The organism is Pseudomonas sp. B1(2018), assembly GCF_003097365.1.
Taxonomy (GTDB): Bacteria; Pseudomonadota; Gammaproteobacteria; order Pseudomonadales; family Pseudomonadaceae; genus Aquipseudomonas; species Aquipseudomonas laurylsulfatiphila.
In genome coordinates this window covers 1-46,871 of record NZ_PYUK01000031.1, presented here as the reverse complement: position 1 = coordinate 46,871, position 46,871 = coordinate 1, and the positions used below count along the sequence as shown (strand labels likewise).

The following is a 46,871-nucleotide window of genomic DNA, read 5'->3' as shown; positions in this document are numbered from 1 at the left end:
GGCTGGGGCTGGAGCAGGCGCAGGCGCAGGGGTTGGAGCAGAACCGCGTGGATTGAACAGATTTTTTGCCGAGGTAGGCATATTGGTGAACTCCTGCATGCGTTTTGAAGTGAGTTGGGCGGCCGCCTTGAACGGATCAAGCACGTTGTCAGCGAAACCGGCCGCCACCGCTTCGTTGCCATCCATCCAGGTTTCAGCCTTGAGCAGCGCCTGAATGTCCTCGATCGCTTTGCCCGACTTGCGCATGTACGCCTGAATCAGCGTGCTCTCGACCTTGTCGAGTAAATCGGCGTACTCGCGCATGGCATCGGCATCACCCACCTGCCCACCCCACGGTTTGTGAATCATCATCATGGCGTTGGCAGGCATGTTGATTTCATCCCCCGCCATCGCCACCACGCTGGCCATCGAAGCGGCGAGACCGTCGATGTACACCACCACCCGCGCCGAATGGCCGCGCAACAGGTTGTACATGGTGGTCCCTTCAAACACGTCGCCACCCGGCGAGTGGATGTGCAGGTTGATGTGTGACACGTCACCCAGGGCGGCCAGATCACGGGCGAACTGCTTGGCGGTAATACCCCAGGCGCCGATTTCGTCGTACAGCATCACCTCGACCACCCCGCGCTGCTGCGCAGCACGGAGCGAGTACCAGCTTTCGCCGGGCTTATTCGTCGGGGTTATCGAGGCCCTCGGCCTCATCATCGGCAGGCTTAGCTTTGTTTTGCTGTTCATTGTTTTGCGTTTTTCCATAGGTCTCGTGATAGAAGTCCGAGCTGAAGACCAGTCCCTGTTCCCGGTTGGTTTTGATTTCCGAAGCCCGGGAACGCTTGAGCTCCTGCGGATTGCGCTGCCGCGCCCGCGCCACTTCCGATTCATCGGAAAAGCCGGCCTCGACCAGAATTTTCCAGGCATTGGCCTCGTGGATTGGGTTGATCCAAGGCATCACCGGCCCTTGGTAAATCGCGCCAAACACGGTGTCCGGATCGACGTCGACCGGCACCTGGATTACCCCGCTGGCAATCGCCATGTGCAGCCATTCGCGATAGACCGGGCGACTCCAGTAGTCGATAAATTCGTGTTGCAACAGGTCATAGCCCGCTTGCCCCTCGACCAGCTCTTGGCGCTGTGCGGAATAGGTCCCGTCATAACTGCGCGCCACGCTGGAGTAAGTGCCCCGGGTACCGGCGGCCACAGCCTTGAGCTGGCCGTTGCGGAAGCCTTCGAGAAAAGGGTTGGGCCGATTGCTTTCGATCATGCCGACGTCTTCGCCGGGCAGCAGGCCGTCGAACACCATGCCCGGGCCGATGGGAATGCTGCGAGCAGCGGCAGCCTGACCATTCACCGCCGATGGTGTGGTGTAGTCGTCCGGTGTGCCTTTTTTGATGTACATGGCCAGTGCCGCGCTGATACGTGCGGCAACCCGTTCGCTTTCCTCGTAATCCTTGATGTCTGCCAAGCGAATCAGCACGGCATGCAGCAGAGGTTGGCCGCGGTTTTGACCGATGCGCTTGCGGTGCGCGATATGAATCATCTGTTCGACCGGCACGCGCTTGGTGGTCAAAGTCAGCTGAAAACCGGCGGCATGCCCAGGGTGGTGCTTGACCAGGTGATAGGCCCGGACCCGCCGCCACTGATTGCGCTCGATACCCTGCACAATGCCCTTGGCTTCATCGTTGTATTCCCACGGCAGGTAATCCGGCTCCAGCAACTCCAAAGCGAAGGGCACCACGCTCAGATGCTCATAGCTGGGCACACGCCCCTTGAGTTTCTGTGCCAAGGCTTCGCCATCGCGCAGCCAAGTTCGGCACACCTGCCGCTCCATCTGCGGTCGGGACAGCTCGCCAGACGTTTCCGGGCGCAACGACCACTCGGCCCAGCGGGCCTTGATTTGCGCCGCAAACTCCAGATGCACTTCCCCGGCGTAACTCAAGGGAAACGGCTCGACCGCGATGCCCATGCCGCCCACCACTCGCTCCTCCAGACGATCGAATAAGCCTGTGACGATGTCGTGGTCTTCGTCCAACTTGCGGCACTGCTCGCGCAAAGAGCGCGCCGAACGCTGCAGCGAGCGGTCCGCGCTGGCCGATTGTTTTTTGGCTTGGTGGGTTCGGGTCGCCTGCGCCGCTTCAAAGGCCATGATGGTGCTACGGGCACGCAGACGGTCAGCCACCAGCCCGGGAAACACCGGGGCCAGCACGCGATCCAGCAGGTTCATCGGAATGTCGCCAAAGCGTATGGCGGTTGCCCCGCCGCCGCTGCCTGTTGTGCTCGCAGCCGGCGCTCCCATTCCAATCGGCCGGCGCGGATTTCCTCCAGGTCATCCATGATCAACTTGCGACCATTGAAGAGGATTTCCTTGCCCTGCAGGATGGCCAGTTCGGCCTCCAGATAACGGTCCACCATGTCTTGAGCGGTTATAGCCATGCGCCTTGTCCTGTATTAAGCCAGCCACCCGACTCGGCGGGCTGGTCGGATGATTGTTCAGGCTCTACCTCAGGCACCGACACCGTAGTCGGTGTCAGAGCGGCAACGGTGGCCCGTTTGCTTTCCTGCTCGTGACTCATCGGCACAGCCCAGGTACCTGACGGCAACTGCTGTGCGAGTAGATCGAGATTCATGCCAAAGCGCTGCTGCGTTATGCGTAACGCCGCCAAGGCGTACACCAGGCAATCGAGCGCTTCGTTTCGTCGCCCGCCGGCGTCCCAGCGCTGGACACGTTGGTGTTTGACAATCACCCACTTGCGGCGCTCGGCAGTCAGTTGCCGCAACTCGTCTTCGCCGCAAATCATCTCGTTTGCAGGCAGGTGGATACAGCCAGGCACAGGCGCACCCGAACCGTCCGGCTGCATCTTGAGGCGGCCATAGATCAGCTCTTTGGCATTGTCGGTCCCCACTTCGACCAGATACGCACGTCCGCCTTTGACCTTGGTTTTCTTACGCGGCCAGGTCGCTATTGGCTTACCGTAGGTCGAGGCACCGAACACAGGGATTACCCACTGGGTGCCGTGCTTGATGCATTCCTCACGCACTTCATCGCAGTAGTGACCACCTTGGTCCCAACACCAACGCTCGACGCCCATCACCGTGCCATCCGCCCGGGTGTAGGTCTTGTGGATCTCGATGCCGACCTTGGCCCGTAACTCGATGCTGCCCGGGTCACCTTGCAGCACGAACTTATGGACCAGCCATGCTTCCTCACCTGCGCCAAACGCCCAGACCCGGCCTTCGTAGCGGTCATCTTGGGTATCAATACCGCCGAACAGGGCAACCGCTTTAGCCGGCACTTGCGGGTAAATCTCCCGACGCGCATGCAACTGCTGCCATTCCAGCTGCTCGCCTTGGTCCTCTTCCCACGCTTCGCCCAAGGTGGTGTTGACGAAGGTCTTGAGCTTGCCCCGATCCTTCTTGATCTTGAGCCATTCCGTGACGACTTCGGCCCAGGTCACGAACTCCGAATACGCCGTCCAGATATGGAAAGTCACTGAACGCGGCGACGGCATTGAAGTGTCCAGATCGTTGAACCAGTCCATGCCGTCACGCGTCCAGATACCGGTCCGCTCGCAGATGTAGCGACCGTAGACGGATGCCGCGACCATTTCATGGTATTCGAAGGTACAGCCATGGCCGGACTCGCACAGATACCAGGCCTTCACCACTTGCCCCAGTTCGTCCACGGCCCACTTGATACCGAACGGCGTAGCCGGGTCGCCCCACTTCAGATACTGCTCAGTCCCGCAGCACGGGCACTTGATGTTGAAACGAAGAAAGTGCGGGGAATCATTGGCCGCCCGCGTGATCTGGCAGCCCTCCCCCGATGTTTCCTCATTGTCGTCAGCGACCACCACTGTCGTCGGGGTCGATCCGCGTATGGACTTTTTGAACGTGGCACCTTCCAAGCGTTTGTCGCCAAGAATGGTGGGGGCACCCTCGCCTTCAATGTCCGCGTTGAACTTCGAAAGCTCGTCATAGATCACTTCATCCGGGCTTTTCTCCCGGTAGTTTTTTGCCGCCGTGCCACCCAGGCACCACAGCATCTTGGCGTTATCGAACCGTTTTTCATCCAGTGTGTTATCGCGATGCTTCACCCCATACCAAGGCGCCAATGCGCGCACCACAGGACTGTCACGAATCATCGTTTCGATGTGCCGTTTCATCATGCCGTCAGCGTCGCCATCGGTTGGGCACCAGACGATGACGTTGCGTTTCTTGTGCTGGACCTTGTAGCCCATGTTGGCCACCAGCATTTTGGTGTAGCCAACCCGCGCCGATTTCAGCACGTTGACCTCACGGATCAGGTCGTTGCCCATTGCGTTGAGAATCGCGACCTGAAAAGGCGCTGTCGTCCAATCCCCTTCCTGATAGGACGACTCGGACGACAGATAGAAATGCTCATCGGCCCATTCAACCGCTGTGCGCGGCGGCTCTTTGTAGAGCCCGGCGAGTCCCTTGCGGACACCCTCAACCAGCGCCCTCATCCAAGGTGTCGACAAACTCATCAAGCAACTCCGGCAAAAGATCAGCCAAGCCGACCGCATCATTACGCGTCACGGCGACTTCGCGCTGGATCGCCTCAAGGTGACGCACCTCGATGTCGGGGCACTTGCGCTTAACCTTTAAGTGCACGGTGTCGAGGGTGGACCCGAGCTTTGCGCTCAGGCGAGACAACGCAAACAAGCAAAAATCAACCGGTACCAGCTTCTTGGCCTTGACCTTGTTGCGCATTTCCTGAGCGTCCGCTTGCTCAGTTGTCAGTCGTAATTTTTGCTGCGCCTGTTTGTATTCAATCAGCGGATCGATCGGATCACCGTTGTCGTCGACAGGTTGGTCTTTTGTCACCTGATGCTTGAGTCGGTTATCCAGCACCGACCGGACATCGTAGAAGACATCGCGGCCGATCTTGGCAACGGGCTGAACGCCCCATTTATCAAAGGCCTGAGTCGTGATGCCGAGGCTGGTAGCCATGCGCGATTTGTTCAGCCAATGAGGCTCGCGGGAGATGGTCGGATTGGCCATGGACTAAACAACAACCTCGATTCAAAAATGGGTCATATATAGCGAAGCAGCGGGGCCCGAATTACCCCCTACCCCCCACCCCCTCGGGAGGACCCGTTAAATTTTCGCCTGGGCAAACAAGTCGAGCATCACCCGCCAGAAACCGGCCTTTCTTGCTCGTTGTCAGGGCTTGGCAGTGGCCATTGCATCGGCAAATGCACCGCGGAACTCAGCGCTGTAGTTGGCCTTGCAGATGTTGTTGGCGATCTTGAAGAACGGGAAGATCGTGCGGTACACCGGCGCGCTGCGGCTGAACACAAACACCGGCCGGACCGCATCGCCGAACGCGGTTTCTTTACGCTCCCACACCCCGGCCGTGCCATCGACAACACCGGAAAAATAGCTGCGGGCATTGCCCTTGCGCTGACTGCGCTTGCTGCCGGTGGCATTAGCTTTGTAGCCGCGCCGGCTCTCTGCCGCACCGAGGCCTGATAAGATTTTGTTCATCAAGCCGCGCGACACGTTGCCGTGCCTATCGAGGACATTCGGACTGGGAATAGCGTATTGACCGGCCCTCATCAGGCCGTTCGAAATCAGCGATTTTTCGAAGCGCTTATGCGGACGTGGTCCACCCCGGACAGTCTGCTGAAGATAGGTATCAGCGGGTATACCCGAGGTCCAAGAGTCCTTGAAATAGACTTCGGCTGGCTTGCTCTTGGTGGCGATTTTGACGAACAGGCTGTTCATCGTGGTCCGGGTTGGCCGGTCCAAGCGCTGAGCCATGACGGTCAGTTCACCCTTCTTGACCCGCTGGGCCAATCGGGTCGCAGTCAGGGTAAGCACATGCGGAATGTGCTTTTTCTCCAGCTCCAGCAGCGCTTCGGACACGGGCAGCATGTCTGGCGTGATCTTGATCTTGACCATTTAGCAATCCGATTTAGGAAACCTGCTTTCAGCAATCCGATCGGCCCAGTGGGCAACCTTCTTCACCCCAAGAAACCCAACCCAGATACCAACCGGCTGGGCAAGCGACGACGACAAACCCATCAACTCGAAGCCCCAAATAATGCTGAGGGATAGCAAGACACACATGGGGCCTTCGATCAGCGCGTCTTTCCAAGTGCCGCCTGTGTAGAACACACGCAGCACGGTCATGCACAACGACAGAAATGCCGCCCAAATAGTTTGTGAATGCTGACTTAGCCACATAAATGCAATGGCCCAGGTATCGGGTTTGTCCGGCATGTTCAGGGGTCTCTGTTGCCTCCCGAGGCTCGGAAGAAGGATCACAAAAAAGCCCCGCACAATGGCGAGGCCTTAGAAATAGGAAAACTCACAAACACATCACAAATGCATTGATATATACCATTTATGGTATATACTGAATCCATCAGACAGACAGAGGAGAGCTGATGAAATGTAACGAGTTCAAGCGGTGGCTGTTAGCCCAAGGGGTAGAGATTTCGAATACGGCAAAAGGAAGCCACTTCAAACTCTACTACGGAAGCAAACAGACAACTCTTCCAGACCACGGCGCCAAGGAGATGGCCGAAGGGACAAGAAGGGCAATCATCAAACAACTGGGCCTCAAGGATTGAGGCTCCACCCATTGAACTCCGGGTCATCAGCTCCACAAGAGGTAACACCATGTACGACTATGCGATCAACGTGACAGAAGATGTGGGCTCATTCTGGTCATCGTGTGACGACATTCCAGAGGCACACAGCGCTGGCGATACGCTTGAGCAGTTGCTGCACAACGCTGCCGAAGGCCTTGAGGTGGCGTTGTCGATTTATGTTGACCAGTTACGGCACATTCCCCAGGCATCGCCTGCGAAGGAAGGTCAGCACGTCATACACTTGTCCGCGCTCGTCAACGCCAAGATCGCACTGTGGAACGCCATGCGCGATAAGGGCATGCGAAAAGCTGACTTGTGCCGCCTGTTGGGTGCTGTTCAATCGAAAGTAGATCGACTTGTCGACTTTGAACACAGCTCGAAAATCGAACAGGTCGAAAGCGCTTTGGCTGCCCTGGGCAAACGCCTGACGGTCTCAGTCGAGTCGGCCTAAACGCAAAAACCCCGCTCGAAGGCGGGGTTTTCTTTGATTTATGAGTAAGTTGCCGTAGGCAAAACTCTAACAGTGGCGAAATATTGCCGCCAGCCGTGCGGGAAGTCAAGCAGCCTCTTTCATCTTGTAAATCAGTCCCCCGATCGGGCTCAAAGCCTTCGCGTCGATGTCGTAGCAGGCGTCAAAGCAGAGCTGCACAAAAGGCTCCCAATCCCGACCCCAGGCTGCGGATGGAAGCCTGACCCCGTACTCGGCATTCATCCAGGACCTGAATTGTTCAGGCTTGATCAGCGGGTCATCATTAGCCGACTGGCCGCCCTGATGCATGTAGCGATAACGACGGAACACACCCTTGGCCACGTACTCGGCGCGTTCCCTCTTATCGGCTGTCATGCGTGCCGCCCGGGTGCATGCCAGATTGAACACGGCCTCTTCTGCCTCTTCCCGATCATCATCGGTAGGTTCAGCTGCGTACATGGCGTTACCGAATGCACGCAACGTGTTGTGAAGACGGGCGATTGCCGACTGAACCTGGCCAGCTAACGTCGCATGGATCGCATGATCAGCCGTAGGTCCGCGCTCGGTTTTCTGCACCACAACACCCAGCACGGCAGCATCAGAGGTCTGACCGGGGGCGGGGTTGTAGTTGCAGTCATGCCATGCCTGGCGGGCGGAATTGATCTTCATGCTACCGCCCTCTTCAGTTCGCTGATCAGCGTCCGATTAACCATCACTCAATCCCCCGTGAAATTCGTTCCGCCGGCACCGCGACGGTTGTTCTGTTGGTAGTACTCGGCTGGGCCAGATATCGACGAGCCCTGATGGAGCACTTCAATTTCGCGCTGAGCCTGCTGCAATTTGAAGCTCAATTGGGTTACTAACTCGTCCGAAGAAAGCACCAACCTGCTACCCCGAATAACCCAACCTGAACCGTTGCAAGCAGTACAAATCAACTCATAAAACAGCCCTTTCACTACCGCTTTGCCCTTGCAGGTCGGGCAAGGTTCCAGCTCGATCCTCTGCCTCTTAAAGCCAAGCCCCTGCCCTTTCTGCATGTTTTAAATCCTCTCCTGTGGTTGTTTCTTGAAGGGCATCGCAGGCCTTGTTCTGTAAGGCCTCCAGAGGTTTACCGGAATCTTCGGATCTAACACCGGTCAACCCGTGGATCAGGGAAAAACCCTTCTGGTCTAGATGGATGTGCCACTGCTCCAGTGCATCGAGCTTGCGACTCATGACGTCCGACTGGATGTACACCTTCACGTTGTGGCCCATGGCGTGGTTGATCAGTAGCTCGCCGATCAGGTGGTCAATGCCGATGTCTGCCCAACCGGTACGAGCCAATTTGCGCAGATCGTGGCTGGTCCATTCACCCTGCCCCAACCGGGTGAATGCAGCACTGGCCTGCCCTTCACTGAGAGCTTTGCCATGGCGCGCCGGAAACAGGAATTGGCCGTCATACCCTTTGGCTTGCTGAATGTCGCGATAACGGATCAGTAGCTCGCGCACCTGGTCCGTCAGCGGTAGGTGATGCCCGACACCAGTTTTGGTGTGCTCCGCCGGGATGAACCACTCGCGCTCCGCCAGACTGATATGCGACCAGCGAGCCTGCCGGGTTTCGCCGATACGCGTGCCATGACAGAGCATCATCAGCGCCAACATGGCGTCGCCCGGTGCCGTCAGCACGACCTGGGACAACTGCTCCAGTAGCTGCGGCAACTGAACACCGCGCAACCGGCCAGGCTTGGCTCCGATTTTCATCTTGCTGAAGTCGCTGAATTTGATTCCCGCCATCGGGTTAACGCGGATAAAACCGAGTTTGAACGCCTGGCGCATCGCCTGGACCAGCAGCTTAAACACCAGCTGCACATAGCCCGCTGAGTAGTTTTCCTGCAATGGCCAGATCAGCTCGCTGTCGAGCATGGCTTTGTTGATATCGCTGAGAGGCAGGTCACCCAGACACGGCATCAAGTGACGTTTGATGGCCGAAGCGGCAGTGCTCTTGCGCTTACTGGAAAGGCTGCGATCACGGGACATACGTTCGGCGTACCATCCCAACAGCTCGCTGATCGTGACCCACTTGGACAGCGCCGAACCTTCGTTGGCCGCCACGCGCAAACGTACTGCCGGCAGTGCCGTGACCACTTGCTTGGTGCTCAGATCAGGGAAGCCGCCGATACGGTGCCAAGTGCGTTTGCTGAGCAGGTACCAAGAGCCACGGGAACGGTTCTTCGCAAAGCGAAAGTGCAACGCCGGATGACTGGCATCACGCAGATCTCGAACATGCAGCTTCTTGGCATTGCGTTCGATCTCGGCATCCGACAGCTTTACCGTCAGGGTCTTAGCCAAGGGCGTCATTTTTGGGCTCCGAGAGGATTGTCTAGGTCAACGACCTGAAACGTGGTCGGCCACATCCAGGCGCCGTAGCGCTGGGCCATTGCGTGGTCAACGAACAGCGCCAAAGCGTGGTCGGGGGTGCTGCCCATATCCATCTTGAACGAGCAGCAGAACACGGCGAACCGATAGTTCGCCGGGTTCGGCACAGCCAGAAGGCGATCAGGCATATCCAAACCGATCACCAAGCGCTTGCCCATTAGCCCCCCTTCAGCAGAGATTGCAGCAGCTTGAATTTTTCGAGTGCGTCAGCGTTGACCTCGCGCTCCGCCTCGACGGAAAGCGCCACTTCCTCAATACGCACCGCCAGCTTTTTCATCCGCTGTCCGACCTCCTCGGCAAAGCTGATGACCTCGCCAGACAGCACCGCCAACGTATCCAGGGCACTGACATCGGCTTTTTTAATGGTCAAAACGGCTGACTGGGTTTCTTTTGGCATGCTCCGCTCTCTCGGGGATTTGATGGTGACGGCGGTACGCTGATAGTGACCGTTAACGGGTTCGCGAATGAGACCTGCCTCCTTCAACTCACCCAAGCCGCGACGGACAGCTGGGAACTGGGCCCCCGTGGCTTCGGAAACCATCAACGAATTGAAAATGTCGTGGGCACTCCAACGCTCCTGGATGGGTACGACCTGGAACACCTTGCGGGCAAGTGAGGATTGCCCGGCGAGCATGTTTTGTTGCTTGGCTGCATTCATCAGAAGCCACCTGTGCGGTTGAATGGATCAGGGAGGGAGTTCAAGCGGGTACGTGGAAGCGAGGCTTGTTGCTGCTCGCGCTTTCCCGGGCCACTGGCAAAGCGAGCCAGCAACTCGGCGCGAGCGACCTTGCCGTCAAGCGGGATCAACTGTTGTGACATGGTCATCAACAAGCGCGCCTCGCCGTACTCTTCCGCAAGTTGCGTTTCGGGTTTTTGCGAGTCGTGGCCGATGCCAATGGCGATGTCTTCGAGCGGCTGTCCGCTGACCAACATCCGGATGGTGATGTCATAGGCGCGATCAAAGACCTTGCTGGCCTTCTCGGACACCAGGCTGTTCAGGTTATGCATCTCGCATTGAAGCGCGGCATGACGTACCGCCGGGTGCGACCACTCGCGGGACATCGCTCGGCTCGGGTCCAAATTGACCAGCGCTTCACGAAAGGCTTTATCGTGCGATGGAATGCCCAGCATTTCAGGCGTTGGCTGACACCACTTCACAAACTTGCCGACGCTCGGCGCGAAATCGCCGCCGTGCTGTCGGCAGTTCTGCAAGCCGTACCGAATCTGCTCAAGGGTATTGATCCCGGCGGCGATGAATGCCTTGACCCAGCTGCGTTTCGCAGCCCGTAAGGCTTCATCATCGGGCCACGCCTGTTTCCAAGCCGGAAAGATCGCTTGCAGCTCCTTGAACAGCGCGTTGACGACGTCAGCGGTACCAGGCGGCAATTGTTTCGGTTGAACCAGAGTCACGGGTGGTAGGTTGCCCATCTTGCTCAGAAGTTGACTGGCGCTACGCGGCGCTTTCAGCTCCATCACAAATCCCCCAGATCATCAGCCCAGCTGGAGTCATCGAAATCAGGGGACACCGATGGACTGGAAGCAACTTTGACTTGCTCACGTTTGACCCAACGAATCAGGCGAAAACACCAGCCAGACGCGCTGTCGACGGTCGCGGGCTTAGCAACGAAGAAGCCCTTGAAGCCAGCGAGCAAGTCACTGGTGAGGGCGTCACAAGGCAGACCGGCAATCGTGAGCTGATCAGCCAGCGCCTTCTCGCTCGGCTCCCAAGTGGCGAACATGGCAAAGCGCTGACGATCATCCGGTGAAGCGATGGCCGCTTGGTCCTGCTCGGCCATGACATCGGAAATCTCGCGCTGCTGCTGCTGTTCGGTTACTTGATGGTTAAGTGACGTATTGGGTGCAGATACTGCACCCCGTTCTGTCTCAGGCTGCACCCCGTTCTGTTGTGATTTGCACCCCGTGGCGTCATTTGCACCCCGTTTTGCGCGGGGTGCAGGATTTGCACCCCGAGATAATTGAAGGTCATACACAACTGGACGGCGGTCATGGCGATCGATGTGTACGGCGGCGATGGCTTGATTGCCCTCCTGAATCAGCCCGGCCTCTTCCAGGTCGTTCAGTTTGTAGCGGACGGTACGCTCGGACAGACCGGTGTCCAGAGCCAGGGTGGCGGCCGATGGAAAAGCACCGGCGCCATTCGAGCCGGCATAGTTGGCTAGGCACAGCAGCACATGCCGTGCGCTTGAATCTTTCAGGGAATCGATGGGCAAAGAGAGTGCCCAGGACATTGCTTGAACACTCACAGCGAGGCTCCGACATTAAATTCAGCCAAACGGGCAAGGCCTTTGGGAGTGACCATTGGATCGAATGCCACGCGCTCGATGCCGCTCTCCGGATCGGGCGTCAAGGCCGTTACCTTGTGGATCATGTAGCCGGCGGTGATGCGCGGCTGATAAGCGACCCAGCGCTTTGAACCCTTGCGGCGGAAAATCCACCGATGCTGTTCAAGCCAGGCAAACAACCTCGCAGGCTGGATCTGTAACTGTTTGGCAGTGTCGGTGATGCAGATCGCTCCACCGGCCGCCGCCAGACGTTTGATCGCGGCAACTTTTGGTGCCTGATCGAGAATGACCAATCGCAGCGACTGGTTATCCCTTGCTTGGTCAGCGGCTGCCTGCAACGCTTCGGCGTAGGTCGCCGGGATCTGAAATTGACTGAACTGGGCTTCGAGTTCCTGCCAGCGATCAATAATTTTCGCGCGCAGTTCGACGCTGTAGCCCGAGACCACCACTAAGGTGTCACGTTGAGATAGCAAGAACTCGCGATAGATCTGCCCGTTTTGTGGGTGGACGTAGGGGGTGTCGTTTGACGAAACGACACCCTTGGCAACGAGCCCCCGGACTGTTTTCAGTACGTTGTCGTGCGTGCTGCCAGTCAGCTCGGCGATCTCGCGTGAAGACATGGTGTGACATGACACGTTTTGCGATTCACTGAAACGAGTCACGACATCGGAGGTATTGCTCAAGACAATGTGGCTGTGCATAATCGCTGCTCTCTAGTTTTGCGAATCAGCCGACCTTCTCCGTCGGCTTTTTTGTTCCTGTGATTTAGGCGACCTTCACTGCTGCCTCAATGGCGTCAACCTCGCGCCGGACATCCGCGATTTCTTTACAGATTCCCGCTTTCTCGATCTGTGTTACGCGGCCATCCACCAACGCGTTATGTACAGCGACCGTCAGATCCGCGAACTCCTTTCCAACAAGTGCCAGCGCGGCAGGAAGGGTTTTCACCTCAGTAACTTCCTTCGCCACCAGCGAGTACCCGAACTCATCGAGTAGCGCGTTGAGAACAATCGCCCGGGACTCGACAGAGAGATGGGTAAGCACTTGGCCGAACATCTCTAGATTCATCCGATGCGCCTCACGATTCGGATTGGCGCAGTCAAGCAACCTGGTCTCATTCACGCCCATACGTTTTGCCAGGGCGGTGCCGCCATCAGCCTTTACTTCCCGATGCAGTGTTCTTTCGAAATGTTCCATTGCGAAAACCTCAGTTCTTCTCGCGTAGCGCTACGCCATTACCGGTATCAAAATATTTCTCAGGGGGCTGGAGCGATTCGAATGTCAATTCAAGCCACCATTTCGGCCCATGGAAAAGCAGGGCAAAGGTCCTCTTTTTTGAAGTTCCCGTCGGTCAAGGCTTCTGCCCGTTTGGCAATAACAGGAGACATTCCGTGCTTACCCCGGACCCAGCCAGAAACTGTGCTTTGATCGACTTTGAGCTTTTCTGCTGTGGCCTCTTGCGTACCGAAGAAGGCAACAAGGTCTTTGAAAATGGTCTTCATACTACGCCCACTTATGTGAATACCCATATCGTAGATCATGGGCATACCACTTTGCAACGATATGGGTTCGCCAGTAATAATCGAACGATGGAATATAAAGAACGAATCAAGGCCGCTCGACGGCACGCCGGGTTTACCCAAGCTGAGCTAGCAAAGCTCGTGGGAATCGATCAGGCATCTATTTCTGATCTTGAACGGGGGAGATCACAACGCTCCTCCTATAACGCTTCCATTGCGAAGGCTTGTGGGGTTTCGGCCATTTGGATTGAGAGTGGGTCTGGCCCGATGGTTTCAGACACTACCGAACAGCCCAACGTAAAAGACGTGGTTCAACCACAGATGCTTTATCGATATCCAGTGATCAGCTGGGTTTCAGCCGGGTGTTGGGAGGAAGCTGTGCAGCCATACCCCGACGGCTTTTCAGACAGATATGAAGTATCTGACTACGACTCCAAAGGACCTGCCTTTTGGCTTGAGGTAAAAGGCGACTCTATGACCGCCCCCGCAGGTGTCAGCGTTCCTGAAGGAATGATGATCCTGGTAGACACCGAGGCTGATGTGAAACCTGGCAAGCTTGTTATTGCCAAATTGCCCGCGAGCAACGAGGCGACATTCAAGAAGCTGGTAGAAGATGGCGGCATTCGTTATCTGAAGCCGCTGAACCCAGCTTATAAAATGGTCGAGTGCGATGAAAACTGCCGCATCATTGGAGTAGCAGTGCGTATGACCGGGAAGCTCTAGTACGCCGCCTACCGCTATTCAGGTGATGAACCAGCCCGCACTCAGCGGGCTTTTTTTCGAGCTAAACCCGAAAGAGTACACACGTGCTCTTTCCGGATTGCTGCCTTACCTAGAACTAAATACTGTCTATCCATATAGAAAAACAAAGGAAGACAGGAATGAATCATGGCGCTACCGGCATTACCCAAAAGCTTAACAACTACGAACAAGTCGGCCGTCGTATTCAACGCCTAGTGTCCGATCCAAACGTGCAAAAGGTACGGACAATCAAGATTGCCAGACGCGCCAACGAGTCCCCTGCGGCATGGGAACGAGTGATCCAAGAACTCGAGGAGACTGACGGGATCACTGTCGAGCGCTTAGAAGAAGACAGCGTGAGGATTGGCTGGCAGAAATACGCCGACCTATAGAAGGAGCCCGCGATTTGCGGGCTTTTTTACGTCCACAAGAAATTATATGGGTTTACCCATTGACTCAATTTATGTGTACACCTATATTTCGCCCATGCCGACACATAACCGGCTCAGCAGCGAAAGCCGCGCCACTCTTTAACAATCAGCGCAACAAACAACAGACCGCATTGCCTCTACCGGCGACCGGCGAACAGACAGGCCCGAAGGCCTGCCCACGACAGGAACAACCTGGACGGCTGCTCGATGGTGAAACGCCAGAACCGCGTGAATGACCCGGCAAGCAATGCGCCCCGCCCCTCCGGCGGCAATAGGACGGACAGCATCACTGCTGCACCTTGGCGACAGGGTGCATCGGGATGTCACCCCCCAGAGAAATCACCATGTTCGGAATAAAAAAGCTCTTCGGAAAGCAAGTCGGCAACGCCCAGGCCGAAATGAAGAAAGTCGTTAACCGCGACTTGATGCAGGCCATCGTTGGTGGCGGCCTATTGGTCGCTGCGGCTGATGGAGAAATTGAAGCCAGCGAGGTTTCCAAGCTGGATGAGCTGATTCGCTCCAACCCGAATTTGACGCACTTCGGCAGCGAGATCACCGAGACCATCAATCGCTTCACAGGCCAGTTGAACGCCAACTTCCAAGTAGGTCGAGTGCAGATCAAACGGGAACTGGCCGACATCAAAAACGCTCCGGCGGACGCGGAAGAAGCCTTCGTCAACATTCTTGCCGTTGCCCAGGCCGATGGTCAGATCGAGCCAGCAGAATTGGTAGTGCTGAAGGAAATAGGCATGCACTTCGGTCTGCGCCTGGCTGACTACGGTATCGAGGCGTGAAGTCCGCGACAAAGGTTCTGCTGATCCTGCTGGCACTGATCGTGGGCTGCATGCTGCTGAGAAGTCTGGCCTCGCGGGCTACTTGCTCCTACTACGGCTTCCAGACTGACCGAGAGACTCGCTACGCCGCCTTTGTTGGCTGCATGGTGAAGCTTGACGGTACGTGGTTCCCTCGCAATGAAATCCGCGTAATGCAATGACGTTTCACTGATGCCGCTTCTCGCAAGGCGGCATTGGGAAACCCACTCACGCAAGGAAATGGACAATGCTGATTTTGACTCGCAAAGAAGGCGAAAGCATCAACATAGGTAACAACATCACGATCACTGTGCTGGGGGTTAGCGGCAAACAGGTACGTATCGGAACAAGCGCACCTAAAGATGTTCTGGTGCATCGAGAAGAAATCACCCAGCGCATTCAGGCGGGTTTGTCGAAGTCCGCGATGGCACCACCTGCGATCACTTAAGCAGGTCTTTGTGACGCAAATATTGGCCCGGTTCCGATCGGGCTTTTTTACGCCTGCAATTTATCAAGCAGCCCCCTTCCCTGCCCAATGGCCACCAGCAGGTGGCCGGACTGCTGATGAATACACCTAACCGACTCCGAGGGATCAACTATGCATCCATCATTTCAAGAGCGCATCGATGACCTCGGTGTGCCGCTGCAACAATCAAGTGCCGTCCGGGTCGGGTACTTCGCCCGTATTGGACAACCAGCCTCAGCCAAACCGGTGCGCTACCAAATCGCCGGCGGAAGCTTCGGCATGTACCAGATTAAAGACCTCACCACTGGCAAGACTTGCGCCTTCCGTGGTACCTACAAGGCCGCTCACGACCTTGCCATGCAGTTCGAAGCAAAGGCCAATCGCCAGATTGCGGTGACGCTATGAAAAAGCGAAAGCCCAATAACATGCGTACCCGGTTAGAGCGAGCGAGCCGCGCACTGGTCAATGCCAATCACGTCGCGGTGGTCCACATCGACCCCAGCGGACGCCAAGGGATGATCAACAGAAAGAGCTGCAAGAGCATCCCGCCAGGGCAGCGCATGGCAGAAGCAGTCTGCGACATCGCCCACCGCTGGACGATCTATGTCAGCGTCCAGTGTCGCGATCAACAAGGGCACCGCTACACTAAATCAGTAGAGGTTGCTCCCCAAGGCAACTATCTGGCCGCGCACCTCGAAGACGTGATCGAGGAAACCTACAAAGACCTGGTCGCCGAGAGCAATCCGAATCATCGGGTTGCTTCGGGCTGGATCGCCATTCCCGCCGAAATATCGCTGACTGAAGAGCAAGCCGCCCAGGTGTTCGACGCCGTGGGTGTCTGGAATCAGCAGAGGGCAGCATGAGAAGCCTCAGCAACCAGGTACGCCAGCGCCGACGACAGACATGGCTGAATTTACCGGCCCACGGAATTGAAGAGGTTGACCATGGCAGCAAATCAGAAAGCCCGGTCAGCGAAGACCGAGGCGAAGAGAAAGACGAGCGGCGAGGAAGAGTTGCGAATGCATGCATTGGGCCGTACCCGATAGGCACTGACTGAATTGATGGAGTGGCACGGCATTGAGGAGCATGGCGAGGCCATCACGCTGATGATTCATCATCTTCATGGATTAGGGCCCCAAAAGTCTGCGCCACTGTTGACCCGCCGCGACACGAAATCACGATCAGCGAAAACGTGTCTCGAAGGTTGGATCTGACCTATGAGCGTGAAGAGTTGCGCATCCACCATGACGAATAACTCAGCTCAAAAACTCAATCAACTTAGCACCCAAAGGTGTCGCTCTTCCAGCCAGCATAGAATCAACACCCATCGTTGTTCCAAGGCTATCAGTGGTCACAAGACCACGCTGATAGAGATCCTTCCATATTGGGGTGTACAGCGCGCTCTGACTCGCCAGTTCAGGAATTGAGTACTCAATAACTTGGGTAAGCCCTCCCATATACCAATTTTGAGGAACCTCCCGCCCTTGTTTGGCGATCCATGCTCTCGGATCGCGAAACAAGTGCAGTAACTTTATATGGGTAACTGTACAAGCATCCACGAAACCTAGAAACAGCTGACGATAGTCGTCTGGCGGGCAGCTCGGGAGTGCAGAATTTTTTACTGCATTGCGTAACGCCTCAAGTTTTTCTGCCTCATGATTTCGAAGAGATATGGAGCAAACCTCAGCTACCGTGCTGATGAAGGCTTCGTTCTCCTGTAGCCCCTCTTCAGTAACCACTCCTTTTTCGATGAGCTCATTCATGACCTCCCCGATTCGGACCATCGTTTCGGTTCGACGTCTATTCAGGGGGGACTCGAGAACGGAGTTGAAAATCTCCATCAGAGGCCCACCTACAACGGGTAGTGTACTTATCCCAATGCGCGCCAAGCGGTGAATTTTTTCGCCATCAGGTTCCAGATCTGCATCAAGGCCATTCAAATCGACTTGCTTCATTTCCACTCCCTACCCGGTCCCATGCCGGTCATCCGTAATACCCCCGCACCAACCAAATTGCTGCTGTCGCACCCAGTCACTGAGGACAGTGACTGAGGCAGACTTGCAAGCTATTGGGCTTTATCACCAACCTCTAGATAGGTTGAAACGATAGGGGAGTCACTCAGAGGCAATTGGCATGATTGTCCCTTTAGGCTCTTCGCCAAACCTTCGCTTAGCACTTGTGCCTGCTTATTTGCATTATTCGCAATCGCCAACGCTTCATTCACGCGGCCAGCAATTGGCTCCCCATTCTCCCCAACCGTACCACTTGGCTCAGGCAATGGCTCTCTGTAAAACGTTGCGGAATACTCGCTCAAAAGTCCTTTTAAATAATCCAGCGGCGGAAGAGCTCTAACGTCAGCAGTTACCTTTATCTGCTTATCCCCATCTTCAACGCCAAGTAAAAACGGATGAGATTGTTGTAGAGACTCATTGCGGTGCGACAACCACCATGACGCCAAACCAGGGACTAGAAACACTCCCGTAAGCAACAGAGAAAGGCCGAACGGCTTGCTTTCCGAGTATAGCCATACAGAGTGAAAACCAAATAACACAGAAGCAGCAACCAGAAGATTAACCATTATATGGTTGCCTTTCGGCTCTACCTTTACTTCAGCCGCGGCTTTAACTTCCATATCAAGCCCCAATCGTTATAGTGCCATTTGGATTTTTTACGGCATTATAGTATGGATGACTCTGCTGGCCGGGGATAAGATTTATGAACTTCACAACATTCATCAAAACCCCGTTAACTTCGATAGCATTAGTGGCATCGATGTAGCAATTTCTAATTGAGAAGTAAGGACTTTCAATTATCAGCTTACAGTTATCAAATCGGCACTCTTCAAAGACCCAACCGTCTAGCTTAATGATTTTCTGGCTGTACCATAGCCCTCTAACTACAGGATTATATGGCGTCGGCATTAGTGACGACGGAGCGTTTCCCATCAAACCATTTGTCAATGGATTTACTTGGTTATCTTTGAACATCCTGCGCCCCCCTCAAAACCACATTTAACATGAAGATCAGAATCATATACTAACAAGGTGCCACTACGCCCATTACTTTCTGAAGCGTTTGCAGCGGCATCGAAACTGCAAGCATGACTTGGCGCAAGGCGACCGGAAACAGTAAGGCAGTCACCGTCGTCCGCTGGATAGGGATGCGAATCCTTCGACAGCTCAACTCGGATCGATAAGTACCCCCTGATCATCGGAGGTAAGGGTTGGTTCTAAATCCTGAGGACGGTTTGGATCGTACGGTTCTCGCTTTTTCAGTTCGCGCACTTCTTCGAGGCGTCCCCGGGACCGGTCAATATCAAAGATCTTGCCTTCGGCCAGAGTCTCGAGAGTGGAAGAAATTCGAAAAAAGCCACCGCAAGGCTGGCAATGGAAGCGCAGGCCTCCGCCAAACGTTTGATGTTCAACCGCCTCTTCGTTTCCGCAAATTGGACAGGCCATAACACAACTCCTTTTTGTCGATCGCTCAACTTTAGCTGATCCCTTACCACCCTCCACCGCCCGGGCATGGCCCGGCATAGGACGCCCCATGCCCACAAAACACAAAATCGCTGAGCCGACGCCGAGCCTGGCAATCGGCCACGACCTCAGCGCTGCAACTTGGACGGACTTCTTACAGCGCCTGCGTCATGACTGCGTTGGCGCCGGTGTTCGCGATCATTGCACATCAGCAGCGCTGTTTACCGTGCAGACCAAGCGAATCGACTATGGCTATGAGCGTGACTACGCAGAGGGCCTGGTGGTGCTGGTTGACGATTGGTCGTGGTTCAGCCCGCGCGAGTACTGGGATGACCTGGATGTAGCGGCACAAGGGCAGTTGAACGACCAGGCCAAGGCTGACCGGGAATGCAGCTTCCTCGATCTCGACGACGATAACCAATGGGAAATCCTCAGCGAACTGGATAGCCACACCGTCACCGGCTGGAACAAGCGCTGGGAGATGGTGAACTGCCACTTTACGAAAGATGCCGCCGAAGCGTTCATTCGCCGCAAGAAGCACGACTACGGAGAACTGCGGATCTTCGTCGAATCGCAGTTTTACGCCTGGGAGTTTGAAGCAATCAAGGAAGCGATCCTCGACGGCACGCTTACCTACTCGCCAAAACTGAAAGCATGAAGTGCCTCATCCGCCTCAAGTTCGAAGCCTGGTTGATCCTGTTGGCTGCGAAGATCCTGAGCGACCGCAACGTCCACAGCACCGCCGAGGTGTCACGCCGTGTCAACGGCATGGCCGAACAACTCGAAGCCATCGCCAAGCGCATCAGCAAGAACTACGCGTAATTCTCCCCCTCACTGCCTCCGTTTAGAACGCGAGCAAGTTTAACCACCTCTGCCGCCACGCGCAGCATGGAGCATCACATGGAATCCGAAATCCTCTCGCCCGCCGAGCTCGTGGAACTCACCGGCTATAAGGCCCCAGCGTCTCAAAAACAATGGCTAATAGATCGCCAGTGGGTGTTCGAGGTAAGCCGCAAACGCCCACGAGTTGGTCGGCACTATGCCCGCATGAAATTGGGCATGGTGATACCTACTTATCTCAACCCGACCCCTACACCCACAGCGCCAGTATGGACGCCAGACTTCTCACGAGTGAATTGATATGCGTCCCCGCAAGGCCGAAACACGCAACTTACCGCCAAGGATGTATCAGTGGACACGCCTCCGGAAAAGTGGAAAAACTTGGATTGCTTACTACTACCTAGACATTTCCGGAAAGGCGATACCGTTAGGCAAAGACCTGGACAAGGCCCGGATCAAATGGGCTGAACTCGAAGCCATGCAGGTGCCTCTCGATCTTCGAACCATGAAGGGTATCTTCGATAGGTACATTCGTGACATTGTCCCCAAAAAAGCTGCACGTACCCAAAAGGACAACCTCTCAGAAATCAAGCAACTACGGCCCATGTTCGACAGCGCCCCTATCGATGCTATAACACCTGCAGCAATTGCTGGTTACAGGGATGCACGCTCGGCAAAAGTGCGGGCAAATCGCGAAATCGCCACCCTCTCCCACGTATTCAACATGGCACGAGAATGGGGTCTAACCACAAAGGAAAACCCGTGCCAAGGAGTCCGTAAAAACAAGGAAACCCCACGCGATTACTACGCAAACGACGCGGTTTGGAATGCGGTGTACCAGAAGGCAGGTCAAGAGCTGAAAGATGCCATGGACCTGGCTTACCTGACGGGTCAACGGCCAGCGGACGTACTAGTAATGCGCAAGGATGACATCGAGGGAGGATTCCTGATGGTTCAGCAAAACAAAACCAGCAAAAAACTTCGGATACAGACGACCACTGACGGCTCTGCAAACAGCCTGGGCTTGCTGATCGCCCAGATCGCCAAGCGAAATGCGCAGCATCTGTCGAGTTATCTGATAGTGAGTCAAAGAGGAAAACGGATGACAGCTACGATGCTGCGTAAACGATGGGATGAGGCAAGAGAGAAGGCAAAGCGAGCGGCACTTGATAGCAGTGACATGCTCTTGGCGAGCCGAATTGCAGAGTTTCAATTTCGAGACATCCGTCCGAAAGCGGCATCTGAGATCACGGATATTGGTGAAGCCAGCTTGCTGCTAGGACATACCAAAGGCGACATTACCGAGCGCGTTTACCGTCGTGTCGGCGCCATTGCTAAGCCCTCAAAATAGCCAAATAAGTGTTACAAAACCCTAATACCACCCCTTGTAGAATGCGGCCTGTAGAGGTGGCAAAAAAAATCGTATTAGAACGAAAATGAACTGCACACCGCAGAATAAAGGGACTTGAATATCGGTCTTGAAAACCGTCGACTGTAACAGGTCCATGAGTTCGAATCCCATCGCCTCCGCCATCTTTATACGACAAAGCCCTGATTATTCAGGGCTTTGTCGTTTCTGGGGTTTGGTAAAGTTTCCCAACCCACACTTCAGCCCACTCCTTTGCAGCAGCAAACTGGCAGATGCCCAAGCGTATCGATACAAGCGTAGCACCCCTGACTCCCCCCAAAAAAAGACGGCCCGAAGGCCGCCAAAGTACTGCATGGAGTTAGTTTGCGGGTGGCTGCGCAGGATGCTTGCCGGCGTGCACCGGCGGTAGCAGCCATGCCGCGAGTGCCGGTAGCAACAGGATGGCGCCCCAGACATTGACCAGGAACATGAACGCCAACAGCACGCCCATGTCGGCCTGGAACTTGAGGGTGGAAAACACCCATGTGGACACGGACACCGTCATTGTCATGGCGGTGAACAACGAGGCAGTGCCACGCTGCTTCAGCGCTTCGACAAACGCCTGACGCAGGTCCGAATGACGTGAATGCATTTCGTGCTTGATCCGCTCGAACAAGTAAATGCCGTAATCCACGCCGACCCCGACGCCCAGTGCCACCACCGGTAGCGTGTTGACCTTCAGACCGATACCCAGCCATGCCATCAACCCGTTGCACAGCACCGTGACCAGCGCCAGTGGAAGAATGATGCACAGGGTGATACGCAGCGAGCGAAAACTCAGCAGGCAGAGTAAGGTCACCGAGCCGAAAAGCGCGAGATTCACCCACTTGTCCGCCGCCTCGACCGCCTCATTGGTCGCGGCCATTACCCCGACATTGCCACTGGCCAGTTGAAAACGAAGGTCATCGCCGTCGTGGGTTACCTTGAACGCCTTGATCCGTTCGATGATGTTGCTGATAGTCGAGGCCTGGTGATCTTCGGTATACAGCGAGATCGGCATCGCACTGCAGGTGGAGTTCATCAGTTCATTGCCAAGACGCGTGGCGAAACCCACGCCTTGGGCAATTTGCGCCTGCTCCTCGGGAATGGTGCGCCATTTGATGAAGGTTTCCGCGTAGCCCTGGGTGATCTGCCCGACATAGCCCGCCAGCCCTCGCACCGTACCGACGCCCGGGGTCTGCTTCATCTCGAATTCGAAATCTTCGACTTTGCCCAGAATGTTGCGGTCAACACAGGGCGACTCGTTGCCCTTTGCCTCAACCACCACCTGCAGCAGGTCAACGCCGATGGCGAAGTTACGGGTGACCATCGCCACGTCCTGGTTATAACGCGAATCGGCACGCAGCTCCGGGACACCCTGCCCCGTGTCTCCCACCTTCAACTTTCCCGCCTGCCACATGCCGACACCGAGCAGAACCACCGCAATCAGGATGACCGGCACACTGCCCTTTCGGGTTGCCAATCCCCCCAGGTGCTCCCACAGCCAGTCCCCAGAGGTTTCCTTGCCCCGCAGACGCTCGGCATCCCTGGCCGAAATACGCATGTAAGACAGCAGGATCGGCAACAGCAGTTTGTTGGTGAGGATCATCAGGCTGACCCCCAAGGTCGCGGTGATGGCCAGTTCCCGCACCATCTCGATCTGCACGAAGGCGATTACCAGGAACCCCAGTGCATTGGCCAGCAGCGCCATGGCACCTGGAATGAAGAGCTTCTGGAAGCAATTGCGCGAAGCGGTAATGCTGTCGTGACCATGCAACACTTCCAGTTTCCAGGCGTTGGTCATCTGCACCGCATGGGAGACACCAATGGAGAAAATCAGGAACGGCACCAAAATCGACATGGGGTCGAGTGCCAACCCCAACAGCGGCAGAAGACCCAGTAGCCATACTACCGGGACCATGGCGCAAACCAACGCCCAGGACGTCAGCATCAGCGAGCCGCAATACCAATACAGCAACAGTGCGGTGATCACGAAGGCCACGGCGAAGAACAGCAGCACCCCGGCGGCACCGTCCGCGATATCCCCGGTCGACTTGGCGAAGCCAATGATGTGCACACTGACGCCATCTTTTTCGTGTTTGGCGCGAATCGCCTCCAGGGACTGGCTGACCGCTTGCAGATCCAGGCGCAAGCCGGTCTCCGGGTCCACTTCCTGCAAGTTCGCCACCACCATGGCGGCGCTCAAGTCATTGGAGACGATACGGCCGACCCAATCGGACTTCAGCACATTTTCGCGCACCGCCTTCAGTTGCTCTGGAGTACCGGAGAAGTCGGCCGCAACAATGTTGCCGCCCCTGAAGCCGTCTTCTACTACCTCGTTGTAGCGCACATTGGAGGTGAACAACGAAGTGACCGAGCTACGCTCGACGCCCTTGATGTAGAAAACTTCCTCGGTGACCTGATGCAAGCTCTCCATGAATCCGGGGTCGAAGATCTCGCCCTTTTCGTTCTTCAACGCCAGCAATACTTTGTTGGCGCCGCCGAAAACCGACTGATACTTGAGAAAGGACTGCATGTACTCATGCTGCAGCGGGATCATCTTGGAAAAGCCCGCCTCCACACGCAGTCGTGTGGCGGTGAAGGTAAACAGCAGCGTCAATAGAATGAAAAAAATCAGAAGCGGGCGACGCAAGTGAAAAATCCACCAGGACACCCGACCGACCAGACTACGGGAGAAGTGGTGGCGGTCGAGCACCTGAACGTCGCCCACAAGCTCGAGCCCCTGATTGTCGTGGTACTTACTCATAGAAACCTCAATTGGCTGTCGCTTGCGTCAAGCTCAGAGACTGAACACCGGCATCGCCCACGGCCAGGGCACCGCCGGTCACCGCAACAATCTGCGAGAGCCCGCCACGGGCGGCGTGACTCAGCTCAAAGCTTTTGCCATCGTCGTTACTCAGTGCCAGCAACCCGGCATTGCCGACCAGGGCGATACGCCCGTCAGGCAAAACCTGCCCCCCTTGCAGTGCAACCTTGGCGTCCAGGGGAATCAGCTGCCAGGTATCTCCCCGGTCGTTTGAGCGATACAGATTGCCGCGCATGCCGAAAGCCAACAGCGCACCACTTGGCGTCTGCAGTCCGCCAAAAAAAGAACCCTCGTAAGGGGATTGCAACGCTTCCCAGTTCAGCCCCAGGTCACGCGAGCGCAGCAGGGTGCCGGACTCGCCGAAAAGGAACAGGTCACCACCGACCTTCAGCACTTTGGCGATGTGCCGATCAAAGTCCTCCCCCATCACCGTTTTCTTGCTCCAGCTCAAGCCAGCGTCGACGGATTCCAGATAGTGACCAAATGCGCCATAGGCGACGAAATGCTGGCCGCCCAGGTAGGTGACACCGAGCAGCGAATCATGACCGATACCGTCCACTCCTACGGCTGTCCATTGCTGACCGCCATCGGTGGTGCGCAACAGGGTCGCGCCATGTCCAACGGCGATACCCAGTCGGTCGTTGGCGAAAGCAAGCCCGGTCAGCGTTCGATCGGCTGACGTATGAATGCCCTGCCAATGTTGCCCATCATCCGCGGAACGAAGGATCCAGCCGCGCTCGCCGGCACTGAGCAGTTGACTGCCCACGCGCTGGATATCGAGCAGGATGATTCGCTGTGAATTGATCCCGGTCTGGATCGAGCCAGGCGTCTCGGCATGTACAGCAGATGCCGCGATGAGTGCCGCCCACAACACCCTGTGAACGGACTTGCCCAAAATAGCCATTGGCCGCTCCTCTCTTGTATTTGTAATAGACGACCCGCAATCGGGTCGCCTTGAGACTGCCTGAGGGCTTAGTGACCAGCGCGACGCAGGGCATCGGGCTGGAAGTCGGCCTGACGTCCCTTGACGCCGAACTTCCAGGGTTGCTTGACCTCATTGTCCAGGCCCGAGACCATGTAGTTGCCGTTGCTCAGGTCATGGAAGATGTTGGCGCGGTACCACGGCACACCGACGTCATAGAACTGGATTATCGGGTGCACGCCAATGCGCCATAGCTGGCCGCGAGTGTCGTAGGCGTCTTCGAGCAACACGGTCCAGCTGTCCTCGTCGAGATACATCACGCGCTTGCCGTAGATATGCTTCTGCCCGGCCTTGAGCGTGCCCTCGACGACCCAGGTACGGTGGAGTTCGTAGCGCATCAGGTCGGCATTGACGGTGCCTTTTTGCAGGATGTTTTCGTATTTCAGCGACTTATCGGACAGCTTGTAGTCGTTGTACGGAACATAGATTTCCTGCTTGCCGACCAGTTTCCAGTCATAGCGGTCGGGTGCGCCGTTATAGCCGTCGTACTGGTCGGTCACCCGCATGCTCTCGGTGCCATCGCTGACGTTGTCATACGCCAGGTCCGGCGCGCGGCGCACACGACGGGCACCGGCGTTGTAGATCCAGGCCGAGCGCGCTTCCTTGACCTGGTCCACCGGTTCACGCACCAGGTAGACCGTGCCCTGTAACGTGGCCGGTTCGAGGAAGTAGCCCAGGAAGGAAAACAGGTGGTTGTCCATACTGCGATCCATGTTCTGGTCGAACACGCGGTTTTCGCGGAAACCAACCTTGTAGAACTCGCCGCTGCTACGTACCGGGAACCAGTGATAGGTCCGCTCGAAGCCACCGCCCAGGTAGCGAACCAAGTGGTTCCAGATTGCTTCCTGACCGTTCTTCGGGATCGGGAACGGTATGTTCGAGCCATTGAGGTTGCTCAGACCGAAACCCTGCAACTCGACCTGAGTGGACTGAGTCTTGGCTTTGGCGGTGACTTCAGCCGGCAGTGCGGCGGTGCGCCGGGTCTGGTAGATCGGCATCTTGAAGTTGTCATACTTCTTCAACAAAGCCAGGGTGCCGGGCGACAGCTTGCCTTTGTATTGATCGGCATTGGCCGCGGTGATCACCATCTGCGGCTTGTCTTGCGGGAACGGATCAACGTAGCCCTTCTCCGGACTCCAGCCTGCCGGAGGAGCCGTCAGGCCGCCCTGCCAGGCTGGAATGCTGCCATCGGCATTGCCGGCCTTCTCGGCGCCAACCGGAGTGAGGTCGTTACCCAGGCGCGCCGCCTCTGCATCGGTCAATTTGGCGAAAGCGTCGTTCCCGCCAAGCAACAGTGCGATGGCAATAGCCAGGGCACGCGGGGTGTGGCAAGTCTTTATTGTTTTCATGCCTTGTTCCTCATCAGAACTTGTAGCTGTAATTCATCGAGTAGTAGTCCCGGTCACGCAACGGGTCGTACTTGGCGTCGTTGTTGTACGTCACATAGTTGAACTCCAGGCTGTGGGCCTTCAGGTAGTCGAAACGAACGCCGGCACCGACGGTAAACCGGCCTTCGTTGAACTGACCGTCCATCGAAACCCCTTCCACGTCCTGCCCCAGAAACAAACTCGGGTAAGTGCTGACGCCTACGCCCAACAGGTCCGGGTACTCCAGTTGCCCTCGCAATCTGTAGCCCCAGGCGAAGTCGGTGATGTAACCGTCGTTCTTGCAGCCGTCGGGTTGCGGGTTGGTCGCAGTGCCGCAGAGGTTCCCGCCATAGCTGGGCGCCGAACCCGGGCCAAAGATGAAACCGCGACCGTAACGAATGTCGCTGTCACCCTGAGGGATGTCGTTCCACTGGAAGGCAACTTCACCGGCCACCTGCAGGCTCGAGGCGCCCAGAACGTTGGGGAACAGGTTGATGCCGTTGATCTGCAGCTGGGTTTTATCGAAGCGGTCATACCCGGTGATATAGGCGTTCGGGCCAGCGGCTCGCGCGCCCGCGCCTTGCGGTCCCACCCCTTGGGCAGCGGCGGCAAGCAGGTCGTTGCCGTTACGTTGTACCGGCGTGTTTGGCGAGTAGCTCAGTTCCGCACCGACCGACCAACTGGCCAACGTGGTGGCGGCGCTCAGGCCATACAGGTGGATGTCTTCGGGATACTCCCAGAAGGCAGTCGTCGAGGTCGCACCGAACGGCAGATTTTCATGGACCTGCACCGGGTTGAGGAAGGGTGCGCGCACCCCGGCGGGGATCCGGCCCCAATCGCCGCTGTGGGCGGAAATGATTGGCGTACGCGAGTGGATGGTCATGGCGTAGGCACCGAGCTCGGTGTCGATCGATTCGACCAGATAGTGCAGCGCCACACCCCATTGCCCCGAATCCCGGGCTTCATCGCCAGTGCTCAGCGGGACGTTCATGCCATTGCGAAAGCCGACCGGGTTGCTGACGTTAGGCAGCGACGTGGCCATGGTGCAACCACCCGGATGAGTCGAAATGATGGTTTCGGTGGTCGACCAGTAGTTGCCACAGCCCTCAACGGCAGTAGGCTCCCACTTGAACTGGTAGAACGCATCCAGCGACAGCCCGTCACTCAAACCGAAGCTGCCGGAAATCATCCACACCGGCAGCAACGCTTCCTTGATCTCGGTGCCCGGACGGCGCAGTGAAGGAACGTCGATCGGGTTGATCTGGTTGAGCCCCTGAACAAAGATGCTCTCGCCCCAGTTCAGCACCTGACGACCCAGGCGCACCTGCAGCGGGTGATCGTCCAGGTGGTAGGTGTCGTAGACATAGGCGTCGAGCAGGTAAACGCCTTTGTTCCTTTGCAGGTCGTCAAAGCCGTTATCGGACAATGGCTTTTTCTGGTAACCGTTGGCCTGGTTGCCAAAGTGCACGTCTTCGTCTTCCAGCGCCTGGTCGTACCAGCCCTTCACGCGCAGCATGCCGCCCATGTCGCCGTTGTGCAGGTTCAGTTCGGTGAGGAACTTGCCGATGGTAGAAAACCGGTCGCCGCGATCGTAGTTGAGGTTGCCGCCATCGGTATTGGAACCGCCCAGGCCGTCGGTCTTGCCGATCACCTGTCCGTCGAGTCGACTGTACAACTCGTTATCGCGCCCTTCGGCACGCCAGCTGCTGCCAACGGAAAGTGTGGTGTCGAGGCTCCCCGACCAACCGCTCTCGGTATCAAAATTGAATGCCTGGGCATTGCCGGCGCCCACTCCGAGAATTCCAAGCACGACTGCCTGACCAAGCTGATGCCGGACAAAGCCTGTTTGTGGCGAACTTATTCTTATCATTGTTCACATTCCTAAATAATCCCGACGCTACGGTTCAACCCACCACTCTTTGGCTCCTGGATTCCCTGTGAAAAACCTCCCTCCCCAACCACCCGGCCGCCAGAGACTGGCCGGACAAGTAAACATTGACTGCGCAGCGCTTAACCCTCCCGAGATGGGAGGGGGTTGGGAGGGAGGCAGGAAAGGGGGGGCACACAGCACTGGCGAATGGGAAATGCAGGCGCACGCCGCTGCCGGCTGTTGCGCACAACAGCCGGGGCGAATCAAGCAGGAAGGGAGAAACAGCCGGGTCGCAAAGGCTGTCCACAAGAACTCAGCGATGACTTGGCAGTTGCCGGCTCAAGTCATCCATGGTCGATTGCGCCCGGAGATGGGTCGCTCAACCAACTCGCCGCGAACTGCCCTGCCAGAACGGTTCACGCAGTTCGCTCTTGAGCACCTTGCCAGCGCCCGAGAGCGGTAACGCAGCACGGAACTCCACGCTTTTCGGCGCCTTGTAGCCGGCGATCTGACGCTTGCAATGGGCGATCAATTCTTTGCCATTCGGTTCAGTGCCAGGCTTGAGTACCACCACGGCATGCACCGCCTCGCCCCATTGCTCGCTAGGGATCCCGATCACCGCACACATGGCGATATCCGGATGGCTGCACAAGGCATTCTCGACCTCCGCCGAGAACACGTTTTCGCCACCGGTGACGATCATGTCCTTGAGGCGGTCGACAATGAAGATGTAGCCATTTTCGTCCATCCTGGCCCCGTCCCCCGTACGCAACCAGCCATCGCCAGGCAGAGCCGCCAGGGTTTGCTCGGGTTTGTTCAGGTACCCGCTCATTGCATTCGGACCCCGAACGACGATTTCACCGATGCTGCCACGTGGCACCTCACGGCCATCGTCGTCGACGATCTTGACTTCCACCGCCCGGGTGGCACGACCACAGGAGCGCAGCATGCCGGCAGCGGCGGCCGCCGCGGTGTGCTGAGCCGGGCCGAGCAGCGAAACAATGGGCGACATCTCCGTCTGGCCATAAGCCTGGAACAACTGCAGTTGCGGCAGCATGGCCTGCAGGCTCCACAGCGTCTGCTCCTGAATGGGCGAAGCGCCGTACACCAGGTGCTGCAACGAGGACAGGTCGTAATTGCCCACCTCGGGATGATTGATCAACAACTGAATCATGGTCGGCACCAGCATGGCCACCTGAATGCCGTGACGCTGAATCGCCGCCATCGCTTCGGCCGGCTGGAACGCCGGCAGAATGACGTGAGTCGCGCCTTCGAGCACACCGACATAACCGGTGGACATGTCCGCCAGATGGAACATCGGTGCTGCGCGCAGCATGACTGAATCAGGCGGCACCAGGCCCTCGACATCCAGCGCAATCTGGCTGCTCCAGAAGGCCGTATGACTGATCATCACGCCCTTGGGGAAACCCGTGGTGCCGCCGGTATAGAACACACCAAGGAGTGAATCGCCGCCACGGCGGGCATCCTCCATGGGCGAGGCCCGGGCAATCAGCGTTTCGTAATCCAGCATCGCATCCGGCGTGGTGCCATCACCGACGTAGATGACATGACGCAACGAAGGAACCTGCCTGGATAAGCGCAGACCGATGTCCTTGAAGGTCTCGTCAACCAACAGTACCGAGGTTTGCGAATCGGCCAGGGCATACGCGTTCTCCTCCGCACTCCAGCGTGTGTTGCAAAGATTGAGAACGGCATCGGCCCAGGGTACGGCGAAGCAATATTCGAGGTAACGATCAGAGTTCAAACCCAGCATGGCGACGCAATCGCCGCTCTGTACGCCAAGCTCACGCAACGCCCCGGCCAGTCTCGCAACACGCTCGACAAACTGGCGCAGAGTGCGACTGCGATCGCCGTAGATCGTCATTAATCGCTCGGGCGCGCACTGTAGATTACGGTGCAAGGGCTGAGTGAAGTACATGGTCTCTCCTGAAGTTGCAGCTATTGTTATTGTCCGTGCCTTGACGGCAGGAGACGGCAATGCCGGGCGCTCACCGCTTGGGGGCAGGAGCATTGCAGGTCTGGAGCCATCAGCGCTCACATGAACCCTGCATGCACGGTTTCACCACCGTTACCCGGCACCCTACCCCAAGGTGAAAACTGGCAACCCTCCCATCTAGGGAGGGGTGGTGGCGCGGTTCAACGGTTCAATACCTGGACTTTTGCGAGGATGCCAAGGCTATGCTGCGCTAGCTAAGCAACCCGACTTGCCGCGCCTTGCTCACTGCATCCTCGCGAGAAAAGGCACCCAACTTGCCGAAGATATTCTTCAGGTGCCACTTGATGGTTCCAGGCGAAAGATCGAGGGCCTTGGCGATGCTCTTGGTTGACAGCCCACGGGCCAGATGTTCGACCACTTCAAGCTCACGGGGCGAGAGGATATCGCTGCCGGGCGCAGGTGCCCGACCACCCTCACCTGTCCCGCTCGAGAGGCTCTGCGAATCGGCGCCGTGCATCAGACAGTGTTGAATGTAGTCACGCTCCAGCGCTGTCAGTGCATCGACACTGAGCGATTGCAGCAGGCGCAGCCCCGCCGCTCCTTCATCAAGAAACACCCGGAACATCCCGTATTCGCAGGCATTGCGCAGTGCCGTGGACATCTGGCGCTGGGCCTCTTGTGGTTCATGGAGCGCTGTCCTGGCAATAGCGACACGGATTCGCAGCACGGTGGCTGGTTGTAACTGCCCCCACTCCTGACAGACCAGTGCCCAGCTTTCTCCTACTTCGACCGCGCATCGATAGTCGCCTTCGGCCAGGGCCAAGGCCGTGTGTGCCATTGCGCAGGCCAGGGGGATCTCCGCCCAGGCACAACCGCGCTTGCCCTGATAAGGCATGGCCAGCGCGCGCAATCTGCGAAACGCCTCGCGCGCGCGGGCCAGATCGTGCTGATGGCAGGCGATACGTATCTGCTCGGCAAAACGCCACGCCTGCAGGCGATCAAGGCCAATGCTTTCGGCGATCTCGCCCAATCGATCGAGGGTGGCGTGGGCCGCCTCCAGCCTGCCCGCAGCACACTGCAAATGCGCCTGGGCAAGGTAGGTATACAAAATGCAGTCAGAGGTCCCCAGGACCTCGGCGACCCCGAAGCAGCCTTCAACGTAGTCCTCGGCGGCTTCCAGGCTGTTCAAGTGATAGCAGGTCAAGGCCAGGGTAGACTTGATGAAGATGGCGACATCCTGCGCCAGTGACTCGTTGCGCGTCACTTGCACCAGGACACCTTCGAGATCGCGGCGGGCCTGGTTCATATCGCCCTGGACAAAAAAACTGAGGCCACACAGCGCATCGAAAAACGGCCGGGCCCGAGGGCCTTGCGCACGCCGGAGCAGACCTCGCGTGCTGTAGACCAGATCCCGTACAAACACTGTTCGACCCGCCTTGAGCAATGCCACGCCGCCAAGGGTATAGAGCATCAACAGGTGAAAGTGGCGCTGGCTGGGCGGCTGCGCCATCAAGGGCTCGAGCAGCGCCAGTACAGCTGTCGTATCGTCCCTTCTGAGCAGGAACATGGCCCTCAGCAATTGCAATTCAGTGTCTATTTTCGGCCGGCTGACTTCCGGGTGAGCTTCGATCGAGGCGAGTGTGAGCTCGAATCTCTCCATGCGATTGCAGGTGAGTTCTGCCCAGGCAACCGCCAGGAGCAGGTCAATCTGCTTGGACCAGGCTTCACGCGGCAACTCGTCGGCCAACTGCAGCAGTTGTGCGAAATGCGCGTCACCGATCAGCGACCTCGCCGCCCGTGCCAGCAACTGCACGCTGCCCTCAAGATCCCGGGCTGCCTGAGCATGACGAATCGCCTCGACGTACAAACCGTGGTCGGCAAACCATTGGCTGGCGGCGTGATTGACCCGAATCACCTCCACAACCGGCAGCTCATTGCGGCGCCGTTGCAGATACCCGGAAAACATCTGGTGGAAACGGAACCACTGCAGGCGACCCTCGAGGTCGATCGGCAACAGGAACAGATTCTGCTCGAGCAATATGTCAAGCACCGCCGCGTTTTCCGGGCTACCCGTCAATGCGACGCACAGCTCGCGATTGAATCGTCGGCAGGTCGAAACCTGGACCATGGCAGCGATTTGCCCGGCAGAAAGCACACGACTGATGCAGTCATCCAGATAGGCATCGAGACCTGATTCATCGATCGCCATGACCATGCCGCCACAGGCTCGCAGGCTCTGTTCAAAATTACCGCTGTGGCGAAGTGACAGGACACCGATCTGCAGGCCCGCGGCCCAACCGTCCGTCAGCTCATACAGACGTTGTTGCTGCTCGCCGGACAGGTTTTCTAGACCATTGAGCTCAAGCAGACTGAACTGCTCCTCGGCCGTCAGGCGCAAGTCGGCAAAATCAATCTGGGTCAACTGCCCCTTGATGCCGATCGCCAACAGATTGAGCGCCGGACGCTGGCGTGTGGTGATCACCAGATGGAAATTGTCCGGTGCCAGATCGATCAGGCGCTGGATCATCGCCAATGCCGGCTGCGCAGTGAGGAAATGCAGGTCTTCGAGGAATAGATAAATGGATCGAGGATGCTCGTAGAGCGCGTTGACCAGCAGCGACAGCAACACCTCCAGCGAACGCTGGTCAGTGCGCTCGCTCAGGCCAATGATATCGTCGCCGACAGCCAGGCCCGCGGCCCCCAGACTGGCGACCAGATACGCCGCCCAGAGCGTCTCGTCGTCGGCCCCCAGGTTGAACCAGGCGACATCCAGCCCCGCACCGATCAAGCGCTGGCGCCATTGCGCCGCCAGCGTGCTCTTGCCACTGCCCGCAGGCCCCAGGATCAAGGTCAACTTGCGCTCGCGCCCTGCCTCGATCAGTTCCAGCAGACGCTCACGCGGCAGCGACCGGGGATCGATTCGGGGCGGCGACCATTTGGTGCGGATGAGTATCGTGTTGGAGGATTTCATAAGGCTAGCGAACCAATGAACTGCTCATGTCACGCTTGATGAATTCTAGCGCGCTGCCGTTCCTGCGCGAGGAAGGACGAGATGATCGGCGCAACGGTTTGCGCCCGGGCCACCAGGAACAGATGGCCATCGCCGATCACATGCAACTGCGAATTGGGAATGCGCCTGGCCAACAGGCGCATGTTGGGCAACGGAATGATCGGGTCGTCATCGCCGGCCAGAATCAGGGTCGGCTGATGGATCCGATGCAGCCAGTGAATGCTGGTCCAGCCCAGGCCCGCCAACAGTTGCAGGTAGTAACCGCGCCTGCCGCCGGAGCGCACCTTGCTGGCGAACGCTTGTGCCAGTGCAGGGTCATGGCGAAAAGCACCGCCATAGATGTCCGGCGCGATCCGCGCGCCGTAGGACGGCTGGATGTAACGGCGCGCAGAGGCCATCCTCCACAGCACTTTGGGTTTGGCCGGCAGCATGGCCATGCCCGCACACGTGGCGGCCAGGATCAGTTTCTTGCAACGCTGCGGAAAATCGTGGGCGAACTGTTGTGCCAGCGCTCCGCCCCAGGACACGCCGATCACGTTGACCTGGCCAACGTCCAGATAATCGAGCATGCGCGAAACCCGTTTCGCCAGGTCAGAAAACCGGTAAGGCAAGCTCGGCAGGGAGGAGCCGCCGACGCCGGGCACGTCGAAGGCGATCACTTGCATGTCCGGATCAAGCGCCCGGACGAATGGAAACAAAAGCTCCAGGTTGGCGCCAATGCCATTGAAGACTAGCAACGGCGGCAGATCGGCCTTGCCTGGACGAATGGCAACGCGCAGATGCCCGCCATCCAGTTCGATGGTGCGATAGACAAAGGGCTGTGACATGTTACGGAGGTTCCTTCTGCGGCGCCGGGCCAAGGGATCTGGAACGTGGACAGGACGGGACGCAAGCGCCCGTCCGGCTACAGCGAGTCAGCGCACGTGCACGTAGGTGCCAGGAGCCGGTTCAGCCGCGACGTAAGCCTTGTTGCCAAGTTTGACGGGGGCCTTCCTGCTCTGACCGGAGCGTGCCTGCAACCAGGCCAGCCAGTGAGTCCACCAGGAGCCGGTCTCTTTGGTGGAACCTTCCAGCCAATCCTGGGCATCAACCGGCAGGCTGCTGCCGGTCATGAAGCGGGCCTTGGGGTTACCCGGCGGGTTGAGGATGCTCTGGATATGCCCGCTGTTGGACACCACGAACTCACCCTGGCCGCCGAACAGGTGCATCGAGCGGTAGCAGGCATCCCATGGGGTGATGTGGTCGGTCAGGCCCGCCATGCAATAGAAATCGCTGGTGACCTGCTTGAGATCAATTGGAGTGCCGCAGACCTCCAGGGCGCCGGCACGGGCCAGCGGGTTGGTCTGGTACATCTCGATGAATTCGCCGTGCAGCGCGGCCGGCAGGTTGGTGGTGTCGTTGTTCCAGTAGAGGACATCGAATGCAGGCGGCTCGTTACCGAGCAGGTAGTTGTTGATCCAGTAGCTCCAGATCAGGTCGTTGGGGCGCATCCAGGCGAAGACTTTTGCCAGCTCACGACCTTCCAGCACACCCGCTTGATAGGAACGGCGCTTGGCCGCCTCAAGGGTTTTCTCATCAGCGAACAGCGAGACCTGGGTGTCGGGGCGAATATCGAGCATGCTGACCACCAGGGTGAAGGCATTCACCTTGCTCTCGCCCAGTGCCGCGTAGTGGCCCAAAAGCGACGACATGGTACTGCCTCCAGAGCACGCGCCAAAGGTGTTCAGATCAGTGCTGCCGGTAATCGCCAGCACTGCGTCGACCGCCTCTTTCAGGGCTTCGACATAGGTGGACAAGCCCCACTCGCGTTGCGCCTTGCCCGGATTGCGCCAGCTGACGGCAAAGGTCTGGATGCCACTGTCGAGAAGGAAACCAATCAGGCTCTTCTGCGGCGCCAAATCAAACAGGTAGAACTTGTTGATCTGGGGCGGCACCACCAGCAACGGGCGCTCCAGCACCTGCTGGCTTCGAGGTTTGTACTGAATCAGCTCCAGCACCTCGTTTCGAAACACCACCGCGCCAGGCGTCGTGCCCAGATTGCCACCCACCTCGAAGGCCGTCTTGTCCACCTGACTGGGCATGCCACCGTTTTCAATCAGATCGCGGGTCAAGTGCGCGAATCCATCCAGAATGCTCTTGCCACCGGTTTCGAAGAAACGCTTGAGAGCCGCAGGGTTGGCCAGGGTGTTGGTCGGCGCCATCGCCTCGGCCAGCAGGTTGATGACGAACTGGCCACGGCTGGCATCCTGATCGCTGAGGTTGCTGCTACTGATCCAGTCGTTCATTTCCCGGCACCAGGCCAGGTAGGCCCGCATATAGCGACGATACAGCGGGTTGCCCTGCCAGGCTGGCTCATCGAAACGCTTGTCCCCCGCCGCCGGCTTCAGATCCGAACGGTCGAGCAGGATGTTTTTCAGTTCCATGCCGAACGCAGCCATGTGTCGGGCGCTGTGCACGGGTTGCTTCAACACTTGTTGCAGGACCATGCGAGCGCTGCTGAGTATGTCGCGCCCGCGAGGGCCGAACGCTGGATTCAGGCTCAGCGTGTGCTTGGCGGCTTGCAGGGAGAGCTCTTTATCATTTTTGTCCATTGTGACACCCCATGCTTGACACTAGGCCCCTTGGTGGCTCGGGGCCTTGATCGCTTCGTGGAAGTAACTCAAATCACAGACAGGCTCACAGGTGACGCGCGTCTTCCTTGAGCATGGCGGCAGCCTTTTCACCGATCATGATGGTCGGCGCGTTGGTATTGCCCCCGGGAATGGTCGGCATGATCGAGGCGTCGGCAATCCGCAGGCCTTCGACACCGCGCACCCGCAGACGCGCATCGACCACGGCCAGCGGGTCACTGTCAGGGCCCATCTTGCAGCTGCCTACCGGGTGATACTGGGTATCCGCGCGACGGCGGATGTCCTGCTCGATCTGCCGGTCGTCATTCCAGTCGACGGGATAGATCAGTTGCGGTCCGAAACGGGCGAAATGGGTGGACTCGAGGATCCGGGCCTGGGTCTTCGCCGCCTGGATCAGCAACTCGATGTCTTCCCGTCGATCGAAAAAGCGCGGATCGATGACTGGCGCGTCGAGCGGATCGCGGCTGCGCAGGGTCACGGTGCCTGTGCTTTTCGGGCGCAGTACCTCGATATGGCAGCTGTAGCCGTAACCCCAATGCAAGTGACGACCATGGTCGTCGACCACGGCGGTGACGAAGACCATCTGCAGGTCGGGCTTGTCCAGCGCCGGATCGGAACGCAGGAAAGCGCCGGCCTCGGCGAAATTGGTGGTCAGCATGCCGCTGCGCTTGCTCGCCCACTCCACGGCAGCAGCCGCCAGCTTGACGCTGGAACCCACGGTGAGGCCCAGGCAACCCTCCGGATGACTGACCTTGTACGGCACCGTGTAGTCGATATGATCCTGCAGGTTCTGGCCGACGCCTGGCAGGTCCACCAGCACCGGGATACCCAGCCGCGTCAACTCCTCGGCCGGCCCGATACCCGACAGCATCAAGGCCTGTGGAGTACCAAAGGCGCCAGCGGCGAGAATCACTTCACGGCGGGCACGCACTTCCTGCACATCCTTGCCGTTGTGGTAACGCACACCCACGCAGCGCTTGCCCTCGAAGATCAGGCTGTGGAACGGAGCGTTGAGGTAAAGCTGAAGATTTTTCCGATCAAGGATCGGCCACAGGTAGCCCTTGGCCGCGCTGCAGCGTTCTCCGTCCTTCTGGGTCACCTGGTAGCGGAAACAACCGTCCTGCTGGCGACCGTTGTAGTCGTCAGTACGGGCGATGCCCTGCTCCTCGGCGGCACTCATGAAGACTTCGCACAGAGGGCTCGGCGACTTCAGTTCAGCGACATTCAACGGGCCGCCAGCGCCATGGAACTCGGTCTCGCCAAAGCGCTCGTTGTGTTCCGATTTCTTGAAATACGGAAGAACCTCCTCATAACTCCAGCCGGGGTTGCCGAGGTTCTCCCAATGGTCATAGTCCCAGCGATGGCCGCGGACGTAGACCATGCCGTTGATCGAGCTGGACCCGCCCAACGCCTTGCCACGCGGCTGGTAACCCTTGCGCCCGTTGAGCCCCGGTTGGGGCACGGTTTCGTAGGACCAGTTATGAAAACCTTCACGCATCATCACCACTACGCCCGGTGGTGCCTGAATCAACACTTTCTTGTCACTGCCGCCGGCCTCGAGCAGGCAAACACTGACCTGAGGATCTTCACTGAGGCGCGCCGCCACCGGACAGCCACCCGAGCCGCCACCCACCACCACGTAATCGAACACATTCTGACTCATATCAATCTTCCTCAAGACTTCACATCCGCATCCGGCTTGCCCAGGTAAAACGCCAGCGCCAGGCTCTGCAGCCGGCCGCCAAAGGGTGGATGGAAGAGATGGGTGGGAAACCAGGTACGCCTCTTGAACACGGTGCGCGCGTGACTGAGCTCGCGAAACCCTTCTTCTGCGTGATAGTTGCCCATACCGGAATTTCCCGTGCCACCGAAAGGAGCACCGTGGTTGAAAGCGTGCCAGCCCCAATCGTTGATGGTCACGCCACCGGAATGGGTCCGTTTGAGCAATCGATCGATGCTCGTCGTGTCGGTTGAAAAAATGTACAGCGCCAGGGGACGTTGCCCGCTGTTGATGTGGGCCACCACACCGGTGAGGCTGTCATAACCCAATACCGGCAACAGCGGACCGAAAATTTCTTCCTGCATCACCCGCATTTCCGGCGTCACCCCCGTCAGGATGTGCAACGGCATCCTGCGCCCCGGGGCAACCTCGCCACAGACAATGATCCGGGCGCCCTTGGCCCGCGCATCTTCAAGCAGGCCCTGGAGGCGCTGAAACTGACGATCATCGATGATCGAACTGTAGTCATCGTTAGCGGCAGGCCGTTCGCCGTACAGCGCCTGGAACTGGCGGCGCACTTCGCCGACGAAGCGCTCGATATCGTCCTGGGGAACCAGGGCGTAGTCCGGTGCGATGCAGATCTGCCCGCCATTGGTGCCCTTGCCGTGAACGATACGTCGTGCGGCATCGCTCAGGTTGTAGTCAGCCAGCACCACCGCAGGCGACTTGCCACCCAACTCCAGTGTCACCGGCGTCAGGTTGGCTGCGGCGGCACGCATGACCAGACGCCCGACTCCAGGGGACCCGGTGAAGATGATGTGGTCGAATGGCAGCGAAGAGAAAAAGCCCGGATCTTCAAGCTCACCACCGACCAGGGCCACTTGCGAGTCGTCGAACACCTCTGCCAGCAGACGCTTGAGGACCTCGTTGGTGTGCGGGTTGAACTCGGACATCTTGAGCATCACCCGGTTGCCTGCGGCGAGCGCACTGACCAGACCCGCAATGGCGATGTAAACCGGAAAATTCCATGCCGATATGACCCCCACCACGCCTTTCGCCTGATACTCCACCCACAACTGATTGCCCTTGAACAGCAGCTCTGTGGGGCGTCGGCTTGGCTTCATCCAGCTCCCCAGATGCTTGAGGGTGTGATTGATGTGCAAGATGCAACCCATCAGGTCAAGGAACTTGGTGTCGACGGCGGAGCGATGGCCAAAATCGGCGCTCATCGCCACGACAATGGCGTCCTGGTAACGCCGTAGCTGGGTGCGCAGTGCGATCAGATTGGCCTGGCGCTCAGCCAGCGAGGAATGAGGTTGAGCACGGAAAGCCTCACGCTGGGTATTGAACACGCGGGCCACTCGCTGAACCGCCATTTCCTGGATCATGCCTTGATTCCTCTGAACTGAAGACCACCAACACCCACTGTCGCGTTCAACCTCAGGTATCGCTGCGTGAACAGAGGGTATGGCCGTCACTGTGGACTTCAAATAGCCGAAGACATCAAAGCTATTGCACTTGACCTCAGTTGCCGGCCGCCTTGCCTGGCACGACACTCGGGTGAAATCTTCGTCACGCAAACAAAGATGCCACCCGGAGGTGGCATCGATGGGTTACTGCTGCTTCTGCTGCCGCGCGTTCTCTTCGATCTGCGCATCCACCCGCTTGCGCACCTGGTCGATACTGAAGCTGGCGGGTTTCTGGCTGGGCGGGTACTCGACGAAAGTTTGCAGGAACTTCGCGGCTTTCATCGTGGCCACACCAAGCAGGTAGGCATTCTTGATTATCCAGTCGTAGTACTGATTGGAAACAACGTCCGCCCTTTCATAGGGGTCCATGCGCAAGTTGAAGATCTTCGGCGCCCGCAGACAGACGAAAGGTTCGCTCCAGACCTCGAAACCTCCTGGCTTGCGCTGCTCGCAGAACACCGCCTTCCAGTCACCGAAACGCGACGCGACCAGCACACCGTCGTCGTTGAAGTAGTAGAACTCCTTGCGCGCACCACTCTTGGCCTTGCCGGTCAGATAGTCGAGCTGGTTGTAGCCGTCCAGGTGCACCTTGAAGTTCTTGCCCGCAAAATTCGCCCCCTTGAGCAGGCGTTCCTTGACGTCGGTATCACCCGCTACCGCCAGCAAGGTCGGGAACCAGTCGAGACCGGAGAACATTTCAGTGGACACTTCACCCGCCTTGATCTTGCCCGGCCAACGAACCATCGCCGGCACACGGAACCCGCCTTCCCAGTTGGAGTTTTTTTCGTTGCGGAACGGTGTGGTTGCCGCGTCCGGCCAGGAAAACTGATTCGGACCATTGTCGGTGGTGTAGACGACGATGGTGTTGTCGGCGATTTTCAGGTCGTCGAGGGTTTTCAGCAGTTTGCCGACGTCACCGTCGTGCTCGAGCATGCCGTCCGCGTACTCGTTGCCGGGCATGCCACTCTGGCCTTTCATCGAGTCGCGCACGTGGGTAAACAGGTGCATGCGGGTGGTGTTCATCCACACGAAAAACGGCTTGTCTGCCTTGACTTGTCTCTCCATGAACGCTTGAGCAGCGGCGGTGGTTTCGTCGTCGATGGTTTCCATGCGCTTGGCGGTCAATGCGCCGGTGTCCTCAATCTTGCCATCGGCATAGGAATGGATGACCCCACGCGGTGTGGCGGCCTTGACAAAGTCCGGATCATCTTTAGGCCAATTGGCACGCTCGGGTTCTTCTTCGGCGTTGAGGTGGTACAGGTTGCCGAAGAACTCGTCAAAACCGTGATTGCTCGGCAGGAACTCATCGCGATCGCCCAGGTGGTTCTTGCCGAACTGACCGGTCGAATAGCCTCGAGCCTTGAGTGCCTGCGCAATGGTAATGTCGCGCGCCTGCAGGCCGACTGGCGCCCCGGGCATTCCGACTTTGGTCAGGCCCGTACGCAACGGTGTCTGGCCGGTGATGAACGAAGAACGTCCTGCGGTGCAACTGTTCTCCGCGTAGTAGTCAGTGAACATCATGCCTTCGTTGGCAATGCGATCGATGTTCGGTGTCTTGTAGCCGACCACGCCATGGCTATAGGCACTGATGTTGGTCTGGCCGATATCGTCGCCGAAGATCACCAGAATATTGGGTTTATCCGCCGCCCCGGCTGTCGCCGAAAGGCCTATCAACGAGACGCCCACCAGGGCCATCCGCGACAACCACGCGCGCTTGTCTTTCATGATTTGTCCTTGTTGTTTTGACTGAATGCTTCGGATTGTCCGGACAGCGGTGGCGCTTAGATTCCGGTCAGCCCGCCGCTACAGATCAACGTCTGGCCACTGACATAGTCGGACTCGGGGATGCAGAACATGTACACCGAGCCGGCAGCTTCTTGCGGGGTACCGGCACGCCCCAACGGAATGCTGCGCTCGAGCATGGTCATCAGGTCAGGGTTGATGCCGACTTTGATCTCGCGACCTTCGATCTCGGCGGTGGCGTTACCGTCGGCAGTGGCTTCGGTCAGACGAGTCTTGATAAAGCCGTAGGCCACGCAGTTGACGGTGGTGTTCAGGCGCCCCCACTCCTTGGCCAGCGTCATGGTCATGCCGGTGATACCGGCCTTGGCGGTGGAATAGTTGGCCTGACCGGCATTACCGAACAGCCCGGCAACGGAGGAAATGTTCACCACTTTGCGAATGTTACGCAGGCCGGCGTCCTGTTCAGCCTTGACCAGGTTGCGAATGACCGGCTGCGCCGCGCGCAGGATGCGAAAAGGCGCGGTAAGGTGCACATCGAGCATGGCGTACCACTGCTCGTCAGTCATCTTCTGGATCACGCTGTCCCAGGTGTAGCCCGCGTTGTTGACGATGATGTCCAGACCCTTGTAATGCTCGATCGCGGTGCCGACGAAGCGCTCGGCGAAGTCAGGCGCTGAAACGCTGCCGATACAGGCGACGGCTTCACCGCCCATGGCCTTGATGGCCTCGACCACTTCCTGAGCCGGCTCGGTGTCAAGGTCATTGACCACCACGCGGGCACCATCGGCTGCCAGCTTCAGGGCGATGGCACGGCCGATTCCACGACCGGAGCCGGTAATCAGGGCAACTTTACCTTCGAGTTTCTTGCTCATCTGTCTCTTCCGTAAAAGGTTGATAAAAGGGGTTAGCCAATGGCGATGGCGATCAACGCGTCGCCGACGATCTTGACCTGTCCGTACTGGTTGACCGTGGCCACCTCGACCCTGGCGCAACGTTCGCCGTTGACTTCGACGATCTCGGTTACCTGGCCCTTGCAGGTGATGACGTGTCCCAGGTGAGTGATGCCCTGGAAGCGCACGCCAAAGCTGCGCAGCCGGCTTTGCGGCACCCACTGGGTCAGCAGGCGACCCAGCCAGGCCATACTCAACATGCCGTGGGCAAACACGTCCGGCATGCCGGCCTTGCGGGCGAAATCCACGTCGATGTGAATCGGGTTGAGGTCGCCCGAGGCGCAACCGAACCGCGCCAGCGTGGTGCGGTCGACCGCCGCCAGCGTCAGGGGTGGCAGCCGGTCACCGACCTTCACGTGTTGCAGTGAATGACTCATGGTCGGGACTCCTCAGTTGCGGACCACGAGCACGGTGCGCAACTCGGCGACCAGCTCGTTTTTGTCGTTGTGGACTTGCGAGGTCTTGACCAGGAACTCCAGCGCGCCGTTTTTCTTGTCGAAAATATCGGCGATCCGCGACTTCACGGTGACCGTTTCCCCGGCACACACCGGCTTGTGATAGGTGAAGCTCTGTTCACCGTGAAGAATCTTCGCGATCGGGATTTCCAGATCCGCCAGCATGCTGTCCACGGTGCCGGCATCCAGCTCGGCACCGAACAGGAATGTCGGCGGGACCAGCACGTCGCACAAGCCTGCTCCTTGGGCGGCAGCGAGATCGGTGTACAACGGATCGGTCTCGCCAATGGTCCGGGCGAATGCGCAAAGACGCCCGCGCTCAAGCGTCATCGTGGTGGCGGCCAGTTCGTGGCCGATCCACTTCTTGTCGATCATCCGTCGCCCCTCAGACTTTTTCGTAGAGGGTGACGACGCAGGCGCCGCCCAACCCGAGATTGTGTTGCAGGGCCAGACGCGCGCCGTCTACCTGACGTGGACCCGCTTCGCCACGCAACTGCTGGACCAGCTCGGTGCACTGGGCCAGGCCGGTGGCGCCCAGTGGATGGCCCTTGGAGAGCAACCCGCCGGAAGGATTGGTGACGAATTTGCCGCCATAAGTGTTATCGCCGTCCTCGACAAAGCGCTCCGCCCCGCCGATCGGGCACAGGCCCAGCGACTCGTAGGAGAGCAGCTCGTTCTGTGCGAAACAGTCGTGCAACTCGACCACCTGGATATCTTGCGGACCGACACCGGCCGCCTCGTAGACATTCTGCGCGGCCGTGCGGGTCATGCTGAAACCGACCACTTCGCGCATGTCTCTCGCATCGAACGTCCTGGACGTGTCGGTGGTCATGGATTGCGCACGGATGCGTACTGCGCCCTTCAGGCCGTGGCGTTTCAGGAAGTCCTCCGAACAGAGGATCGCCGCCCCGGCGCCGCAGGTCGGCGGGCAAGCCATCAGGCGCGTCAGCACGCCGGGCCAGACGGCAGGCGAGTTCATCACGTCTTCGGCGCTGACGACGTTACGGAACAACGCCATCGGGTTGTTGGCGGCATGGCGACTGGCTTTGGCGCGGATCTTGGCAAAGGTTTCCAGGCGGGTGCCGAACTCCTGCATATGCGCCAGGCCAGCGCCACCGAAGTAGCGCAGCGCGAGCGGGATGCCGGCGTGCCCGACCAACTCATCGGTGGCCAGGTCGAAGCGCTCGAAAGGGCTGGGGCGGTCGTCAAAGAGCGTACCCAGCGCACCCGGGCTCATTTGCTCAAAACCCAGCGCCAGGGCACATTCCGCCGAACCGCCGCTGACTGCCTGGTTGGCCAGGAACAGCGCGCTGGAACCGGTGGAGCAGTTGTTGTTGACGTTGACCACCGGGATACCGGTCATGCCGACTTCGTATAGCGCGCGCTGGCCTGCAGTGGAGTCACCATAGACGTAACCGACGTACGCCTGCTCTACCTGCGCGTAACCCACGCCGGCATCGACCATCGCGGCACGCAAGGCGGCAGCGGCCATTTGCGGATAGGGCGCGTTGGCGCCCGGCTTGACGAAAGGGATCATGCCGACCCCAATCACATAGACATTGCGACTCATAGCGGCTTTCCTGAATTTAAGTTGCGGCACGGTGTGACTTTGTGGGCTTAATGTGATGGCCGTGCGCAAAACCGCCAATGTCATGGCGCCGCAAATGACTTGCAGAATCCACCAATGTCGAATCCAACCCCCGTTACCTTCGCCTCCGTTTTCGTCTCCTCCCTGCTCGCCGCAGCCCGTGATCGCGGCTACGAGATCGAGGGCTTTCTACGCGACGCAGGGATCGATCCACAGCAGCCTCAGGACCTGGACCACCACGTCACCGTCGACCAGTACGTTGCCCTGCTGCGCAAGACCATCAAGGGTCTCGATGACGAAGGCATCGCGCTGTTTTCGCGAAAATTGCGCCGCGGCAGCTTCATGCTGATGATGCGTTCAGCCCTGACCGGCGACACTCTGTACGGCGCCCTGCGGGAATTCACCCACACCCTGCGGCTCCTGCAAGACGACCTTGACCCGGTGCTGCTGGACGACGGTCGGCACGTAAGGGTCGAACTGCACTTCCTCACCACTCAGGTCGAGTCCCGCGATTTCGCCCACGTGCTGTTTCTGCGACTGATCTGGCGCGTCATGGCCTGGCTGGAAGGCGGGAGCTTGCGCCCCGCTGGTATCGACGTGGCATTCACACAACCTGAATCGGTTGGCGACTACCGCAAGCTCTTCCCTACGGAACTGCGCTTCGGCACAGCCTTCTCGACTATCTGGTTCGACTCCCAGGCACTGCAGGCACCCGTGCGCCGTGACAGCTCCCATCTGCATGAATACCTGGCCAAGGCCCTGCTCGACCTTCTGGTGCCCGCCATACCCGCACGCGTCAGCGACCGGGTGCGGGTCTATCTGCGTGAAGAACGCGCGCGCCATAGCGGCTGGCCAGACCTTGAACAGACCAGTGCCGCCCTGCACTGCTCGGCCAGTTCATTGCAACGTCACCTGGCTCAGGAAGGCGCCTCTTTCCAGAACATCCGCGATAGCCTGCGCCGCGACTGGGCGCTCTACCGCCTGAAAACCAGCAAGCTGCCGACACCGGTGCTGGCCGAGGAACTTGGCTTCGCCGACAGCGCCAGCTTCCAGCGCGCCTTCAAGCGCTGGACCGGCCAGACCCCGGGCCAGGTTCGCAAGGGCAACTGACCGATTGAGGTCAAGTGCAACAGCTTTGGGGCCAGCGGCTATGTGCGCGCACGCCCCCTCGTTCTAGGCTCGCATTTCGCACGCTGCCATCGGTGGCGAAGCCCAAAATTGCGGAGACCGAGCTTATGTTGCCCCAACTGCACCAACATTCCTGGATGGATAGCGACATCGAGGCCTATCGCGACCAGGTACGTCGCTACATCGCCAATGAGATGACACCGCACAACGATGCCTGGCGCGAACAGGGCTACGTACCGCGCGAGATCTGGCAGGGCTTTGGCGAGATGGGTTTTCTGCTGCCGGAGATCAGTGAGGAATACGGCGGTGCCGGCGCGCCGCTGTCCTATCAACTGGTCGCCCTGGATGAACTGGCTCGCGCCGGAATGCCGCCCAGTACTGCGGTGCACTCCATCGCCACCCACTACATCCTCGACTACGGTACCGAAGAGCAAAAGCAAAAATGGATTCCCCGCCTGGCCAGCGGCGAGCTCTTCGCCGCCATCGCCATGACCGAACCCGATTGCGGCTCCGACCTCAAGACCCTACGTACACGCGCCCGCCGTGATGGCGACGAGTACGTGATCGACGGTTCCAAGACCTTCATCACCAACGGCTACAGCGGCAACCTGGTGGTGATCGCCGTGCGCACTTCCGACGATGGCGCCAAGGGTATTTCACTGGTAGTGATCGAGACCGAGAACCTCAAGGGCTACAGCGTCAACAAGCTGAAAAAGATCGGCCTGCATGGCTCGGACACATGCGAAATGTTTTTCGACAGCGTGCGCGTACCGGTCGCCAATCTGCTCGGCCCGGTCGAGGGCAACGGGTTCATCCAGCTGATGAGCCAACTTTGCTATGAACGCATGTTGCTGGCTGTGCCCGCCGTGGCGGTTATGGAGCGTGCGCTGGAGCTGGCCACGGACTACGCCAAGGAACGCCGGATGTTCGGCCAGAAACTGTTCGACCTGCAGAACACCAAGTTCAAGCTGGCCGAGTGTGCCACCATCACCCACATCGCCCGCACATTCGTCAACGACTGTACCCAGCGCTTGCTCGACGGCAAGCTCGATCCTCAGGCCGCCTACATGGCCAAGTTGTGGTGCAGCGATATGCAGTGCAAGGTTACCGACGAACTGCTGCAACTGTTCGGTGGTTACGGGTATATGGACGAATACCCTATCGCCCGGATGTTTGTCGATTCGCGCGTACAAAAGATTTATGGCGGCGCCAATGAAGTCATGAAGGACCTGATCGCTCGTCAGCTGTAGGTCTGGGCTGCGCCTTTTTCTTTGGCAGTTCCCCTCCCTGGTGTCTGCTTCTTTCTTGAATGAAAAGCCCGCTCATCGAAGCGGGCATTTACTGTTGTTGCCGCCCTCCTCCTGCTCCGAAAGCCAACACTCCCGACCGACGCAGTTGTTCCAGCCTCTCTTCAGCGGTTGCTTCATCGTTTAACGTTTTCCAGGTACGGCAATTTATGCCACGGATAGCCCTTCGCGCTGAGTTGAAAGGCGTAATCGAACAAACGCTTCATGTACTCGCCATCGAATTTCCTTTCGTGCGCAAAGTTAAAGTCGGAGCCAATGTACGCAAGATTGAAATCCGCCCCATCCTGTTGCGCCATACGGTAGATACGCTCCAGGTCGCTGATCCCCTGGGTTTGAATCAAGGCGCTGATGGCCCGGCCGCCGATGCTCAATGTGCGGCGCTTGGTCCCGGACC

The 46,871-nt window shown here is 58.1% G+C and carries 50 protein-coding genes and 1 pseudogene; 15 read left to right on the top strand and 36 right to left on the bottom strand.

The genetic code is table 11. From position 1 onward, the window contains the following. From C9422_RS30670 to C9422_RS30640, 7 genes are all read right to left on the bottom strand, one after another. Positions 1 to 753: head maturation protease, ClpP-related (locus C9422_RS30670; protein WP_256590051.1), on the bottom strand; the 753-nt coding region annotated here is incomplete at its 3' end. Beyond that, positions 668 to 2,218 (bottom strand): phage portal protein, encoded by a 1,551-nt coding sequence (locus C9422_RS30665; RefSeq protein ID WP_116583237.1) that lies wholly within the window; start codon positions 2,216 to 2,218, stop codon positions 668 to 670. The genes C9422_RS30665 and C9422_RS30670, both read right to left, overlap by 86 nt. Continuing rightward, a complete protein-coding gene (locus tag C9422_RS30660; protein ID WP_116583236.1) occupies positions 2,215 to 2,427 on the bottom strand; it encodes a primosomal replication protein PriB/PriC domain protein in 213 nt (70 codons plus the stop codon). The genes C9422_RS30665 and C9422_RS30660 overlap by 4 nt, the downstream gene beginning before the upstream one ends. Then, complete coding sequence (locus tag C9422_RS30655) at positions 2,418 to 4,499, bottom strand: phage terminase large subunit family protein (protein WP_116583235.1); 2,082 nt, start codon at positions 4,497 to 4,499, stop codon at positions 2,418 to 2,420. Before C9422_RS30655 ends, C9422_RS30660 begins: the two co-directional genes overlap by 10 nt. After that, the gene (locus C9422_RS30650; protein WP_008015854.1) at positions 4,462 to 5,016 is read right to left on the bottom strand and encodes a terminase small subunit; all 555 of its coding nucleotides are present in this window, start codon (positions 5,014 to 5,016) and stop codon (positions 4,462 to 4,464) included. The genes C9422_RS30655 and C9422_RS30650 overlap by 38 nt, the downstream gene beginning before the upstream one ends. 162 nt (positions 5,017 to 5,178) lie before the next feature. Beyond that, a complete protein-coding gene (locus tag C9422_RS30645) occupies positions 5,179 to 5,919 on the bottom strand; it encodes a hypothetical protein (RefSeq protein ID WP_116583234.1) in 741 nt (246 codons plus the stop codon). Beyond that, positions 5,920 to 6,240 (bottom strand): phage holin, lambda family, encoded by a 321-nt coding sequence (locus tag C9422_RS30640; RefSeq protein WP_116583242.1) that lies wholly within the window; start codon positions 6,238 to 6,240, stop codon positions 5,920 to 5,922. A gap of 167 nt (positions 6,241 to 6,407) precedes the next feature. On the opposite strand from C9422_RS30640, the gene C9422_RS30635 reads away from it, so the two are divergent. Together C9422_RS30635 and C9422_RS30630 are read left to right on the top strand one after the other, a co-directional pair. Then, positions 6,408 to 6,593 carry a type II toxin-antitoxin system HicA family toxin gene (locus C9422_RS30635; protein WP_116583233.1) on the top strand — a complete coding sequence of 62 codons (186 nt, stop codon included), beginning with the start codon at positions 6,408 to 6,410 and terminating at the stop codon, positions 6,591 to 6,593. Between the two features lie 49 nt (positions 6,594 to 6,642). Further along, a complete protein-coding gene (locus tag C9422_RS30630; protein ID WP_116583232.1) occupies positions 6,643 to 7,065 on the top strand; it encodes a type II toxin-antitoxin system HicB family antitoxin in 423 nt (140 codons plus the stop codon). Positions 7,066 to 7,170: 105 nt separating this feature from the next. Here the strand turns inward: C9422_RS30630 and C9422_RS30625 are convergent, their stop codons facing one another. The 9 genes from C9422_RS30625 to C9422_RS30585 all read right to left on the bottom strand — a co-directional run bounded on the left by C9422_RS30625 (position 7,171) and on the right by C9422_RS30585 (position 12,998). Next, positions 7,171 to 7,752: a hypothetical protein gene (locus tag C9422_RS30625; RefSeq protein ID WP_116583231.1), complete on the bottom strand. Its 582-nt coding sequence runs from the start codon at positions 7,750 to 7,752 to the stop codon at positions 7,171 to 7,173. A gap of 47 nt (positions 7,753 to 7,799) precedes the next feature. Continuing rightward, a complete protein-coding gene (locus C9422_RS30620; RefSeq protein WP_116583230.1) occupies positions 7,800 to 8,120 on the bottom strand; it encodes a hypothetical protein in 321 nt (106 codons plus the stop codon). Further along, positions 8,092 to 9,420 (bottom strand): site-specific integrase, encoded by a 1,329-nt coding sequence (locus tag C9422_RS30615; protein WP_116583229.1) that lies wholly within the window; start codon positions 9,418 to 9,420, stop codon positions 8,092 to 8,094. The genes C9422_RS30620 and C9422_RS30615 overlap by 29 nt, the downstream gene beginning before the upstream one ends. Continuing rightward, positions 9,417 to 9,626, bottom strand: coding sequence for a hypothetical protein (locus C9422_RS30610; protein ID WP_116583241.1), 210 nt, complete (start codon positions 9,624 to 9,626; stop codon positions 9,417 to 9,419). The genes C9422_RS30615 and C9422_RS30610 overlap by 4 nt, the downstream gene beginning before the upstream one ends. Positions 9,627 to 9,655: 29 nt before the next feature. Continuing rightward, a complete protein-coding gene (locus tag C9422_RS30605; protein ID WP_116583228.1) occupies positions 9,656 to 10,156 on the bottom strand; it encodes a hypothetical protein in 501 nt (166 codons plus the stop codon). Beyond that, entirely contained in the window at positions 10,156 to 10,971 is an 816-nt protein-coding gene (locus tag C9422_RS30600) for a replication protein P (RefSeq protein WP_116583227.1), read from the bottom strand. The genes C9422_RS30605 and C9422_RS30600 overlap by 1 nt, the downstream gene beginning before the upstream one ends. Next, positions 10,971 to 11,747, bottom strand: a complete 777-nt coding sequence (locus C9422_RS30595; protein ID WP_116583226.1) for a helix-turn-helix domain-containing protein — start codon at positions 11,745 to 11,747, stop codon at positions 10,971 to 10,973. The genes C9422_RS30600 and C9422_RS30595 overlap by 1 nt, the downstream gene beginning before the upstream one ends. An 11-nt stretch (positions 11,748 to 11,758) precedes the next feature. Then, entirely contained in the window at positions 11,759 to 12,421 is a 663-nt protein-coding gene (locus C9422_RS30590) for a phage regulatory protein/antirepressor Ant (protein ID WP_116583240.1), read from the bottom strand. Positions 12,422 to 12,566: 145 nt separating this feature from the next. Continuing rightward, positions 12,567 to 12,998 (bottom strand): phage regulatory CII family protein, encoded by a 432-nt coding sequence (locus tag C9422_RS30585; protein WP_116583225.1) that lies wholly within the window; start codon positions 12,996 to 12,998, stop codon positions 12,567 to 12,569. Positions 12,999 to 13,192: 194 nt separating this feature from the next. On the opposite strand from C9422_RS30585, the gene C9422_RS30575 reads away from it, so the two are divergent. From C9422_RS30575 to C9422_RS30545, 7 genes are all read left to right on the top strand, one after another. Then, the gene (locus C9422_RS30575) at positions 13,193 to 14,044 is read left to right on the top strand and encodes a LexA family transcriptional regulator (protein WP_178082443.1); all 852 of its coding nucleotides are present in this window, start codon (positions 13,193 to 13,195) and stop codon (positions 14,042 to 14,044) included. Positions 14,045 to 14,202: 158 nt separating this feature from the next. Beyond that, entirely contained in the window at positions 14,203 to 14,454 is a 252-nt protein-coding gene (locus tag C9422_RS30570; protein WP_116583223.1) for a DUF1654 domain-containing protein, read from the top strand. Between the two features lie 437 nt (positions 14,455 to 14,891). Further along, positions 14,892 to 15,287 (top strand): tellurite resistance TerB family protein, encoded by a 396-nt coding sequence (locus tag C9422_RS30565; RefSeq protein ID WP_256590049.1) that lies wholly within the window; start codon positions 14,892 to 14,894, stop codon positions 15,285 to 15,287. After that, on the top strand, positions 15,284 to 15,487 hold the full coding sequence (locus tag C9422_RS30560; RefSeq protein WP_116583221.1) for a hypothetical protein: 204 nt from the start codon (positions 15,284 to 15,286) through the stop codon (positions 15,485 to 15,487). The genes C9422_RS30565 and C9422_RS30560 overlap by 4 nt, the downstream gene beginning before the upstream one ends. Positions 15,488 to 15,552: 65 nt before the next feature. Beyond that, positions 15,553 to 15,753 (top strand): carbon storage regulator CsrA, encoded by a 201-nt coding sequence (gene csrA / locus C9422_RS30555; protein ID WP_116583220.1) that lies wholly within the window; start codon positions 15,553 to 15,555, stop codon positions 15,751 to 15,753. A 150-nt stretch (positions 15,754 to 15,903) separates the two neighbouring features. Then, positions 15,904 to 16,176 carry a hypothetical protein gene (locus C9422_RS30550; RefSeq protein ID WP_116583219.1) on the top strand — a complete coding sequence of 91 codons (273 nt, stop codon included), beginning with the start codon at positions 15,904 to 15,906 and terminating at the stop codon, positions 16,174 to 16,176. Then, a complete protein-coding gene (locus C9422_RS30545; protein ID WP_116583218.1) occupies positions 16,173 to 16,634 on the top strand; it encodes a hypothetical protein in 462 nt (153 codons plus the stop codon). Before C9422_RS30550 ends, C9422_RS30545 begins: the two co-directional genes overlap by 4 nt. 393 nt (positions 16,635 to 17,027) lie before the next feature. On the opposite strand, the gene C9422_RS30535 is transcribed toward C9422_RS30545, so the two are convergent. The 4 genes from C9422_RS30535 to C9422_RS30530 all read right to left on the bottom strand — a co-directional run bounded on the left by C9422_RS30535 (position 17,028) and on the right by C9422_RS30530 (position 19,229). Further along, complete coding sequence (locus tag C9422_RS30535) at positions 17,028 to 17,726, bottom strand: hypothetical protein (RefSeq protein WP_165824831.1); 699 nt, start codon at positions 17,724 to 17,726, stop codon at positions 17,028 to 17,030. A gap of 110 nt (positions 17,727 to 17,836) precedes the next feature. Then, the gene (locus C9422_RS32120) at positions 17,837 to 18,403 is read right to left on the bottom strand and encodes a hypothetical protein (RefSeq protein ID WP_133249050.1); all 567 of its coding nucleotides are present in this window, start codon (positions 18,401 to 18,403) and stop codon (positions 17,837 to 17,839) included. A gap of 1 nt (position 18,404) precedes the next feature. After that, positions 18,405 to 18,758 (bottom strand): hypothetical protein, encoded by a 354-nt coding sequence (locus C9422_RS32115; RefSeq protein ID WP_133249049.1) that lies wholly within the window; start codon positions 18,756 to 18,758, stop codon positions 18,405 to 18,407. A gap of 192 nt (positions 18,759 to 18,950) precedes the next feature. Further along, on the bottom strand, positions 18,951 to 19,229 hold the full coding sequence (locus C9422_RS30530; RefSeq protein WP_116583217.1) for a hypothetical protein: 279 nt from the start codon (positions 19,227 to 19,229) through the stop codon (positions 18,951 to 18,953). 88 nt (positions 19,230 to 19,317) lie between these two features. Here C9422_RS30530 and C9422_RS30525 point away from each other — a divergent pair, with 88 nt between their 5' ends. From C9422_RS30525 to C9422_RS30515, 4 genes are all read left to right on the top strand, one after another. Continuing rightward, positions 19,318 to 19,905, top strand: coding sequence for a hypothetical protein (locus C9422_RS30525; RefSeq protein ID WP_116583216.1), 588 nt, complete (start codon positions 19,318 to 19,320; stop codon positions 19,903 to 19,905). Beyond that, positions 19,902 to 20,069: a hypothetical protein gene (locus C9422_RS32340; protein WP_165824830.1), complete on the top strand. Its 168-nt coding sequence runs from the start codon at positions 19,902 to 19,904 to the stop codon at positions 20,067 to 20,069. Before C9422_RS30525 ends, C9422_RS32340 begins: the two co-directional genes overlap by 4 nt. 66 nt (positions 20,070 to 20,135) lie before the next feature. Next, entirely contained in the window at positions 20,136 to 20,387 is a 252-nt protein-coding gene (locus tag C9422_RS30520) for a DUF4224 domain-containing protein (RefSeq protein WP_371924944.1), read from the top strand. A 1-nt stretch (position 20,388) separates the two neighbouring features. Then, on the top strand, positions 20,389 to 21,438 hold the full coding sequence (locus tag C9422_RS30515) for a tyrosine-type recombinase/integrase (RefSeq protein WP_116583214.1): 1,050 nt from the start codon (positions 20,389 to 20,391) through the stop codon (positions 21,436 to 21,438). A 376-nt stretch (positions 21,439 to 21,814) separates the two neighbouring features. Here C9422_RS30515 and C9422_RS30510 read toward each other — a convergent pair whose 3' ends face one another. The 15 genes from C9422_RS30510 to C9422_RS30440 form a co-directional block, all read right to left on the bottom strand. Further along, on the bottom strand, positions 21,815 to 24,241 hold the full coding sequence (locus tag C9422_RS30510) for an RND family transporter (RefSeq protein WP_116583213.1): 2,427 nt from the start codon (positions 24,239 to 24,241) through the stop codon (positions 21,815 to 21,817). Positions 24,242 to 24,248: 7 nt separating this feature from the next. Continuing rightward, on the bottom strand, positions 24,249 to 25,205 hold the full coding sequence (locus C9422_RS30505; RefSeq protein ID WP_116583212.1) for a YCF48-related protein: 957 nt from the start codon (positions 25,203 to 25,205) through the stop codon (positions 24,249 to 24,251). Positions 25,206 to 25,273: 68 nt separating this feature from the next. Continuing rightward, the gene (locus C9422_RS30500; protein WP_116583211.1) at positions 25,274 to 26,632 is read right to left on the bottom strand and encodes a DUF1329 domain-containing protein; all 1,359 of its coding nucleotides are present in this window, start codon (positions 26,630 to 26,632) and stop codon (positions 25,274 to 25,276) included. 13 nt (positions 26,633 to 26,645) lie between these two features. After that, positions 26,646 to 28,460 carry a DUF1302 domain-containing protein gene (locus C9422_RS30495; RefSeq protein ID WP_256590048.1) on the bottom strand — a complete coding sequence of 605 codons (1,815 nt, stop codon included), beginning with the start codon at positions 28,458 to 28,460 and terminating at the stop codon, positions 26,646 to 26,648. Between the two features lie 439 nt (positions 28,461 to 28,899). Next, positions 28,900 to 30,459 carry a long-chain fatty acid--CoA ligase gene (locus tag C9422_RS30490; RefSeq protein WP_116583209.1) on the bottom strand — a complete coding sequence of 520 codons (1,560 nt, stop codon included), beginning with the start codon at positions 30,457 to 30,459 and terminating at the stop codon, positions 28,900 to 28,902. 268 nt (positions 30,460 to 30,727) lie between these two features. After that, positions 30,728 to 33,448, bottom strand: coding sequence for a LuxR C-terminal-related transcriptional regulator (locus C9422_RS30485; RefSeq protein ID WP_116583208.1), 2,721 nt, complete (start codon positions 33,446 to 33,448; stop codon positions 30,728 to 30,730). Positions 33,449 to 33,477: 29 nt separating this feature from the next. Further along, positions 33,478 to 34,314: a poly(3-hydroxyalkanoate) depolymerase gene (gene phaZ, locus C9422_RS30480; protein WP_116583207.1), complete on the bottom strand. Its 837-nt coding sequence runs from the start codon at positions 34,312 to 34,314 to the stop codon at positions 33,478 to 33,480. Between the two features lie 87 nt (positions 34,315 to 34,401). Continuing rightward, positions 34,402 to 36,078, bottom strand: a complete 1,677-nt coding sequence (gene phaC, locus C9422_RS30475; RefSeq protein ID WP_116583206.1) for a class II poly(R)-hydroxyalkanoic acid synthase — start codon at positions 36,076 to 36,078, stop codon at positions 34,402 to 34,404. An 85-nt stretch (positions 36,079 to 36,163) separates the two neighbouring features. Beyond that, positions 36,164 to 37,780, bottom strand: a complete 1,617-nt coding sequence (locus C9422_RS30470) for a GMC family oxidoreductase (protein ID WP_116583205.1) — start codon at positions 37,778 to 37,780, stop codon at positions 36,164 to 36,166. Positions 37,781 to 37,791: 11 nt separating this feature from the next. After that, complete coding sequence (locus C9422_RS30465) at positions 37,792 to 39,225, bottom strand: coniferyl aldehyde dehydrogenase (protein WP_116583204.1); 1,434 nt, start codon at positions 39,223 to 39,225, stop codon at positions 37,792 to 37,794. 225 nt (positions 39,226 to 39,450) lie between these two features. Further along, positions 39,451 to 41,031, bottom strand: coding sequence for an arylsulfatase (locus C9422_RS30460; RefSeq protein ID WP_116583203.1), 1,581 nt, complete (start codon positions 41,029 to 41,031; stop codon positions 39,451 to 39,453). Between the two features lie 56 nt (positions 41,032 to 41,087). After that, on the bottom strand, positions 41,088 to 41,921 hold the full coding sequence (locus C9422_RS30455; RefSeq protein ID WP_116583202.1) for an SDR family NAD(P)-dependent oxidoreductase: 834 nt from the start codon (positions 41,919 to 41,921) through the stop codon (positions 41,088 to 41,090). A gap of 32 nt (positions 41,922 to 41,953) precedes the next feature. Then, positions 41,954 to 42,376 (bottom strand): MaoC family dehydratase, encoded by a 423-nt coding sequence (locus tag C9422_RS30450; RefSeq protein WP_095967153.1) that lies wholly within the window; start codon positions 42,374 to 42,376, stop codon positions 41,954 to 41,956. A 12-nt stretch (positions 42,377 to 42,388) separates the two neighbouring features. Further along, on the bottom strand, positions 42,389 to 42,829 hold the full coding sequence (locus tag C9422_RS30445; protein WP_007973380.1) for a MaoC family dehydratase N-terminal domain-containing protein: 441 nt from the start codon (positions 42,827 to 42,829) through the stop codon (positions 42,389 to 42,391). 10 nt (positions 42,830 to 42,839) lie between these two features. Next, positions 42,840 to 44,024: a lipid-transfer protein gene (locus C9422_RS30440; RefSeq protein ID WP_116583201.1), complete on the bottom strand. Its 1,185-nt coding sequence runs from the start codon at positions 44,022 to 44,024 to the stop codon at positions 42,840 to 42,842. Between the two features lie 114 nt (positions 44,025 to 44,138). Here C9422_RS30440 and C9422_RS30435 point away from each other — a divergent pair, with 114 nt between their 5' ends. Both C9422_RS30435 and C9422_RS30430 read left to right on the top strand, forming a co-directional pair. Further along, entirely contained in the window at positions 44,139 to 45,152 is a 1,014-nt protein-coding gene (locus tag C9422_RS30435; RefSeq protein ID WP_116583200.1) for an AraC family transcriptional regulator, read from the top strand. A gap of 125 nt (positions 45,153 to 45,277) precedes the next feature. Next, positions 45,278 to 46,420, top strand: a complete 1,143-nt coding sequence (locus C9422_RS30430) for an acyl-CoA dehydrogenase family protein (protein ID WP_095967156.1) — start codon at positions 45,278 to 45,280, stop codon at positions 46,418 to 46,420. Between the two features lie 173 nt (positions 46,421 to 46,593). Here the strand turns inward: C9422_RS30430 and C9422_RS30425 are convergent. Beyond that, a pseudogene (locus C9422_RS30425) lies at positions 46,594 to 46,871 on the bottom strand (patatin family protein); the annotation flags it as partial.

What these genes read in the sequence shown, in the direction of transcription:
- C9422_RS30665 (WP_116583237.1), bottom strand. Translation starts at nt 2,218, where the DNA reads ATGAACCTGCTGGATCGCGTGCTGGCCCCGGTGTTTCCCGGGCTGGTG.
- C9422_RS30660 (WP_116583236.1), bottom strand. Translation starts at nt 2,427, where the DNA reads ATGGCTATAACCGCTCAAGACATGGTGGACCGTTATCTGGAGGCCGAA.
- C9422_RS30655 (WP_116583235.1), bottom strand. Translation starts at nt 4,499, where the DNA reads ATGAGTTTGTCGACACCTTGGATGAGGGCGCTGGTTGAGGGTGTCCGC.
- C9422_RS30650 (WP_008015854.1), bottom strand. Translation starts at nt 5,016, where the DNA reads ATGGCCAATCCGACCATCTCCCGCGAGCCTCATTGGCTGAACAAATCG.
- C9422_RS30645 (WP_116583234.1), bottom strand. Translation starts at nt 5,919, where the DNA reads ATGGTCAAGATCAAGATCACGCCAGACATGCTGCCCGTGTCCGAAGCG.
- C9422_RS30640 (WP_116583242.1), bottom strand. Translation starts at nt 6,240, where the DNA reads ATGCCGGACAAACCCGATACCTGGGCCATTGCATTTATGTGGCTAAGT.
- C9422_RS30635 (WP_116583233.1), top strand. Translation starts at nt 6,408, where the DNA reads ATGAAATGTAACGAGTTCAAGCGGTGGCTGTTAGCCCAAGGGGTAGAG.
- C9422_RS30630 (WP_116583232.1), top strand. Translation starts at nt 6,643, where the DNA reads ATGTACGACTATGCGATCAACGTGACAGAAGATGTGGGCTCATTCTGG.
- C9422_RS30625 (WP_116583231.1), bottom strand. Translation starts at nt 7,752, where the DNA reads ATGAAGATCAATTCCGCCCGCCAGGCATGGCATGACTGCAACTACAAC.
- C9422_RS30620 (WP_116583230.1), bottom strand. Translation starts at nt 8,120, where the DNA reads ATGCAGAAAGGGCAGGGGCTTGGCTTTAAGAGGCAGAGGATCGAGCTG.
- C9422_RS30615 (WP_116583229.1), bottom strand. Translation starts at nt 9,420, where the DNA reads ATGACGCCCTTGGCTAAGACCCTGACGGTAAAGCTGTCGGATGCCGAG.
- C9422_RS30610 (WP_116583241.1), bottom strand. Translation starts at nt 9,626, where the DNA reads ATGCCTGATCGCCTTCTGGCTGTGCCGAACCCGGCGAACTATCGGTTC.
- C9422_RS30605 (WP_116583228.1), bottom strand. Translation starts at nt 10,156, where the DNA reads ATGAATGCAGCCAAGCAACAAAACATGCTCGCCGGGCAATCCTCACTT.
- C9422_RS30600 (WP_116583227.1), bottom strand. Translation starts at nt 10,971, where the DNA reads ATGGAGCTGAAAGCGCCGCGTAGCGCCAGTCAACTTCTGAGCAAGATG.
- C9422_RS30595 (WP_116583226.1), bottom strand. Translation starts at nt 11,747, where the DNA reads ATGTCCTGGGCACTCTCTTTGCCCATCGATTCCCTGAAAGATTCAAGC.
- C9422_RS30590 (WP_116583240.1), bottom strand. Translation starts at nt 12,421, where the DNA reads ATGTCTTCACGCGAGATCGCCGAGCTGACTGGCAGCACGCACGACAAC.
- C9422_RS30585 (WP_116583225.1), bottom strand. Translation starts at nt 12,998, where the DNA reads ATGGAACATTTCGAAAGAACACTGCATCGGGAAGTAAAGGCTGATGGC.
- C9422_RS30570 (WP_116583223.1), top strand. Translation starts at nt 14,203, where the DNA reads ATGAATCATGGCGCTACCGGCATTACCCAAAAGCTTAACAACTACGAA.
- C9422_RS30565 (WP_256590049.1), top strand. Translation starts at nt 14,892, where the DNA reads ATGAAGAAAGTCGTTAACCGCGACTTGATGCAGGCCATCGTTGGTGGC.
- csrA (WP_116583220.1), top strand. Translation starts at nt 15,553, where the DNA reads ATGCTGATTTTGACTCGCAAAGAAGGCGAAAGCATCAACATAGGTAAC.
- C9422_RS30550 (WP_116583219.1), top strand. Translation starts at nt 15,904, where the DNA reads ATGCATCCATCATTTCAAGAGCGCATCGATGACCTCGGTGTGCCGCTG.
- C9422_RS30545 (WP_116583218.1), top strand. Translation starts at nt 16,173, where the DNA reads ATGAAAAAGCGAAAGCCCAATAACATGCGTACCCGGTTAGAGCGAGCG.
- C9422_RS30535 (WP_165824831.1), bottom strand. Translation starts at nt 17,726, where the DNA reads ATGAAGCAAGTCGATTTGAATGGCCTTGATGCAGATCTGGAACCTGAT.
- C9422_RS32120 (WP_133249050.1), bottom strand. Translation starts at nt 18,403, where the DNA reads ATGGAAGTTAAAGCCGCGGCTGAAGTAAAGGTAGAGCCGAAAGGCAAC.
- C9422_RS32115 (WP_133249049.1), bottom strand. Translation starts at nt 18,758, where the DNA reads ATGTTCAAAGATAACCAAGTAAATCCATTGACAAATGGTTTGATGGGA.
- C9422_RS30530 (WP_116583217.1), bottom strand. Translation starts at nt 19,229, where the DNA reads ATGGCCTGTCCAATTTGCGGAAACGAAGAGGCGGTTGAACATCAAACG.
- C9422_RS30525 (WP_116583216.1), top strand. Translation starts at nt 19,318, where the DNA reads ATGCCCACAAAACACAAAATCGCTGAGCCGACGCCGAGCCTGGCAATC.
- C9422_RS32340 (WP_165824830.1), top strand. Translation starts at nt 19,902, where the DNA reads ATGAAGTGCCTCATCCGCCTCAAGTTCGAAGCCTGGTTGATCCTGTTG.
- C9422_RS30520 (WP_371924944.1), top strand. Translation starts at nt 20,136, where the DNA reads ATGGAGCATCACATGGAATCCGAAATCCTCTCGCCCGCCGAGCTCGTG.
- C9422_RS30515 (WP_116583214.1), top strand. Translation starts at nt 20,389, where the DNA reads ATGCGTCCCCGCAAGGCCGAAACACGCAACTTACCGCCAAGGATGTAT.
- C9422_RS30510 (WP_116583213.1), bottom strand. Translation starts at nt 24,241, where the DNA reads ATGAGTAAGTACCACGACAATCAGGGGCTCGAGCTTGTGGGCGACGTT.
- C9422_RS30505 (WP_116583212.1), bottom strand. Translation starts at nt 25,205, where the DNA reads ATGGCTATTTTGGGCAAGTCCGTTCACAGGGTGTTGTGGGCGGCACTC.
- C9422_RS30500 (WP_116583211.1), bottom strand. Translation starts at nt 26,632, where the DNA reads ATGAAAACAATAAAGACTTGCCACACCCCGCGTGCCCTGGCTATTGCC.
- C9422_RS30490 (WP_116583209.1), bottom strand. Translation starts at nt 30,459, where the DNA reads ATGTACTTCACTCAGCCCTTGCACCGTAATCTACAGTGCGCGCCCGAG.
- C9422_RS30485 (WP_116583208.1), bottom strand. Translation starts at nt 33,448, where the DNA reads ATGAAATCCTCCAACACGATACTCATCCGCACCAAATGGTCGCCGCCC.
- phaZ (WP_116583207.1), bottom strand. Translation starts at nt 34,314, where the DNA reads ATGTCACAGCCCTTTGTCTATCGCACCATCGAACTGGATGGCGGGCAT.
- phaC (WP_116583206.1), bottom strand. Translation starts at nt 36,078, where the DNA reads ATGGACAAAAATGATAAAGAGCTCTCCCTGCAAGCCGCCAAGCACACG.
- C9422_RS30470 (WP_116583205.1), bottom strand. Translation starts at nt 37,780, where the DNA reads ATGAGTCAGAATGTGTTCGATTACGTGGTGGTGGGTGGCGGCTCGGGT.
- C9422_RS30465 (WP_116583204.1), bottom strand. Translation starts at nt 39,225, where the DNA reads ATGATCCAGGAAATGGCGGTTCAGCGAGTGGCCCGCGTGTTCAATACC.
- C9422_RS30460 (WP_116583203.1), bottom strand. Translation starts at nt 41,031, where the DNA reads ATGAAAGACAAGCGCGCGTGGTTGTCGCGGATGGCCCTGGTGGGCGTC.
- C9422_RS30455 (WP_116583202.1), bottom strand. Translation starts at nt 41,921, where the DNA reads ATGAGCAAGAAACTCGAAGGTAAAGTTGCCCTGATTACCGGCTCCGGT.
- C9422_RS30450 (WP_095967153.1), bottom strand. Translation starts at nt 42,376, where the DNA reads ATGAGTCATTCACTGCAACACGTGAAGGTCGGTGACCGGCTGCCACCC.
- C9422_RS30445 (WP_007973380.1), bottom strand. Translation starts at nt 42,829, where the DNA reads ATGATCGACAAGAAGTGGATCGGCCACGAACTGGCCGCCACCACGATG.
- C9422_RS30440 (WP_116583201.1), bottom strand. Translation starts at nt 44,024, where the DNA reads ATGAGTCGCAATGTCTATGTGATTGGGGTCGGCATGATCCCTTTCGTC.
- C9422_RS30435 (WP_116583200.1), top strand. Translation starts at nt 44,139, where the DNA reads ATGTCGAATCCAACCCCCGTTACCTTCGCCTCCGTTTTCGTCTCCTCC.
- C9422_RS30430 (WP_095967156.1), top strand. Translation starts at nt 45,278, where the DNA reads ATGTTGCCCCAACTGCACCAACATTCCTGGATGGATAGCGACATCGAG.